We start from the raw sequence: 57,671 nt of genomic DNA, 5'->3' as shown, positions 1-57,671 counted from the left end.
AGACGGATGGGAAATCAAAATGGGCGACCGCTGTGAACTGGGCAGCCAGTTGCGTGCGCATGTCGTTTGGTTTGGGGAATCCGTTCCTATGATCGAAACCGCATCCGAAATCTGTGAATCGGCTGATATCTTTGTCCTGGTTGGCAGCTCACTGGCCGTGTATCCGGCTGCAGGTTTAATTAATTTCGTCCCTTCACAAAGTCCGAGATATATTATTGACCCGAAAATCCCGGAAGTAAGAAACCGCAAACAGGTGATCAGAATCGAAAAGACCGCTACCGAAGGATTGAAAGAATTGTTGCAGTTGCTAACCTGAAATCAGTCGCTGAACTGAAACCCTGCTAAAAAATAGTGATTCCTGCATTCCAGCCATACCATCCCTGGTTGTTTCCACTGAAAGTATGATGTTTTCTCGGCGGAACCTCTTGTCTGTAGCCTTTTGCACTTGAGCCCGGAGGCGCATCGCTGTTGTAATAAGAATAGGAGGGGCCACCGAATATTGTAACCCCTTTAAACAGTTGAATCTGAAGATTCAATTGAAGCTTGGTTAAAGTGTTGCCGTATTTCCAATGTCCAAGGTATAGATACTGAAAGCTTAGTTCCGGAGCAACAGACAATCGTTTATTGAAGATAAAATCATGTCCGAAACCAAGGCCAATTGTTTCTACCCTGGAAGAGTCTGAAAAGTTTTTACCTGCAAAGATGACATTGTATAAGTTCGCATTCCCGGTCTTATAAGCAACATTTGTATTGGTCAGCTCATTGGCATAAATACTGATTTTATGATAACCATTACCTACAAAATTGAGTAAACCAAGGCTCGTTCCTGTAGAGGTATCAGAGAAATTAATCAAGGCCAGCTGAAAACCCTTATTATTTCTGGCATAATTGAAAAGACCTGCAAGTTGTACGCCTGAAGAGGTGCCTGAAGTCAGGTTTCCGAGGCCGGCAACGGCTACACCGCTGGAGCTTTTGGAATTGATGTTTCCTAACCCTGCGATCTGAATCCCGTTGTTTTCCTTACTTACGATATTGACCACACCTGCAGCCTGAACACCTTTCATATTCCCGCTTACAATATTGGCGATCCCTGCAATCTGAACTCCATTTGCATCTGTTTTTACCACATTCAGCACACCCGCTGCCTGTACGCCATCCAGTTTACCTCTAACATCATTGTGTAATCCGGCAATTTGAAACCCTTCTACGGAGCCTCCCACCACATTGAAAACTCCTGCAGCCTGAAATTTTCTCGCATCACCCTTGGTCAGGTTGAATAAACCGGCCATTTCGAAGCCATCTACTCCGGCAGTATAGCCCCCAAGAACATTCAGCGAAACTTTATTGATCACCCTGGAACTCATCATGCCATGAGAACTTAATCCGGGAGTAAAAGAAGCCTGAAAGGGAGTATTCGCGAAAAAATTAGGGATGTTCAGATTCTGAAAACGCTGTGCGGAAGAGATGAAAAACCTGCCGATGCCCAGATCTTCTATGGCATTGGAGAAAAAGGTCCCTTTTTCTTTATCCGGGTCATCGTAAGATTCCGGTTTAATGGTAATGTCTGCAAGAAACACGAGTGCAGTATCCCGGTAAGTCTCCTTACTGGCGTTCAGGATCACTTCCTTATGATCTCCTTTGAAACGCAATTTGAAAAAGCCATCATTATCGGTCAGCGTAGACTGCAATAATCTTTTTTCGTATACACTGGCCTGCTTTACTTTTTTTCCTGTTTGGGTATCCACTACATATCCGCTGATCATGTATAGGTTTTCAGCAGTGGTGATGTTTTCCGGTTCTATCGTCAGGTGATTGACTGCATAACGCAAAATGATATATTCTGCATTTTCCTTGTAATCGACTTTACCATCGAACATTTTGTCCAGTACATCCCGGACCGGTGTATTCCTGACATTCAGGTTCACCAGGCTATCCTGCGAAAATAAAACCCCGTTATAAGCAAAGTAGAAGTCTCCTGCTTTACTCATTTTGCTCAGAACCGAACTCACCTTTTCCTGTTTGATGTCAAAGCTGACCCGCTTGGAAAGGTTTTGCTGATATTTAGCTATACTCGTCTGGGCATGAGTTGCCCCATATAAAAAAAGAAACAGAAGGGTCAGTTTGATGTTCATTACTTTTTGTTAGACAACAGGATTTCCTGTTGGTTACGTGACAGGGTTACATTTAATGCATCGCAGATGACCTCCAGATTCTCCTCCAGTGTTGAGCTCAATTTTAAAGTGGTAAATAAGGTATGCTTTCTCGCTGCAGGGTCCACACTGATCTTGACGCCATAAGCTTCGTTCAGGGTTTCTGCAACCTCTTGCAGAGGGGTGCCATTGAAGATAAACAGCTTGCTGCGGTAATAATTGTACAGCTGGTCTTCGCTTTGCTCTTTCTGGAGCTTTTTGGTACGCTTGCTGATGGAAACCCTTTCTCCTTTCACCAATCTAATCTCTTCATTGCCCAGTCTGACCTTCACAATTCCCGTTTCTACAATGACTTCTGTTTTGTTCTTAGTATGTTTTACATTGAAAGAAGTCCCTACCACCTCAACAGATACCTGATCCGCCTTGATGATAAATGGACGGGTTTTGTCGTGTGCAACGTTAAAGAAAACTTCCCCTGAATCCAGGCGTACACTCCGGTCATTTTTAAAATCACTGGCATAGCTCAGCTGTGATTTCTTGTTGATGGTGAGCTCTGATCCATCGGGCAGGGTTTTGATGAGTACTTCATTGCTCGCGGTCAGGTTGGTATAGGCAACAGGAGACATCAGCTGATACAAGGTCCATGCGCCAATGGCGAGGACAAATACAGCCGCCACTTTTAACCAGGTATAATTTTTCTTTAGTGGAAGAACTACTGCTGCTTCTTTTTCCTTCAATTTCTTCGTTTTCTCCCTGAATTTATTCCATGCCTGTTCTTCATCAACTTTACTGGCAGGTGTTAATGTTTTACCAGCGTCCCAGATTTTCTCGAATTGAATAAAAACGGAGATATTTGCAGGGTCAGCAGCCAGCCATTCCTGAATGGCTGTGTTTTCTTCCTCACTTGTTTCCTTTAATAGAAACTTTATCAATAATTCATCAGTCATTGCTGTTCTTGCTTAATTCAAAAAATCTTTATAATACATAATCCCCAATAGGATCAGGGTCAGGAAATCTGCGAGTTTCAGTCGCAATATCCTCAATGCTTTACCCATTTGGTTTTCCACGGTTTTGATAGACAGTCCCATTTGATCTGCAATCTCTCGGTATTTCAATTCCTCAAATCTGCTCATTTGAAATATGGCCCGGCATTGTTCCGGCAGTTCATTCAAAGCCTTGCCCAGGTTGACTTCCAGTTCCGTAAGCTCTACTTTCGCCGAAGCGGATTCATGATAGGTATCCATGGTATGATGCGTAAATTCCTGGTGTTTAAACTTTATTTTTTCGTGTTTAAGGTGATTCAGACAATCATGGTAAACGCACTTATACAGGTATGCTTTTAAAGAGCTCTGGATGTTTAGCAGCTCCCGCTTTTCCCAGAATTTTAAAAACATGCCTTGTACGATTTCCTCTGCAAGGTCTTCCTCTTTAAGCATCACATTGGCATAAGCATGCAAGGCCTTATAATGCGTTTTGAACATTTGTTCAAAGGTGGCATCGTCATAGCGTTGCAGCAGGGGCTCGGAAACGGGATCGGTTAATTTCACTTGTATAATTCTACTCAAATATATTAGTTTCCTTTGCTTTTATATTGGTGTTGGTTAAATCTGTTCTTTTAAATGTTAATTCTTTTTAAAATCTCCATTCCGGTTTCAGAGTTCGCTGTAATCAGATCGATATAGGTTACTTTTGGAAACCAGAAGGAGCCGCCATTGACCTTTACAAACACCCTTTTCAGGAGCAGGTTTTTTCCTTCATCTTTAATGTAGATGTGGTATTTATTGTCCGTTCCGGATTTCAACAGGTACATCGGCATTTTTTTATAGGCCACCAGGCGGATCTCATATTGGTCATTTCCCAGTGCTTTGCATTTCAGGCCATAGGCGAATTTTTTTTCTATACTGCTGAGCTCTTTTGTCTTCGATTGCTCTTCATACCTGATCCAGGAACCTTTAACAGGTGCCTCCGGGTCCAATGTCCCATCTTCCCTGTAATTGAGCTCATAGATCACTGTATTTGCATCCGGAGTTCTTTGCAGAAAGAACAGCAGGTTTTTACCGGTAGGAGTCGGCAGGGGATGACTATCGGGAACAGGCTGGGCATTGAGCATCTGGTTTAGTAAAAGCATGATCATCAGTATGATTGCCGTTGCCTTCGCATGACCGCTACTTTCTCTTTCAGGCTGTTGTTGGGGATCGCGTTTCAGCTTATGAAGGTAGATCTTTCCCGGACTGGCGAAAATGAAAAAAAGGCATTCTCTGATTCCATCGCTTTTCCTGACATCTTCCAGCATGTCGCGATACTCATGGAAATTCAGGACAAAAGGATTGGTTTTGTTCTCCAATGGGGTCGTCAACCCGTATACCGGTTTCTCTTCTTCATATTGAAAGGTGCCGAACAGGTGGTCCCAGACCATAAATGTGGCACCAAAATTCTTATCCAGATATTTTGCCTGACTGCCATGATGAACCCGGTGGTTAGATGGAGTCCCGAAGTATTTCTCTATAAAAGGGTTCAGCTTTCCGATGGCTTCCGTATGGACCCAGAACTGATAGAGTGTACTCAGTTGGCTCGCTACCAAAAAGACAACCGGATGAAAGCCCAGCATCGCCAGAGGGATAAAAAACACTGTTTTAAAGTGCTGTACCCAGCTTTGTCTGAAGGCCACGGTCAGGTTATAATGTTCTGCGGAATGATGAACGACATGTGTGGCCCAGAAAAAACGGTTGAAATGGGAAATGCGATGCGACCAGTAACTACAGCAATCATATAGGATGAAGCAGGGAATTAAAGTCCACCAGCTCATTTCCATTCGCCATGGCAACAAATTGTAAATCCAGATGGCACCATAAATAAGGAACGCCTTCATCAGGATATTTACGATAAGATTCCCCAATCCAACCAGTAAAGAACCTAACGTTTCTTTCTTTTCATAGGTTTTATGATCCCCGGAATGGGAGAAGATAAATTCAATGATGGTCAGCAGGAATACCGCTGGAAGGGCGTAAGCTACTATATTTGGTGCTTTTTCCTGTATAGAAGCAATGGAATCGATATCGATTCTCGCTGCTCCGAATAAAGCAACGAAATCTGTCCAGATCGCTATAGTTGTTGCCATGACTTTGGGGGTTAAAGTTTAACGAGTTTTCCTGATCCGCTGATCTTCGAATCTATTTCCGGATTTCCGATGTAGAAAAGATTCCCACTTCCACTGATTCTGGCTTTCAGTTCTTCCTGAACATTGACTTTGCCATTGCCGCTTCCCGAAATGTCTACATCAGCCTCTTTGGCAAGGATTTTCTCGAGATCGATTTTTCCGGAGCCCGAAATGTTCATTAACAGGTCCTTTACCTCAAAAACAGATTGTGCCGTAATTTCTCCGGAACCGCTGACAGAGGTTTTCAATTCATCAATTAATGGAAAAGCACCTGAGATTGCCATTTTGCCACTGCCACTGAGTGCAACATTTTTAATTTGAGGCAGGGTGACCAGGATTTCCAGGTCGTCGTGCTGTACGTTCACCTTATCATAAGACAGGTACAGGTTATTGGCAATGATCTTTGTTTTGAAATAGGGAATCAGGTTGGAAGAACCTTTTATCTCTACTTTGTATTCCGTTCCATAAGTAACCTGAACGGTCTTTGCTCCACTTAGGTTTACACCGGTAAAGTTACCTGGTGTTCTTGTTTCCGTGATTTTATTCCCGTTCGCAGTAAGTTTTTCTTTGGCGCATGACATCAGGAAAATACTGATGAACATCGCTGCAATGATCTTTTTCATAGCTTGATATTTGGTGTGTTTTAAAGAATGAATTGAATTCCACCGCCATAACCGATGTATAGGGCCTGAAGATTATTTCCCCATTTATTTCCCCAGCTGTGGATGAATTTTTTGTGTAAGTCTCTGCCTTCAGCAGTATTGGTACTGATGAAGTTAAACGAAGGGCCCCCGAAAATTTCGAAGTGTTTTCCAATCCTGAACGCAGGCAATACTTTTAATGAGGATTTGAAATATTCCCCTGCCTTAAAGCTCTCTACCGACATTCCCGTTAATTCGGTATTTAACCTGAAGGATTTGCCCTGGAACCAATGTGCTCCGAAACCGGCCTCCATTGCATATACTTCGTCCTTGTTTTTGAAGTTATAACCAATTCCGATGATCCCGTACAATACTTTTCCACCCGATCTGAAGGATAACATGGTACTCGTGGTTTCATCAGTGGTTACACTAATTCCTTTTTCTCCTTTTTTGATGAGGTTAATGATCCCGATAGGATAGTCGCTGCTGTCTGCGATATTGATAAATCCAGCGCCCTGAACACCTTTCACTTTTTTGGCAATATTGATGAAACCTGCAAACTGAGAACCGCCTACATCTTCGGCTTTATTGATAAAACCTGCCAGTTGGGAAGAAGAAACATCTTTGTTCGTCAGGTTCATGAAACCCGCAAGTTGTGTACCTTTAACTGAGCTCGCTTTATTGAAAAAACCGGCAAACTGAACGCCATCTACTGCCTTGGCTATATTCCCGAAACCGGCAAATTGTGCGCCTTTGACATTTCCTCCGGAAATATTTCCAAATCCTGCAAAAGCCGCACCCTGACCTTCGCCATAAATATTTGCGAATCCTGCAATTTGTAATCCTTCTGCTTTTTTGCCGATATAGTTGGAGAATGCGGCAAACTGCGTTCCCTCTGCTTCATTACGGATGATATTGGAAAACCCTGCGAAGGTAAAACCCTTTTCTACCGAAGATACACCGGCTAGAAGATGAAAGGAAAGCCGGTTGGTATCTAAAGGAGCATGTGTTCCGTTGGTACTAAGTGGATAGATGAATCCAATATGGACTTTTCCAGGATTCTTATCCTGTGCAAATCCAGTTCCGGCAGATAATAAAAGCCCGGCCAGACCGAATGCTTTTAATATCCCTTTAAAGGTAATGGAAAGGGTAAATGATCGTGTTTTTCTGTTGTAAAATGTATTCATTTCTGTCTTATTTTAAAGTGAGACAACGAAATGAAGGTTTACCCCTACGTGGGGTTTGAAAAAATATTCTGATGTCAAAAATGAAATGACATTTAAATCAATCATTTTCTTAATATTGTGGCAGGGTCAGAATCAGCTGCCTAAACGATATTCATGAAAAAGTACCTGGTCATCTTCTTTACACTTCTGTTTTTTTCTACTTCTGCTCAAACGGTACATCAATACCTGGAGAAAATCAGGAATAATCCTGCAATGCTGACTGCCTTTTTTTCGCAAATGCCTAAAGGGGGAGACCTTCATCATCATTATAGTGGTTCTGTTTATGCGGAAAGGTTTGTAAACGATGTGATTGCACAGGATTACTTTATCAATAAAACCACGTTGGAGGTTAAAGATCAAAAGCCTTCTGCCGGACAGGAATGGATGAGGTTAAGTGAAATCAAAAAAGAAGGACTGCTCGAAGAATATAAGTTCAGGTTATTACAAAGGTGGTCTGTTAAAGACTATAACGGGGTTAGCGGACCGTCCGACAGACAGTTCTTTGATTCGTTCAATCATTTTGACATTGCAAGTGAAAACAACATCGATTCCGGTTTGCTGGAGCTAAAAAAACGGGCGATTCAGGAAAATGTCAGTTATATAGAAACGATGCTTGCCTCGGCAAAATGTGTCAAAACGAATGATTTAAGCTCACGTTTCGATCCCCGCCTTCAATTCGTTCAAAAGCAAAACGATGTGCAGCAATGCCATTTGTTATTAGATACCTTGTATCAGGAGTTGCTTAAAAAAGAGGTGATAGCCTGTGCAGATGACTTCAGTGTAAATACAGTGAGCAAACTGCATCAATCGCTAAAAATAGACGACGACTCCTTTACCATGCGGTACCAGACTTATACGATTAGAATTCTGGAAGCGACTGAGGTGTTTAAACGGTTGTTGATGGCATTTGATGCCGCCAGCAAAAACCCTTTAATTGTCGGCGTAAATATCCTGTCGCCGGAAAATAACGATGTGTCAATGCGGGATTACTGGCTACACATGCAGATGTTTAAATACTGCCATAATAAATATCCTCAGGTGAAGTATTCGATGCATGCAGGGGAGCTGACACTGGGTCTGGTCAAACCAGAAGAATTGAGCTGGCACATCAATGCTGCCGTGCGTGAAGCAGGCGCTTCCCGTATCGGACATGGGGTGGATTTGCCTTATGAGTCAAAAAGCTATGACTTGTTGAGGTATATGAAAGAGAAAGATGTGGCTGTAGAAATTAACCTGACCAGCAATGAGTTTATTTTGAAGGTAAAGGGCGACCGCCATCCAATCAGTTTGTACAAAGAATTTCAGGTACCGATAGTGATCAGTTCGGATGATGCAGGTGTACTGAGGACTAATTTAACAGAGCAATACGTCTTGTTGGCGGGCAGGTATCCTCAGTTTAGCTACGAAGACATCAAAAAAATAGTCTATAACAGCATCAATTACTCCTTTATCAAAGAGCCATCAGTAAGACAAAAACTGTTGCTCAAACTGAATAAAGACTTTTTAAGGTTTGAGCAAGTTATTTTAGGCCGGAAAAAACCGTCTGCATTTCACAGTCCCTTAAAATGACAGATGGCCGCTATGCTGTCAGATAAAACTACGTCCAGTCTGATTTTGACAGCGCAAACTGATATTCACTGACCCATTTGCCCTCTGAAAATACACTGTCTTTGAAGTATTCTCCTTCTCTGAAACCCAGGCTTTTCAGCAAAGCAATCGCGGCCTCATCCTGCGCATCCACGATTTTTACGATCCGGTTCACTTCTGATTTGCCAAACACGAGGGATATCATCGCTGATGCCGCTTCTTTTGCATAACCTTTGCGTTGTTCGGCAGGAGAAATATTGACTTTCATTTCGGCGGTAAACTTCTCATTTTGTTTGAATCTAATGGAGCAATCGCCAATTCTCTGATCGCTGACCGTGCTTTTTAGTATGTATATCGACCAGGCGCTGGTTATTATTTCCTTCCGTCCGCCTGCCGGTTCGATAACGGCGGTTCCCAGATCCAAAAGATATTTCCGATAGCTGATAATGTCAAAGTCTGAACCGATATAATTGAACTCCTGCTTTGCGCCTTCTCTTGCCGGATCTGTTTTCTCTGAAATTTCTATGTCTTTCCGGACATTTAAAGCACCCGCATACATGCTGTCCGAAACTGCTCTTCCATTGTCTTTGACAAAAGAGATATAGGCCTCCATGCGTTCATTTACATGGTCCTGAGCGATCTTGAGGGTATGTACGCCTTCAATTCTTCTTGAACCGAGTAAATCGCAACGGGATACTTTTAAATCAGGAAAATAGACCACCAGCATTGCACGATCGTTGGCATACTGATAGGCCTGATCAGCTGTTACTTCCCAGTTAAAGGTGATTTGATCGCCTGTCTGACTAAGGGTAGGATGAATGGCTGCAGGAAGCGTTCCCATGCTCAATAACACTTTGCTATAGTCCAGGCTGAGGTTTGGATAGGTTCCCTGAAGGGCATTTTTTTTATTGTAAGAAACCGCCTCATTGTATTCGTTTTTGTCCGTTCCTGCCACCACAAAGCGATATCCTACCTGGATAGCAGGGAGGGAAGGGCTCAGGATCTCATTTACAAGTGTCATTTTTTGACAGTTTGCTTTCCTGCCCGGAGTGAGGGGTTTAGAACTTCTCCCTATTTTTCTGATGATGTATTTACCGTTTAAGGTATAACCCACCAGGTTGCCGATTCTGCCATGGAATCCGCCAAATATGCCATTTATTAATTTTCCCATAACTGTTCTTTAATTAAGTAATTGACTGCTGTAATAACAAGTTACGAAATGTTTTTGATATGAATATCATATGTTGTTAATTAAAATTAATAATTACGTAATTATAAATACATAGTTAATAGGTCAATTTAACCAATGATTGACCTATCAACCACCTGTTAATGACGTTATAATCACTAATAAAAATAAAACAGAACTGAACGGCATATTAACCGCAAAAGTCAGTAAAGGCAACAGGATTTTGTTGTTGGTTAAAAAGAATGAGCCTCAGTGTTGACAATAGCGTTTAACCTGCAAATGGTTTAGTTTTCGGCAGCGCTGATATGTCTTTTTTTACGAAAAAAACCAATCCCGGACGAGCGGTGTTTTTTAAAATGCTAAACATAAAGTTATGGGATATCATGAATGGAAATCATGCATTGATGCATGTCTGGAATGCGCGGCTATCTGTAACTACTGCGCAAGTTCCTGCACTAAAGAAGAAGATGTTAAAATGATGGCTGCTTGCATTGAACTGGATATGCAGTGTGCCTCGGTTTGTTATGCTACAGCACAACTGATGAGCTTGGGAAGTTCTCAGGCCAAAGAGTTATGCAGAATTTGTGCGGATAGCTGTGATGCCTGCGGAACTGAATGCGGTAAACACAATGCCGGGCATTGTGAGGAATGTGCCGAGGCTTGTTTCCGTTGCGCTGAGGAATGCAGAAAGATGGCCGCTTAATTCACCTTAAATGGATGTTATTATGAAAAAGCAAGAAAAAACTGGTCATGATGTCGACAAGGCACTGGCTAAAACAGGTAGTGTAAACCTGCCCAAAAATAAGAAAGTTCAGACTGAAGAACCAATTGCCGAAAAGGATGAAGAAAAACAAGCCGAGGAGGAACAGCGAAAACGGATGAAAAGTGAAAATTGATGTTTTAGTAAAAGGGGCAGCTGCCCCTTTTACCTGGTTATTTCCTTACTTCTCTCCTGGCCATTTGCTGGTCAATTTATCATTACTGAGGTTTTTGGAAAGAAATTTAGCTTCTTCCAGATTTCTTCTGAACGCTATAAGTTGCTTATTTGAAAAGTTCACAATAGCGGTATCGCCAAACATGGCGCCTTTTTCAAGCAAAGCAATGACCTGGTTATGATCTTCAATAGTAATAGATAGATACCGCCTGTCAAAATCATTACGGCTGGCTTTTTTTAAAGCGGAAATAAGCTCGTCCGGGACAAAGATCGTCGAATCGGTAAGCGTAATATTTCTCGGCTCTGCCAATGGTTTCAGATCTGAATAGATCAGAATGCTGGCATCCATTGCCTTTACTGCATATTCTTTTACTTTTGAATTTTTTGATTTCTTTTTAGCAAGTTTTGATAAATTGATTTCCTTAGCACTGGAAACCGATAATTGTTGGATAAATTGCTCGGTGTTAATGGTGTCATTCTGCTGAATGACAGGAATGTTTAAATCCTTGTTTACCGGTAGTGCTTTGTTTCCGGCAATACTTCCTGCTATCGCACAAGCTGCGAGTGTTGCAACAGCATAATTTTTAAAATTTTCCATAACATACAGATTAAAAAAGTTAAAATATTAATCTATGCAAGCGAGCGCCACGTTTAGATATGGTATGGTTTAACGGTTATTTAAATAGTATATGCGGTTTGTTTCATTTTTCTTTTCACGATGTGATTGCATAAGGTTTATGAGTCCATATTTTTTTTGACCATAAAACAATTAGGTTTTGAGTTTTGTTTTTTTGAACCAATCCGACCCTGGATTGTTTAAATATCAAGTTTTAAATTCAACTATCATGAGCACTTCAAATCAAACCCATAATCATCAGACCATTAGGGAATGTGCTGAAAAGCGTGGCGGTGTTCCAAACTTGAATTTTTGATTAAGGACTATATTTTAAATTGCTATTCAGTGTTTGTATCTGGTACTGTTAGAGAAGGCATTTAAACGGGAGACGAAATATTAAAGCAAAGAACGGCCTTTGAAAACCTAGAAATCTATATCCGGAAATGGAAATATTATAATATAGTTGCTGTGGACTATCAATGGTCTGCGCAGTATTATGTTCCTGTAGATGGTCTGCCTTATATCGGGCAACTTCCGCATGCACCGGACAGAACCTATACCGCAACGGGATTTAATGGAAATGGGATGATCTTTGGAACGCTTTCCGCTAAACTGATCTCTGATCTGATTCTGGGTAAAAAAAATCCCTGCCGAACGATATTTGATCCAATGAGGATGAAACCACTTGCCGGATTTACTTCATTTGTTAAAGAGAATGCAGATGTAGCCTGGCACTTTATTGCCGATCGTTTTTCTGCTGAAGAACTAAAATCTCTGGCTATGCTCAAGGCCGGGGAGGGACTGATCGCTACCTTTCGGGGAAAAAAAATGGCGGTGTATAAAAATGCCAAAGGCGTACTTACTGCATTAGATCCGGTTTGTACCCATGCGGGTTGTACCGTTAAATTCAATGAAATTGAAAAAAGCTGGGATTGTCCCTGCCATGCCGGAAGATATGATACTGATGGGAAAGTTTTGAATGGCCCTCCGTTTAAAAATCTGAAAGTCATTGAGCTAAGTTTATAGAAATGTATTCTGGATAACAATTAAACCTTTTAAGTATGGAAACTCAAAATCCACCAAAAGACAATACAGACACCGGGCGGAACGACGACGAGCTGATGCCGATACAGATGATGAGGTTGGCAACAATTTCTATGATTAAACAATTGAGCTTCATTGATTTGCGGTCTGCTAACCTATTCCAACAAGTTCAGGTACTGATGGAGGCGTTGGGCCAGGAATTCGATCGTTTGCCGGACAATTTCTTCCGGTGTTCCCCCGAAGGTTTTTTTTTCGCTAAAAAGCAGTCCGTCAGATTTTAAACAATACAGAAACATGGTGCCAATGGGCTTTTCCGGGCTTTCACTTCCGCCCGGCGCAGTAAGTCCGGTGCAGCCGATATGGATGTCAGCGGGAATGAGTTTTTGCAGACCAGCAGTCATGGAGCCGGTTACAATTTCAGACTCAGGACTAAAGATTTCAAGTTGTTCCCGGGGTACGTCCAGCAGGGTACACTTCAAATCTGCATCATAACAGACAATTCCGCCTTTAAGGAATTTACCGGCATCCGGTATAAGTGCAAATTCAGCAGAGATGCGCCCGGCAGTGGCGCTTTCTGCTAATGCAAGGGTCAGGTTATGTTTAATCAGTAATTCCCCGCAAGCGAATAAATGATTGAAATCTATATCTTTTCTCATTTGCATATTTTCTAATGTTTGGCTATCGTGTTAATGCTTATTTTACTGTTTCCGGGAATGACATATTCAAGATTGCCATTTTCTACCTGCTTTGCCTTCAATGAGGTTTTCTGTCCTTTAATCAGGATTTCAAGCTCAGGGATTTTCTTTCCTGTTGTTTTTACCAGCATCATCCGGCAGTTAATTCTTTCGTCGCCCAATATTTTGAAAGTGATGTTCTTGTTTTTTTGTGCATTAAAGCCTGAGGTTGGATAATCGGTATAAACCATGAATGGCATGTCCGGAATTTGCAGATAATGACGGGGAAGGATCCCGAATGCATTACCTGCTCCATAAACTTCCTGACCAACGGTTCCTGATTTCAGCCATCCGTCCTGAAGGTCTTCCAGGGCAATCCAAAGTTTAGGGGCTAGTTCTCCGATCTTGGATTTTTCTTCCAGCATCTCTGCTGGCAGCATGGTTGGATAATAGTACACTGCCCGGTCTACCAGGTAGCGGATATATTCTGCGATGAGTAATTTTACTGAAGGGAGCAGGTCTACATCTTCTGCATGTTTCAGATAATCGTGAAAGGCACAGAAGACTTCCTGTTCTTCATATACTGCAGTATAGGCTGCATCGTTTAAAGGATAGAGTGAGAAGAACTTAGGAAAGTTTTTTCCAAAACCATAATTGCAGTCCCAAAGTTGTACATTCCGGAATATTCCCGCCAGACACCCATAGCTCAATTCAAGGTACAGTTCATTGCCCGTGATTTTGTAAAGGCGGAGTAATGCACCGGATGAAAATGCGGTATTGTTTGCCTGGTAAAAGATCTCAAATCCATAATCGGCTAAGGTTTTAGCCGCTTTCTCTGCTTCCTTTAAAAAGCGTTTTTCTTTGGTCAGCTCCCAAGCCTGGAGCATGATATGGGTATAGATACCGGCCACATCTTTTTCTCCGCCTTTGCCTTCGACAGTTTCGGCTTTAATCACTTCCAGGGTATCCATTTTATAGAATACCGGCCATTGGTATTTAAAGTGCTGCGCTACTTTGATTGCAAAATCCAGTGAACCCAGAAAGAGTCGTTCAGCTACTTTATCTCCTTTTAGAGCTAATCTGGAAAGATTAAGCAGGGGGTGGTGCAGGTACCATGAATCCATAACTTTAGGGACCTTCTGTTCTTCTTCTCCCTTGAGTTTGTCTTCAGCAGCGGGAAGCCATCGCATAATGGTGCCTAATTTCTCATCATAAAATGAGGGAAGCCCTGCGCTGATGGTTTTCATCACTTCCAACTCTTTTTTGCTCCATTCCACATAATCAAGCAGGGGAAGCAATACGGCAAGTTGTACCATGATCTCGGGCGGAGTTTCGTAGTCGCAGACATAAGCATTGAAATATTTTTGACCCGCTACCTGCGACCAGCAGCCGGCACTTTCAAGCAAGTCTTTTAATCCGTTATCGAGAATTTTGGGCCAGTCCTTGTACCGAGTTTCTGGTTTAGGCAATAAGAGGTAGATTCTTGCCAAAAGATCCAGAAACAACCGTGTGATTGCCGTTTTTTTTTCAGGAATTTCATTGCTAAAGGCAACAAAAGCATCGGAAAGTATAACTTCTTTCCCGGCCTTTATAGGCTTTTTTGAAGAAGGTAAAGAAAAACCGAGTTCTGGCCATTCTCCACCTACGGTATCACCCAGGGAAGTTTCAGTTTGCTCACAATATTCCGATAACACGGTCAGATTTTGCAGATAAAGCAGTGTTGATGATTTCGGTCTGGTCTCGCTCAGGTAAATAAATCCTGTTCTGGTTCCAAGCTGACTGGCATGGATCTTTCCTTCTGTTTGTTCAGGGTTGTCATTTTTTCCGTTAAATAATATATCTTTTGGCCAGCTGGGCATTAATAGGTCTTTGACGGGAATAAGGCTGGTCGTATAGCGCAGTACCGGTAATTTTCCGGTCTGATCGATCTTAATGCTGACCTTTTGCCTGCCGATAGCGCATGACAAATCCAGATCTATACCGTTTTGTTCGTTGGCATTGTTTTTTGTAATTTCAAGGGTGGGGCCGGGACTATAGGCTGCGCGGAAGGCTACCCGTCCGCCATGAGGTAATTCGGTCTGGATCCAGATGGAATCCGAAGTATGGAATACTTTAAAATGAAAATATCCTGAGGTTTGTTCAAAAATTGTTTCCGTACTAGCCGTCAATTCTGCACTTGCAGATACAGCCCATGGTGTAAGTGCATTCATCATAACCTTAAATCAATGTTAATTAGTTGCTTATTTTCTGTGTTTATTCAGCCGCTGCCTGCTCGTTAACAAAGCTTTCGGCAACTTCCGTTAACGCAATATCTGTCGCTTTTTCATTGTCGAGCGTAAACTGCAAGAGTTCAGCTACGTCATTGTGTCCCATGTTTTCTGCGAAAACCACTAAAGTGCCGTAAGTAGCGATTTCGTAATGCTCTACTTTCTGAGCGGCAAGAATGAGTCCTGCATCACGAATTAACGTTCCTGTATCGGTATCTTCAATTACGCCATCGGCTTCTTTCAGCAGTCCATCCATAGCATTACACTTTTTTGCCTGGGCTTTTTCACCCAGCAGCTGGAATACCTGCTCAAGGGTCGCAATATGGTTATTGGTTTCTTTGGTATGTTTTTCAAAGGCGGCGGCAAGCTCGGGACTGGTGGCCGCTTTTTTCATTTTTGGTAAAGCCTTTACAAGGTGCTTTTCAGCCCAGTAGATGTCTTTAAGTTCATCCACAAAGAATTCATGAAATTCTGAATTTTCCATTTTTCCTGTTTTCGATTTTGCGGCGGACTTTGCGCCGGTTTTTCTTGTAGTTGCCATAATTTTAGTTTTTCGTTAGATGAATTTTTTACATTAATACAATACATTGATCAACCGAAATAATTAACCAGCATCTTTAGGGTTTTGTTTAAACTTTATTAAAAAAGCATAATCTTTTTTGGAGAGAATGCGGGATAGCTGAACACATAGGACGTATTTAAAACTTTTTAACCAGTTCGGGAGTTAATTTACCGGATAACAAAAAGGAGATGAATCAGAAAGTTGAAAATTTCTATGATAAATTTTATGATTGGTTACTGGTAAAAGGCCCGGTAATTTTGCTGGGCATGGTTGTTTTGCTGGTTGGCCTCTGGCTGATCGGCGTATTTTCGCGCTGGATGCAAAACAGAATGCAGCATAAGAAAATTAACAGTTCATTGAAACCCTTTTTTCTAAGCGTAACAACTGTAGGACTCCGAATACTACTGATTTTTCTCGTGATGCAGATTATGGGGATACAGCTTACCATTTTTGCTGCTTTAATCGGTGCCATAGGAGTTGCTGCGGGGCTGGCACTGTCTGGTACGATGCAGAATTTTGCGAGTGGCGTATTGATCCTTTTATTGAAGCCATTCCGTGTATCGGATAACATTATTGCCCAGGGACAGGAAGGTACAGTAACTTCCATTCAGCTTTTTTTTACGGTTGTTACTACTTTTGATAACCGGACTGTCATTATCCCCAACAGCAAACTTTCTAATGAAGTCATTATTAATATCAGTGTCATTGGGAGCAGAAGGCTGGATCTGGAACTTAAATTTAATTACGGGGTTGATCTTTCAAAGGTGAGAGCGGTAATTGATGAGACAATTAATGACTCAAAATCGATTTTAAAAATACCTGAAAAAAGGGTGGGGGTGTCTTTATTAGAATCTGACGGTTATAAAGTTTTAATCAATGTTTGGCTGCATTCCCATGGCTTTCAGGATGCAAAACTCATTTTTCAGGAAAATCTGATGGAAAACCTAAAAACCTCGGGAATCAAGTTACCTGGGATGGACTAATTAAGCGCTAATTTCAAGCCTATATCCTTTACCGCGTATCACAACAATTTTGATATTCGGATCAAATTCCAGTTTTTTTCTAAGTTTTGAGATGAACATATCCAAACTTCGCCCAACAATAACACCTTCATCCTCCCATATCTCTTTTTGCAGTCGGCTTCTCTCTATAGTCTCGTTAGGAGATGATGCGAAAATGAGCAATACACGGGTTTCCGTTCCGGTCAGGTCTATGGTATTTCCATTTATGAGGAGCGTCCGGTTTTTCGCATCGAACAAGACCGAGCCCAAAGTGAACATACTACTAGCATACTTACCCTCAGGTAAAGTTCTTCCTGGCTTAACCGATTTAAAAAAAATAAAACCAACAAATGCTAAAAATGGCAGGCTCCCCAGAAGATATCCATTCTCTGCTATATTTATTCCTGTGGGTTTGAATTTAATGTTGATCATGTAACACGCCCGGGGTTGTGTTCTTCCTATACACGCTACAATATCATCTTTTTTATTTTTGGAGATCGCGTATCCATAAGCTACACTGGAGTTGCCACAGTTCAGAACGTTAACAATATAATCAAGCGTGAGAGGGTCATTGGCCAGCAAACGCCGGGTAGTATTCACCAGTGAGTCCGGTTGAAAAGTAAGCTCATTCTCAAACCTGATCTGGTATTCATTTTCTGCGATCTTTTTTACCGGAAGTACCCTTGATGTACTGTCGCCCGACTGTAAGAGTAATTGATCTCCAATCCTGCGGAGCAAAACTTCCCTTTTGGCGAAGTCAAAGTTCTGATTGTCGGTCATACTGAAAGCCGCACAGATTACAGGGATCAGCAGAAGCAGCAATAATCCGTACAGATACTTTGCTTTTCTATTGGGCCGTTTTTCGGTATTAAACATACTATTTGAAATAATTTACAAAGTTTACATTTTAATTTACAATCCTGAGCCCTCAGGCAGAAAAGTATCAAAGTAGATTTGCTGCATCAATTTTAACAGGATATGAAAGATAAAAAAAATCTCTTATGCAGCCTAATTATAATACTGGCAGGAGCACTTAACCATCCGATGCTGGCTCAAGTAAAAAATGACGCCAACAGTATCGTTTACCAACTCGATATTAAAAAAAGCAAGCTGTTTTGGCAGGCACCCAAAAACCAGCACAATGGCTTTATATTATTTAATTCGGGCAGCCTCAGCAACTTTAGCGCCGGGCAGCCAACACGAGGTACTTTCAGTATAAATATGAACAGTATGAGGAGTACTGACGAAGCTTCAGATGCCGGGAGAAAAGAGGTGGACGATAAGCTGAGAAGCGAAGACTTTTTTGCTGTTTCAAGATATCCTGCTGCCACCATGGTGGTTCGCAAGATGCTTCGGCAAGCTAATGGAACCACCTACAAAGTTTACGGGGAGCTGACCATCAAAGGTGTGACTAAACCCATCGAATTCACAACGCTTATGAAGCAGAAGGACAATACGATTACCGCAAAGGCACACCTGAGTATTAGCCGCGAAAATTGGAATATCAATCGTAAACCAGAACAGAAAACCTGGGACTTCATTTACCGCATAAAAGACAATCTAATTGATAATGACATCCCTGTCCGCCTGGACCTGGTATTTACTAAAAAATAAACTGCATTGATTTTTAAAAAAAATATGAAATACGTACGCTTATATATATTGCTCTTAACCTTGGTCTATGGCAGTTCTTGCCAAAGGCAAAACAAAAATACAGCCCTCCCGAAAGGTAAAATCTCCCAGGTGCCTCATGGCATGGTTCGGAATATAAAGAAAGATAGAAACGGAAACATTTTGATCGCTTCCTTCAGAGGCGTGTTTCGATACGATGGAAAATCGTTTACCAATATCACCAGTAAAATAAGTTCGCCCAGCTTCTGGGATGTTCTGGAAGATCGAAAAGGAAACCTTTGGTTCGCTACCAGAGATTCAGGTGTTTATTGTTACAATGGGAAATCCTTTCAACATTTTACCACCAAAGAGGGACTTGCCAGTAACCATGCTTTTCAAGTTTATCAAGATAAAACTGGTCATATTTGGTTCGCTACAGGAGGTGGAGCAAGCCGTTACGATGGGAAATCTTTTCGAAATTTCACCAAAAAAGACGGACTGCCCAGTAATGATATCACCACGATCATGGAAGACAAAACCGGGAAATTCTGGTTTGGATCAAGTGGCGAGGCCTGTTTTTATGATGGAAAAACATTTACTGTTTTCAGAAACAAAGACGGTAAAGCTTTTAACAATGTCAGGTCGATAATCGAAGATAGAAAAGGTAATATTTGGTTCGGTGCAACGATAATCGAAGATAAAAAAGGCGATACGTCGTTCGTTTCACCTGGTCTCTGGCGTTATGAGGGCGGTCTCTTTACTAAGGTATCGCAGAGGGGTGCTTATGCTATAATGCAAGATAAAAAAGGAAACATCTGGACTACTGGTGAATTAAAACCCAATGGAGGTTGGGCACTTTCCCGTTATGAGCAAAAGTCCTTGTACCATAAAAAGCCCATTATAACCGAAATCATGTCAATAAAAGGGTTGGGAATGTTTTGTGGGATTTTGGAGGCTAACGATGGAAGTATTTGGTTTGGAGCTATGGGGAGAGGGAGAAGCGTGTATCGTTATGATGGAAAGACCATCACAAACTTTAAAAGTAAATAATGCTTTTCGGGATTTTGTTCATGATAAATTAACGAAAGGGTAACCTGGCTGATGCTAACTTCGCAGCGTGAATCAATTGACACTTAGCGATCAGGATTTAATCACTGCGATGAAAAATGGCGATCAGAAAGCTTTCGAAGCGCTTTACGAACAATATTGGCCGGAAGTTTACACCATGATCTATCGACGCATTAATGACAGAGAGGTCACAAAAGACATCTTACAGGATATATTCATTAACCTTTGGAATTATCGCCACAGGATTATCGCCGACAAGTCATTGGCGCCCTGGCTAAACAGTGTAGCAAAAAAACAAACCATTTCCTGGTACAGAAGACAAGTCAGCACCAAGCAGAGAGAAACGCTTTACCAGGAAAGCGAAACTTTGATTGTACCGGCTCCTACAGAACTGGAGACGAAAGAACTACAGGAACTGCTGGACCTGGAAATTGAGAAGATGCCGGACAATATGAAACGGTCATTTCGATTGAGCCGTTTCGAAAATAAATCGGTCAGGGAAATAGCGGAAGAACTTTCTCTGTCCGAACAAACCGTCAGGAACAACGTTTCTATGGCTTTGGAACGGCTTAGATTGCAAACAAAGCGGTTCTATTCAGAACCTGCAAATCTTGCTGGTATACTGGTCATCCTGTTAACAAAAATTTAACGTATTTATAGCTTTTTCTTAAAGTACATTTTGGCTTTCGCTGCGAAGAGTTGTATGTATGGCAAAGAAAAATATATTCACTGAAAGACGTAGTACAGACCAGGAGGCCGAAGCCTGGTTTTCCCGTACAGATGACCGTGTGCCTTTTGAAGCTTTCTCCAATCCGCAGGAAAAAACAAGGACTGGCGAAGAAATGCTGGACGAAATCCGCCGAAAGATAAGAACACAGCGACAGAAAAGGCGTTGGTTTAATGTTGCTGCAGCCGCTGTAGTCTTGATGACTACCGGAACTTTCGGTTATCGGGCTTACCTGACTTCAACGCCTTCCATTGCCAGGCAGGTTTGGGTTAGCTATGTGGCGAATAAAGGAGAGTTTAAGGAGATCCGCTTACCAGATCAGTCTACGATCCATTTGAGACCCGGCGCAAAGATTGCCATTGCCCAGCCTTTTATACAACAAAACCGGGAGGTAAAGTTGGCAGCGGGAGAGATCTACTGTGACGTTAGTCCTGATCCGGAGCATCCCTTTCTGGTACATACCTCCCAAATTACCACTCAGGTGCTGGGAACTAAGTTTATCATCAACAATGATCCTCTGGCAGCAGATATCCGGGTGAGCTTACTCAGCGGAAAAGTTGCCATACGTAGCAAAAAAGCACAACTGGGTATTTTATTGCCTAAACAACAACTCTCTTTTAACAAAGTAAGCGAAAGGGTAAAACTGGACAGCACAACCTTTATGGCTGAAAACTGGTTGAACGGGGAATATATTCTTGACAATGTCTCGCTGAAATCTTTTGCACAAACCTTTGGCAATGCCTTTTCTATGGAAGTCAGATTCAAGGGAAAAGCGCTCGAAAATTTAACTGTTTCGATGCAATTTTATCGGACTGATGACCCTAAAACTATTTTGAATCACCTGAAACTGATACATGGACTTCATTATCAAATCAAAGACAAGGAGGTAATATTGATGAGATAGTCTACTAGAAAAAAAAACGGTATCTATTGGATAGATACCGAATGTTTTGGTGCTTGCATTACTGACAGAAAATTGCCGCTTCCTCGTCATTCAAAAAGCAAACACCAGGTTTAACTTGTAAACACAATAAAAGTATTAAAAAATAATGTCTATAATCAAAATAGGTGTGAAAATATCACTGATCCTATATTTCGTCTCCATTAACATCATGACTTCGCTGTATGCCAGTGAAGCATTTCCTCAGGCGCTGGAAACAAAAGTTGACATCCGGTTCAGAGAAGGACAACCTTTGTCTGTCGCCCTGGAACAACTAAGAACTAAAGCAAAAGTAAGGCTTGCCTATGACCCTTCACTTGCTAAAACCATATCGGTTAAAGCGGCGAACTATCATGAAGAAAAGCTAAAGAATATCCTTGTCCAGCTATTGAAGCACAGTAACCTGGCCTTCACGGAACAGGGAGGAGCAGTAGTACTGTATACCAAAGAAGATCGTCCTGTCAAAATTCCCGTTCAGCAGCCTGGTCGGATTGCCGGAAAGATCATTGATGACCGTGGCGAACCACTCCCCGGAGCCAGTATCAAGCTCATTCAGACCGGGCAGACTACTCAAAGTCGTGTAGACGGAAGTTATACCCTCAATGTTGCTGCTGGAAATTACACACTTGAACTGAGCTATATTTCTTTTCAGACCAAACGCATTACGGATATAGAAGTGAAAGCCGGGCAGGTAACCAACCTTAATGTGGTACTGAACCCTTCAGCAAAAAGTTTAAATCAGGTAGTGGTTACAGGAACCTTTAAAAAGGAAAGTGTGAATAGCCTTTACGCCCGTCAGAAAAATGAAGCGAACATTTCAAATGGCATCAGCAGGGAACAGATTTCTGCACTGCCGGATAAGAATATCGGTGAAACCCTGAAGCGCATTTCCGGGGTAAGTGCCAACGATAACCGACGCGTAGTGATCAGGGGTATTGCCGAGCGTTATAATCTGGCGATGATGGATGGGGCCACACTGCCCAGCACAGACGTACAGGTACGGGACTTTGAGTTCGATATCATCCCGAGCAGCCTGGTAGATAATGTGGTGGTTTCCAAAACAGCTACTCCGGATATGAGCTTTGGTTTTGGTGGAGGGTTGGTACAGATCAATACCATAGCAATACCAGACCAGAATTTCATGTCCTTCAGTTTGGGGAGCAAGTACATCAATGGCAGTACCGGCAAGGATTTTTTGGGCTATCAACGTGGAAAAAATGATTATCTGGGTTTTGATGATGGAAATAGAAATCATTTTCCGAAGGATCTTGTAATTTTTACACAGACAAATTATATCCCCACGGATCCAGCTAATACCAATCCACCTGCTGGAGTTGAAAAAATTACGCCTGATATGATTGCTGCACAAAACAAAAAAATCGGTGGTTTACAAAGATTTGGAACGCGTGTTTATCAGGCTGCTCCCGGACAGAACTATCAGTTTACCCTGGGCAGGAGCTACGGATTAAAAGATAGCCGTTTAGGTTTTGTGGGTTCGTTGAGCTACCGCAATGAACAGGCTATAGATAACTTTTCTCATTATGAGCGCGGCCGGTTCAACAAACTTGGTGAAAATTATTATGATCCGGTTACGAATAAGGAATTACAGGAGACAACGGCCAGTCAATATAATTTTACAACCAGTTTGGCTGCATTGGTTAATGTTGGCTGGAACAGTAAGAACCACAAGATTACCCTGCGTAATTTCTATTCCAGAGTCTTTGCCGATCAGTTCTTTCGTGTTTCTGGCTGGGGAGAGGATATCGGCTATGGGGAAAATCCGGCCATCAACGAATATGACCGCCCGAAATTTGTCAATCTGTTCCAGAACCGCATCAGTGCTGAACATACTTTTGGCCGGTTAAAGTTCGACTGGGGGTTGGCACGTAATCGTGTGAACAATCATGAACAAGATGCAGTAGACGCTATTTTGCGGCCTATAACCACGCAGAATAGTACTGTCTATGTTTATCAGGCAAGTAACATTACTGAAAATCCTGGGCCCTTAAGCCGTTCATCGTATAAATACGTAGAAACCAATTGGGCAGCCGACGCTGCACTGAGCTACAAGTTCAGTATCGGGAAGTCAGCACAGGTGCTCAAGGCCGGTTATCAGCTGCTGAATAAAAAGGGTGATTTTGCCTGGAGCGTTTTACCAATTGGTTCGGCAAAGGGCTTTACCGGTGGCTTTAGACCGGTACAAACCTGGAACATTGATTTTAACGATCCCCTGCATGATCTTTTCTATCACCCCTCTGATTTCAACAATAACAACTATACTGGAAGGAACAGTAACCAGGCCTGGTATGGGATGATGGACAACCGTTTTAACAGCTGGATTCGTTTGGTATGGGGGATCAGGGGAGAGTATTATAAATATGAAAAGATAAAGGATTCTGCCGCAGATAAGGTAGCAAAGTCGGAAATGCAGGATCTGGAAAAGAACCGTTATGTAGACCTGGAAACCGGGAATTTGGTGCATAAGACCCTGGATGCCAGTGCCGATGAAAAGAAATGGTTGTACCTGCCTTCTGCAAATCTTACCATTACGCCACTAACTGACTTCAACATACGCGCTTCCTATGCCAAATCGGCTGTCAGACCTGCATTGATTGAGAATTCCAGTTTCTCGCGTTTCAATCATATTCATAATAGAATACAGCGGAATATTGGTGTAATTTCTACGCTGATTTCTCACTATGACCTGCGTTTGGAATGGTATCCATCACCAGGCGAGGTGCTCTCTGCCGGTTATTTCAAAAAGCATTTCAAAAACCCTGTGGAAATGTACCTGGACGTAACCAATAGCAGTGGGGCAGTTGACTTGATCACGGCCAACTCTGACTATGCCAATGTGAACGGATGGGAGTTTGACGTACGCAAAAGCCTGGAATTCCTAAATAAGGACTGGAATTTTTTAAGCAATATCTATTTCAGCGGAAACTTAACACTTCAAAATTCAGAAGTACAGGCAAGCGATTTTCGCTATTCCACTATGGGCTACGGGCTGGATAATGATGGTAAATCCTATGCCTACAGAACCAAGACCTATTTGAAAGAAAAGCGGGCACTATATGGTCAGGTACCTGTATTGTATAATATTGGCTTAAACTATAAGGGGAATCGTTTAAGTGCCAACATAGCCTTCAATCATTCGGGCTACAAGACATTTACCGTAGGGATGAAGCCCGAGTATTCTGAACTCGAAAGACCACGTAACCAGTTAGATGCACAATTGGGGTATAAGTTCTTGAAAAGCAAAAAGATGGAAGCCAGGTTTAATATGAGCAACCTGCTCAACAGCCCTTACCGTTTCTTCATTAATTCGGATGATACCTATAGCATAAAGCCGGGAGCAAATACCGCGACGATGATTGACTGGTCAGATATCTATGAATGGAAAGATGGATTTTCGGAGAAATATGAAAAAGGCTATACTGAGACGACCCCAGAGGGGAAAATCAGGCGGATTGGAGATACAGATACTTTCATCCGCAGGATCGGTGCTTCGTTCAGTCTGAGCTTATCTTACAACTTTTAATATGGATTTAATTTTTAACATCATGAAATTGAATAAACTTTACCTGACCTGTCTATGCACTATGCTGCTGGTGTTGACTGCCTGTAATAAAGGGGATCAGGATTTTCTCTATAAAGATGAGCTATTTGGCATCAATCTGATCGGCTACAATGCAAGTACTGAAGAACTGACGGTTAAGTTGGATACGACTGACTTTCTTACTCCATTGCAGCCTAATTCCCGTTTTGAAAGTACAACTGCTTATACTTTCAGACCAAATGAAAATCGGATTAAGCTTAGGGTTGCGGAGAAGACTTCCGGAAAGCTGGTGCTGGAAAGGGAGCTAAAAAAAGAGGACTCCGGGATAAAAGTGAACTTTTTATATATAGATGGCCGGACCAGTTCAATGCCGGAAAAGCCCGCTGTTGAAGAGGGCAAGCTCAAACTAATCTATATGTTCCAGCCAACCACTACCAATTATACGGAGCCTGTTGACTTTGTGGTTGGTAAATATTATGCGGTACCTAAGGTATTCGAGGAGCTTGCCAGGGCAAAAAATGTGAGACCTTATGAGTTTTGCCCGCCTATTACCTTACCCACATTTTCTACCGCCAAACAAGAGTATAATGGGGTAATGACTACGGTGTCGTTTGTCGTCCGTATCTGTAAGGCGGGAACGGACATCCCTTATACTGATGGAACAGCATACTCCTGGAATCCGCTATCGTCCACAGCACCAAAGCCCGTGGCATCCACTCCATCTTCCAAACTTTACATTTTCTCTGAAGCTCCTTCAGGAGGTATGATGAGATTTTTTACCCGATTAGATCAATAGCTCAACAACGAAACAGATGATGATCAATATGAAAAGATTAATGCTGCTTGCCATAGTAGCAGCAGGACTTGCGTCCTGCAATAAAGAGGATATAAAGACAAAAGCGGTTAGCCTACAAATCAGAGGTTATAACATTGGAAACAGTGAACTGGAAGTGTCCCTGGATGCACTGGTCTATGATAAATTTAAGACTGCAGCAGACCAACAATTGAATTTTGGTAAAGTGTATACTTATCCCTCTAGCCAAGGGCAGGTCTTATTAAAAATTAAAGATGTGATTTCAGGAAAAGAAGTCTATCAAAATCAGCTGAGCCTGAATACTCCTGAGCTGGAACGTTTTTTTCCATTTGTGTTTATCAACGGTAGCCCCTTAGAGATCAAAGCTCCGGCGGCAGATCCTTCCACCAACAAGATGGCTTTTTATATTTATTATCCCCAGAGTAACGATGGGATAGATATTTTTATGAAGAATAAGGAAGGACAGACGGTCTATATCGCCAGGAACGTAAAACCTGCAACCTGGACCTATTCAGATTATGTGACTACTGAAGGTTTTAAAGATACCAATGAGACTTATACCTGGTACTTTGTCAAAACAGGCACTACAGATCAATGGGCCTTTAACGATAGCGAGGGGCTGAGCAAAAGTGGAACCGGCCAGCTTTATATCCCCAAAAAAGGGGAAACAGGAAGGGTGCAAACCTATTTTGTGACACCGGCTTCCAATCAGCTGGACGCAGTCAGCCTGTTCAAAATTTAAATTAACAGACGCTTTGAATCGAGCCCCGGATATTTATCCGGGGTTTTTCAGTTTTAAAAACAAACTAATCTAAATGTAGAGGATTCATATTTTTCTCTTATTATTGTGATAATTTCTCTTATTTTAATAATCAACTTTTGATTCATGTAAAATATTAAGTTTTTGGAGAGAGGGAGCTATTTAATCTGCCTGATCCCGGGGGAAAGAAGATTTCAGGTCTTGTGTGGGTGTTAATGGTCTGATATTTAGCTGTTTGTTGCTGAATGGCAATTGCATACTATACTTTATAATTAACCAGATAACTATTGATCAAATTGAAAAAAACAGAATTAAAAGAGCGACTGTCCCAGTATAGTATAGATATCCTCCATCCCGAAAACTTTCATGATAAACTCGCGCCCGCGGTAATGGGATATGCGGATCTTTTATTTGAGGAATTCGAGCTTAATGGTTCGGCTGGGAGAGCACATATTCAAACGCTTAATGGCAATGCAATAGGCACTTTTTGGGCCGCAAAATGTATCAGGGAAATTTTTAGAACCCAACGCTTTTCAAGGGCTCTTTATTCATCTGTATTAGGAGCAATAAGCGAAAATAGAAGGCAAATCCATGTTCTATATGCTGGATCTGGCCCATTTGCAACACTCGCATTACCGATTATGATGATGCTCAGGCCGGAAGAGGTACAATTTACATTTCTGGAGATTAATCCTGAAAGTATCGAGGTATTAGAAAAGGTGATCGACTTGTTCGATTTGCATGCTTATGTTAAAAACATTCATCAATGTGATGCTTCATTATGGGATGTTCCCTCGTCTGTAATTGATATTGTAATCAGTGAAACGATGTGTCGGGCACTGGTTGCAGAACCTCAGGTGGCGATCATGCTTAATCTTGCAAGCCAATTGCCTAAAGACGTTGTCTTTTTGCCAGAAGAAATTAAAGTATCACTTTGCAAGTTAAACAGGGGTTCCAGAGAACCGGAAAGAATTGCTGAATTAATCAATTTTAATAAAGCATCAATGTATTCCATTATCGAGAATTCCTCCATGAGAAACTGGCACTTCAATGACCAGGATATTCAAGCGAATGTATCTGAAGACGAGCAGCTCTACCTGATGACAGAGATTAAGGTTAACGATGACAATATTTTAAATTTAGATGAGAGCTCACTAAATATGTTGGAGAAAGTACAGGTCAATAAAAAGCAAGGCGTGATCAACTTGAATATTCAATACGCACTGGATAAAAGACCCGGTTTTAGGGTAATAGAAAAATAAAGAATATTGAGGGTATAATTAAGGCTTAATATTTCAAGGCAAAGCCTTGAAATTCAGATTTTTGTACTAGAAAACTTTGTTTTGGATTCTCAGGTTTTTCGGTTTGATCTGTCGTATTTTGTGTTCATTTTAACTGAACATAATGACAAGAATAGCTAGCCGTTACATTGATCCGCTTACCGATTATGGGTTCAAACACATTTTTGGTAATGAGCCCGACAAAGACATCATGATTGATTTTTTAAATGCCTTATTTGAAGGCGAAAAAATAATTGCGGATATCACTTATAGCCCTACCGAACATGCTGGTGAAGATGCGAAAGAGAAAAAAGTACTCTTTGATTTGACTTGTACAGGTGCTGATGGAGAAGTCTTCATCATAGAAATGCAGCGAACAGATCAGGAGTTTTTTAAGGACAGATGCGTTTTTTACATGTCGAGATTGATCAGCGCCCAATTGCCAAGAGGAACGTCCAATTGGGATGTACCGCTTAAGGAAGTTTACCTGATTGGTATTATGGAGTTCCAGTTTAACAAAATCAACAGCAATTACCTGCACAACATTGCCCTGATAAACAGGGATACCGGAAAGATTTTTTACAAAGGGATGGGTTACAAGTTCTTAGAATTGCCTAATTTTGATAAAAAGGAAAGCGAACTGATAACAGATCTGGATAAATGGTTCTATCTTTTAAAGAACCTGAGTCGTTTGGATAAAATTCCTGATTTTCTGGACAAAAGGATATTTCAAAAAATATTTAAAATTGCAGAAATGAGTAAAATGACCAAAGAAGAACGTGAATTGTACCACTCGGATGTGAAAGCAAAATCTGATTGGAATGCCGGTATTCGTTACGCGGAGAAAAAGGCAGCTGAACAGGCGAGATTAGAGGGGAAGTTAGAAGGGAAGTTAGAAGGAAAGTTAGAGGGGAAATTAGAAATCGCTATAAATCTCAAAAAAGAAGGTGTGTCAGTTGAATTAATTGCTAAAAGCACCGGCCTTTCCATCGAAGAAGTAGAACAGCTATAATTCATATCCCAAAAAATATTTAGAACTGCGGAAATGATAAAAATGACCGAAGAAGAACGTGAATTGTACCACTCGGATGTGAAAGCAAAATCTGATTGGAATGCCGGTATTCGTTACGCGGAGAAAAAGGCAGCTGAACAAGCGAGATTAGAAGGGAAGTTAGAAGGAAAGTTAGAGGGGAAATTAGAAATCGCTATAAATCTCAAAAAAGAAGGTGTGTCAGTTGAGTTAATTGCTAAAAGCACCGGCCTTTCCATCGAAGAAGTAGAACAGCTATAATTTATATGTTTAAAGAAATAATTGGTATTTCTGATTTATTCATGGTAGAGGTTCCTGAAATAATAAAGGATTTACGAACCCAGGAAAGACCTTTGTTATGCACGAGTAATTCAGATATATCAGATGGTGTTGCTACTTTTTTTACATTTGATTAAAAAGAAAGGGAAATTCTCGGTAATTTCTATGATTTCAAATAGCCCGGCCTCGCCAAACTCGTCCTGGATTGATGCACGGTCATAGAAAAACAGGTTAACGCCATCAAATATTTCATAACGATCCTTACTAAGAAACTTGCCTTTTCCATAGGTATGAGCTTCTTTCGAAATGGCGGTGAAAACCATGTAACCATTTTCTGATAGCTGTGAATAGCAGTCACGGATTAGTTTATTCCTTTCGTTACTGTCTAATAAATGAATTAAAGCATAGCAAAAAATTCCATCGTACCGGGATTGATCAAAAGGCATATCAGTGACTGAACCATGATATATCGTCATCTCGTTGCCGTAATGTTTTTCCGCCATTTCAATAGCAGTTTTTGAGATCTCAATACCCGTTACCGTAATTCCGTTGTCTTTAAAGATTTGCGCATTCCGTCCGTATCCAATTCCAGGAATAAGTATATTTTTTATTGATTTTTCGACAAAAAAGTCTTTTGTCAATATTGCAGAATTTGAGGGCTCAAAGCCCCACATTTCCTGCTTTTCTATAAAGCTGGATTCCCAAAACTCAGTTTTGCCGCTATCATTTGTCATGCTTTATATCTACTTATTTTGTTCCTAATTTAGTGAATCACCATAGCATTATCTTTATCTGCCTGCACCTGAACTTTGATATTTCCTCTGCCTATCAACAAGATCAATAACGCGACGATCGTAGTTCCTGTCATGATTGCGACCATCGGCACAGCCGATTTAAGGTCAAACATACTTACGCCAAAGGAAGCCAAGGCGCCCAATCCCATCTGTACAGCGCCCATCAATGCAGAGGCACTTCCGGCATTTCTGCTGAAAGGGGCAAGGGATAAAGCCGAAGTATTCGGATTGGTAAAGCCCAGGCAGCATAGGAATAAAAAGAGCAAAACAATGGTTTCTATTAATCCAAACCAATGGTTGATGCTGCCAAGCAGGAAAAACAATACAATGATCAGCTGACAACTTAATGCAGCCAGGATCAGTTGTTCACTTTTATATTTTCTAAGCATCAGGGTGTTGACCTGACTGGAGCCGATCAATCCTACAGATAGCAAGGCGAAGATCCAGCCATATCCTTCTTCGGAAACCTTAAAAATATCGATGAAGACCAAAGGTGAACCCGAAATATAGGCAAAGAGCCCTGAAAAGGCGAATGCTCCGGTGAAGGCATAGGTGTAAAATTGAGGTTCTTTAACTACAGAAAGGAAGTTTTTAATAATGGGGATGGGCTTTAAAGAAAGGCTGGTATCCGGCTGAAAACTGTCGGGAAGCCAAAGCCAGCTGGCAATGAGGTTCAACAGACCCAGGGCCATCAGGATAATAAATACCGTATGCCATCCCAGGGCAACGGTCACGTATCCGCCAATCGTAGGTGCCACCATTGGGGAAACACTAACCACAAGCATGAGTAAAGCAAAGACCTTTGCATTTTCTTTGACAGGAAATAAATCTCTCACCATCGCAATAGAGGCTACTGCTGCGGCACAACTTCCTATCGCCTGCATAAAACGAAGGGCGATCAGGGCATCAAGACTGGTCGCAAATACACATCCTGCGGAAGCAAGGATATAGACACTTAGTCCGATATACAAAGGCTTTTTTCGTCCGAAACGATCCAATAATGGTCCATACAGGAGTTGTCCGGCCGAGATCCCGATAAAAAAACTGGAAAGGGATAAGGAGACCCGAAGGACCGTCGTATTTAAGTCTTTCGCAATCGCGGGAAATCCGGGCAGGTACATGTCTATGGAAAAAGGACCAAGGGCCGTGAGTGATCCTAGCAGAAGAATCAGGAGGAAGTATTTCTGTTTTGTCATTTGAGGAAGCAAATATAGGGATTGTACTTTCCGGAAGTGCGGATTCTGGTCTCAAAGTAAAAAGATAACATCAAATCAACATTCTTCTAATTATATAACTTTTACGCAGTATTATGTAAGTTGGGCGGGGGCAAAAGGTATTATTTTTGTAGTTTGAATTGTTATTTTTAATTGAAGAGAACCTGGGAATATGACGTTATATGTTAAAAATATGGTTTGCGATCGTTGTGTAATGATCGTTCGCCAGCAATTGGAGCACCTCCATTTTGAAGTAAAAGACATTACGCTGGGAAAGGTGGAAGTTTCTCCTGAACCTGATGCACACCAGCTTCAGGATATTGCCTCCTCTTTTCAGATCCTTGGTTTTGAGCTGATCGATAAAGAAAAAGATCAGCTGGTTGAGCAGATTAAAAATAAGGTGATTGAACTTGTTCACTATTCCGACCTTAATGAGATCAACGAAAGCCTGATGCACCTGATTGCCGACCGCCTGGACAAAGATTATGCTTATCTAAGCCGTCTGTTTTCGGATGTGGAAGGAATTACCATTGAAAAATACATCATTCAACAGAAAATTGAAAAGGTTAAAGAACTTCTGGAATATGGAGAACTGAACCTGAACGAGATTTCGTACAAGATGGGATACAGCAGTAGCGCACATTTATCGGCTCAATTTAAATCCCTGACCGGCATGACGCCCAGTAAATATAAAAACACAGGCTCAAACCGCAGAAACCCACTGGATAAGCTGAAATAATCATTGCAAAAGAGAAGAAATGCCAGACTGTGTTTATTCTCAGCTTGGTAAATTTAATTTCCAACTACAGTCCAAAATTTGTAACATTATAGTCCTAAATAAATCAGACTGGAAAATATCCCCTTTAAGATGCCTTTTTATAAACACTATTCCTTTGATCTTTGGTTAACTTTAATCAAGTCAGATCCAGCCTTTAAAATTGAAAGAACGAAATACTTTCATGCGAATTTTAATGCCACAAAAAAAACGATAGAAGAAGTTGCTTTGGTCTTTAGGCAGGTAGACCTGATGGTGAATGCCATCAACGAAAAAACCGGAAAGAATATCGATGCGGATGAAATGTACCTCATGGTGATCAGCATCATTAATGACTACTCTACCGCTTTCCAGGACATCGATGTTGAAGGATTATATTTAGAAATGGAAGCATTATTATTAAAACATATGCCCCTGTTATATTGTTCAGAATGTATTGACGTATTGAGTCGGTTAAGGGAATCTGATTTAAGTACGGTAAGTATTTTAAGCAATACCGGATTCATTAAGGGAAAAACATTAAGAAAAGTATTAAAACATTTGAACTTGGATAGCCTGTTAGATTTTCAGTTGTATTCGGATGAATTCCGTCTGTCCAAACCGAACCGCGAATTTTTTCAGCTGATGCTGGATACTATTGATCAGAAAAAACACCCACAAATAGAACTGAAACAAATCATCCATATTGGAGATAATCCAATTGCGGATGTCAGAGGGGCTGAAGCCATTGGCATCAACAGCTTACTCATCAATTCAAATCATCTGTCCATTTCACACTTACTTTCATGATACCATACACCTATTCTTTACATAAAATCCACAACACGGATCATTTTGGATTTGAAGCCGACGATTACAGCCGGTTTAAGTTCGGTGATGAGCAGGTGGCCAGGTCATTTGGTAAAGACCTTGCGGATGGATTTATCCGGTATTACCTGACCGAAAATTTTATTACGGGACAGATTGTGGTCATTTCCAGCCCTTATTGCTTTATTCCAACGGCAACTTTTGCGATGAAAAATTATTTCGTTTCGCAGTTGAACAGGTGGTTGGTAGAACATGGAGGACTGGTTGTTCAGGAAGCAAAAGTCCACCGGACGATCACTTATAAAGAAGATTACGGAGCACTGAGTGCAGAAGACCGCATGACCCTGATCGGAAATGACTCTTTTCATATTGATAAAGATTTTCTGGAGGGTAAAACGCTGCTTTTTCTGGACGACATAAAGATTACCGGCAGTCATGAACGCATGATCCTGAAAATGGTGAAGGAATATGGCTTGAAGAACGACATTCATATGCTGTATTTTGCAGAGCTGATGAACAAAGAAATCCATCCTAATGTAGAGAATCATTTGAATTATCATCAGGTGAAATCTATTTTTGACCTGGAAGAAATTATTCAGGGAGGAAATTTCTGTATAAATACGCGGATTGTTAAATATATCCTAAATTGCGATTTTAATAGTTTTTCTATCTTTTTGGAGCGTCAGAGTACAGATTTTATCAATAATCTATACGACCTGTCGTTAGGCAACAGCTACCATACGATAGAATCCTATTCAGAAAATTTGAATTACTTAAAGAACTACATACATAATAACAATTATAAATTGATTTAATATGGCGATTAACTTGCAAAAAGGGCAAAGAGAAAACATTAATGCCCCTAAATTTTCAATCGGTCTGGGCTGGGATACCAATAGCTCTTCTACAGGCACCGCATTCGATTTAGATGCTTCTATTTTTATATTAGATGATCAGAAAAAATTAGTGTCAGATCAGCACCTGGTATTTTACAATAACCTGAAATCACCTGACGGAGCAGTAGAGCATTCCGGCGATAACCTAACGGGAGATGGTGATGGTGATGATGAGCAAATCAAAATTGACCTGACCAATATAGATCCAAAAGTTGCGGAAATTTGTATTGTGGTAACGATTCATGATGCAGAAGCCAGAAGACAGAATTTTGGACAGGTTAGAAACTCTTTTGTTCGTATTTTTGATGCTTCAAGCAATGAAGTGATCTTAAAGTATGAGCTGGAAGAGGATTTCTCCATCGAAACGGCTGTTGAATTCGGAAGAATCTATAAACGTGAAGACAAATGGAAATTCGAAGCGGTAGGAATGGGAATGAAAGGTGGTTTACAAGATTATTTAAACAAATATCAATAGGAAATTATGGCAATCAATCTGCAAAAAGGACAACGTATCAGTCTTGAAAAAAGTAACGGAAGTAAACTTCAAAATATTTGTGTAGGAATTAACTGGGGTGCCATTGAGAAAAAAGGCATGTTTGGTTTTGGTAAAAATAAAGAAGCAGTGGATTTAGATGCGAGCTGTGCTTTATACAACGACAGCAAGCAACTGCTGGACGTGGTTTATTTTGCCAGTTTAAAATCTAAAGACGGTGCGGTAAAACACAGTGGTGATGATTTAACTGGCGATATGGGCGGTGATGACGGTCTGGACAATGAGGTAATCACTTTAGATTTCTCTCAGCTTAACCCTGCGGTTAACTATGTGGCTTTCGTCTTGAACAGCTTCAGAGGTCATGATTTTGGAACAATTCCTTTTGCTTCAATCCGCATTTATGAAGGAACCCCTAAGCGTGTAAATGAAGTGTTTGCCACTTACGACATTGCAAACGGTGCTAACTTTGCAGGCCATGTTTCTATGGTGATGGGTGTCTTCTATAAGAGAAACGGAGAATGGAAATTCAATGCGATCGGAGAACCTACAAAAGATAAAAAATTAGAAGAAACGGTAAATACCGTAACACAAAGCTATTTATAGGCTCTAAAGGTTGATGATCATTTTATTAAATTATGGAAACAAACCCAAGTAATACCCAAAACCTTACGCCTGTAAAACTGGATAAGGACGGAAATGTTGATTTAACCACGATTACCCCTGAAGAGAGCAGAAAATACAATGAACTGAACAAGTCATTGGAGCCTTCGGATGTGAACTCTATCCTGAATTATGGGGTGGAGGCACAGAACTCTATGGAGAAATACAGTAATGATTTTTTATCGTCTGTAAGAACCTATAACAGTGGTGAAGTTGGTGGATTAATCAACGAATTGCTGACGGAACTGAATTATATCGATGTTTCTGAATTGGAACAAGGTGGTTTTAAATCTTTCATTTCAAAAATACCATTTCTGAAAAACCTGGTGGTGGACGTTAAAAAACTCTTCCAGAAGTATGATGTCGTGGTGAATAACATTGACAAGATCACTAATAAGATCAAGGCAGGCCGTTTGAACTCTATCAAAGACAACAGCTCACTTCAGACGATGTTTGACAGCAATGTCTCGTATATTCATCAAATGGAAGAACTGATCATCTCAGGACAGCTGAAATACAACGAATTGAGTGTAAAGCTGGCGGAGATGGAAGGCAGACCTGCAGATTATCAGGATTATGAAATTGCGGATTTAAGAGATTTCCTTAGCCGGCTGGACAAGAGACTGGCAGACATGAAAATTGTTCGCTTTATCATGCTGCAGTCGCTGGCTCAGATCAGGGTGGTACAGAACAACAATACTTCTATTGCTGAAAAAGCACAGTCGATTGTGTCTACTACGATCCCGGTATGGAAAAACCAATTGACAATTGCTGTGGCACTGCAAAGGCAAAAAGCCAATGTGGAAATGCAGAAAAAAATATCAGATACCACGAATACCATTTTACAGAAAAATGCGGAAATGCTGAAACAAAACAGCATTGATGTGGCTAAGGAAAATGAGAAAACCGTAGTGTCTCTTGAAACCTTGAAAATGACGACCAATTCGTTGATCGAAACATTGAATGAGGTGAAGAAAATTCATGAAGAAGGTAACCAAAGCAGAAGGGTGCTGGATGGGGAATTGAAAACCCTGGAAGCAGAACTGAAGAAAAACGTTACCCGCGTTAATTAAAATTAATCAATGGATGAACGCCGTGTTTATATTTTAAAGGAATCCCGCACAGAGATCAGCCGTTTACAGCTGCTCTCTGTGTTCTTTGAGGAGGAATCCGTGTATAAAATATATCTGCGCAGTCAGGTGATCCATCAGCTGTTTGAAAACAATGAAGATCTGGATATCGATAAACTGGAGCTGTTTCATGTTCAGTTTACCTCCAGTGTCATTGAGCTGCTCAGAAAAATTAAGAAAAACAATGAAAAGAATGTAAGTCTGCTTTACGATGAAATTCATCTGAATGAGGAATTGATGGAGCGGATGAACAATACCGTGTTTACGGATAAGAATTTTAAACTGGATAAACAGAAACAAACCCTGAAGATCAATTTATCTTTAAGAAAGTTGTTCCAGGTTTTATCCGAACTGAGTACCGAATTTCCCTTTTCAAAAAACATCAATTCCTTTAGCTCCAGGTATGCCAAAGATTTCTTCTACCACATCAGTCCGGAACAGCTCAGTCAGCTGATCGATTTCGATCCCAAAGACATGTATATAGATGTGAATGCAAGCATTCAAAAGAAACTAATGGGGTTGTTGTGTAAGTATGATTTTAAAACGGAGTTTTTCTATGGGTTAAAGTCGGGACAGCTGATTATTGAGGTGTATAAATTTTTAGATATAGACCGCCATTTTCTTTTCTTTCCCAGCAGGAACCTGTTTCTGTTCTGCGATTTAAATGTGCTGAAGGACGTAGACTGGACAACGAATCTCTCAGAAAAGGAAAAGATCATTCAGGAGCTTTCCTATAAGAACGATAAGCTGGAAAGCAGTGCTGCGGCGCTAAAATCCTATATTCCTAAAGAAATTATTGACCTTTTGGAGGAAAACTACCTGAAAATATCAGACATCAATTTCCTTGACCATCTGAATAACTTCGATGTGCAGGCAAATATTTTAAAAGCAATGCTTAAAACCGATCTTTTTTAGCATTTTTAAAGCAAATACAAGTAAATTAAAACTATAAAGTAAAAAATGGATAATAATTTGATTAATCACCCCGGTGTACTCATCGGGTTCGCAGTGCTGATCCTCGTGATGTTGCTGTTGGATTTGGGCGTTTTTAATAAGAAGGTGCATGCGGTATCAAGCAAAGAGGCGGCAATCTGGTCTATTGTATGGATCACATTGTCCATGGCTTTCAGTGGTGTAATTTATGCGACCTCCGGATTTGAAAAATTCACCCAGTTTCAATCAGCTTACTGGATTGAAAAAGCTTTATCAGTTGATAACCTCTTTGTGTTTATCCTGGTTTTTGGATTCTTTAAAGTGCCCAAGGAGTTGCACCATAAAGTGCTTTTCTGGGGGATTATCGGTGCCTTGCTGTTCCGTGCGATTTTCATCTTTGCGGGTGTAGGATTGATTAACCTGACTTACCTTCCCGAAATGATGGTATTGGGGCATCTGGTGAAGATTAACGTCATCTTGTCCGTTTTTGGGGTGTTCCTGATCTATGCAGGTATCAAATCATGGGTTGCAAGTGATGACGATGATGAGGAAAAAGACTTTAGCCAAAGTGCAGGTGCACGTTTGGTTTATAAGTTCTTTAAAGTTAGTAAAGAGTTTGACGGCGCTAAATTCTTTACCGTGGAGAATGGTATTAAGGTCGCTACGCCATTATTGGTTGTGGTGGCGGTAATTGAGTTCACGGATTTAATTTTTGCGGTAGATTCCATCCCGGCGATTTTCGCGATTGCGCCGGATGATCCGCTGATTTTATATACTTCTAATATTTTTGCCATTTTGGGTTTAAGGGCTTTATATTTCCTTTTGGCCAATTTCATCCACATGTTCAGCTTACTGAAATACGGATTGGCAATTATCCTGGCATTTATTGGAGTGAAAATGGTGATCGCACCGGTTTATCACATCTCTTCTCCACTATCTTTATCTATAGTAGGAGGGGTGCTGATTCTATCGGTGATCGCTTCATTGATTTTCGCTCCTAAAGAGAAAGAAGCCATCAATGAACCAAAGTAATTTTGGCGGTTTGATGCGGAAAAGGCCTGAACAGTGTAATGCTGTTCAGGCTTTTTTGTGGAGGTTATCTGTTTTAGTACCTGATACTTTGAGATTGAATAGGTGCTTTCTGCTTCTTTGTAATCTTGCTTTTTAAGTTTAGTTTTAGCAAAATTATTTTCCATGCGACATTCCGTTATACTTGGTCTTACTGACGAAAACAAATCCTTATTGACAATAGACCGGAATGCTGCGGTCCTTCTTACTTTGATCGCAGGTAGGGAAAAGCTGGAGATCATGCTGCAAGGCTATCATTTCAGAGAAAAGGTAAGAAAGCTAACTTTCGAAGAAGGGAGTCTGGAGGAACTGGGAACGAATGAATACCGTATTCAGGCAAATTATGTGGTAGAAGAATATAGTGTGTGTAGTGCCATCGATCAGGTGGATGCAGAAAAGATGCGCTTGTCTGTTTATTTATATCCTGAGAGTGCCAGTATGGAAGTCAGGGGGATTGATCTGCCGGAGCGGGAGCCTGATTCTTTGTAACAGGATAATCTTCCTCAGCTTTCTCATGAATTAAGCTCATCTGTTTCTGGGGTATCCGGGAGTTCAGGGCATAAAAAAAGCCAGCAATTTCTTGCCGGCCTTTCATTATTAATTGATTAAACTAGAACAAACTAAATTCAACTCTACGGTTTTTCTGACGACCAGCAGCAGTTTTGTTAGTTGCGATTGGTTGGTTAGGTCCGTAACCTGTAGCTTCGATACGTGAAGCATTTGCACCTTGTGATACTAAATAAGCTTTGATTGATTCCGCTCTTTCTTTCGATAAACGTAAGTTTAAAGCCATTGAACCAGTGTTATCTGTGTGACCAGCTAATTTTAAGCTGAAGTTTTTCTCTACCAATAGCGCAGCAACACGGTTTAATGTAGGGTAAGATTTAGCACGGATAGTCGCTTTTCCTAAATCAAATTCTAAATCTCTGATCGCTTCGTTCACTACTTTTTTGTCAGCTTCGGTAACGATGATTTTTTCTCTGATGATCGCTGGAGCTGCTTTTAATGTACATCCTGCACCGTCAACAATAGTTCCTGAAGGTGTACCTGGACATTTATCAAATTTGTTAGCTACACCATCACCGTCGTCATCTCCCATTTCCTGTGCATATTTAGCTTCCATTGCTTCTTTATCTCTTTTAGCATTTTGTTCTGCTGTAGATAAAGCTCTTCTTAGGTCAGCACTTTCTTCTGCACTTTGGTTACGTAAGTTAGCCAATGAGCTGTAATTTTGTAGCTGTGGTTTTTCTTTGCTACCCAAAGCAAATTCTAAACCTGCGTGTCCGTAAGAGAATTTATCGAATTTACCAGTGTTAAGACCGTCAAATTTGCCAGTTTTAACAAAGTTTACATCGTAACCGAAGTCTAAGTTAATTCCTTTAGCGATACCTAGTTTGAAACCAGCACCTACCGGGATGAAATATCCTTCTCTGTAAGATTGTTTGTCAACTACGCTTCCTGTAGTTACATCAGCGCCTGATGACATGTAACCAGCACCAGCTTTTACATAGGGAATCAAAACTGCATTCTCTCTGTTGATGCTAATGTTAGCCAGGTTATAAACAGCAGTTAAAGCTGCTGACCACTCTAATTTTGTTTCAAAACTTGAATTTGCAGTGTAAAGCGGATTGTTGTTGGCATCATAACCACTTAAACCTCTTAATCCTTTTACTTTACCCGCTAAGAAATCAGCTTGTAAACCTAAAGCAGGTAAAATTTGTTTTTTGATATAACCACCGTAACCCAAAGATTCCTGAGCTGCCTGGAAATCACGTCCGTTACCATTAAAGATGGTGTTAGAACTCAACACACCTGCATGGCCACCGATTGACCAGGTACGGAATTCTTTTTTTCCAAAACGACCTGTAGTTTCAGGCGTTGTATCTTGAGCGAATAATTGCGATGATACTCCCAATAGGGCAACTACCATTGCGGCTTTTGTAATGTTAGATTTCATTTTCTTTTCAATTAGATAGATGAGCATTCAGCTGTTCCGCTGAACTGCTAACCTCCTTGTAATAATCTTGCCAAAGGTCTTTTTGATTGAAAATAAATTAGAATAAGCTAATAATCAGCTGGTTAATGTATGGTACGGAATATTTAGGAAATATATCTTTTTTGATAAATAGTCTATTTTTCTGTATAGTATTTGCTACAATTGTAACTTTTTAGAAAGAAATTAAATGGCAGAAGAACCCTTTCGACCTTACAGTTCAAAGATTTCTCCCTTTTCCGGAATGCTCACCTGATAACCGATTTCGCCAAGGGCTTCTGACAGGCTTTGTGTGCTCTTGTCTTCACCATGAACGAGAAATACACGTTTTAATTGCGTGATGTCCTGATGTTTTATCATATTGACCAGATCATTGTGATCCCCATGACCACTTAAAAGATCGGTTTGCTGGATGGTTGCATACACCATTAAATCACGGTTTCTAAGTCTGACGATAGGATCCCCGCGCAATAGACGATGTCCTAATGTCCCCTTTGCACAGTAACCTATAAATAAGATCGTGCAGTAATAGTTTTGTATGTTATAATAAAGGTGGTCCTGTATTCTGCCGCCTTCCAGCATCCCTGCAGAAGAAATAATGATACAAGGCTCATGATAATTTGAAATAGATAAACTCTCTCTTTTATCATGTACGTAGGAGAGTTCTTCGAATTCAAATTGATCTCCTTTTTGTCTGTAAAATTCTTTAGCATCATCATTCACCAGTTCATGGTGCCTGCGGTAGATGTCTGTTGCAAATTCTGCGAGCGGACTATCTACGAAAATTTTAACAGGGGGCAGTAAACCCTTACTGAAAATCTGATTCAAAGCGTAAACCAGGGATTGAGTTCTGCCAATACTAAAAGCAGGAATGATCAGTCGGCCTGGAAATTTGATACAGGATTCATTAATGGTATTTATTAGTTTTTGCTCTAAGCTGAGTTCTGTGCTGTGGAGCTTGCCACCATAGGTGGATTCTGAAACCAGGTAATCTACCTGAGGAATGGGTTCTGGATTTACCAATACCGGATAATTGTTTCTACCGAGATCTCCTGTAAAGGCAATTTTCTTTTCCTTGCCCTGATCCTGTACGGTCAGGACCACTGCTGCTGCACCTAACAAGTGCCCAACAGGGATGAAAGTTAGAGAAACGTTGCCGTTTAAACGAAAATCTCTATGGAAGCCAATGGTCACAAATCGTTCTACGGTATCCATGACATGCTTTTGAAGATATAATGGTTGCGGACCAGAACCGGAGCCTCTTCCGCGACGCCCTTTAGGTTTAGATTTGCTTTGTTTGCTGAGGAAAATATTTACAGAATCCAATAACAGCAATTCCGTTAAGTCTGCCGTAGGAGGGGTACAAAGGATTTGTCCTTCGAAGCCCATTCTGATCAAGGTAGGTAGATTACCGGAATGATCAATGTGTGCATGGGTCAAGATGACGACATCTATACTGCCGGGATCAAAAGGAAAATACTGATTTTCTTCCTGATAGGTATCTTTCTCATAATCCAGACCACAGTCGACCAGTATATTATAATCTTCTAACTGCAGCAAATGCATACTCCCTGTTACCTGTCTCGCTGCTCCCCAAATGGTCAATTTCATATGTATCGTCTTCCTTCTTGGAGCCAAGTTATCATTTTTTATAATTTATCCGTATCCATCCAAGTTGAAAAATTACCGATAAGATATTGATAGTGGAAGTTTGGGGCAATATGTTGGGTAGAAACACGCTTCCATTGCAGCAGTTCATCAACAAAGCCAGGAATGGGGAGGCCGGAAACTTCAGCCGCTTTAGTATAAAAGTCCTGTCTGCTGGGATGATCCGTGGAGCATACATTATATATAGCTCCGAATGCTGCACTTTTGATCAGCGATACGGTAAAATTGATGCAATCTGTAAGGTGTACGAGATTTACAGGCGCCTGTCCGTTGGGTACAGCCTGTTTTCCGGCAAAGAATCTTCCGGGATTTCTGCCGGGCCCGATCAGACCTCCAAAACGAAGAACGGTTGTGGTAAACGTACTTTGAGCGATCAATAGCTTTTCCGCTTCCAGCATGGCCATGCCTGATGCAGTGTCTGGTTCAGGAGTACTTGATTCTGTGATTTCGAGGTTATGGTCTCCATATACTGCGGTGGAACTGATAAATATCACCTGTTTAACCTGTTGTTTTTGCGCTGCGCCGGCAATGCCTGCTATCTTTTTATAGAAGGTCTGTTGTGTGCCACTGCTTCGCTTTGGTGGAACGCTGATGAGCAATACATCTGTCTGGAAGAAATCGGGATCGTAATGTTCCCCATCTTCCTGAAAGTCGACGAGGTAAGGTTGAATTCCCGCATTGGAAAGTATGGGCAATTTTTCTGCAGTGGTACTGGAACCTTTCACCAGATATCCTAAGGAGACCAGTTTTTTCGCAAGTTCCAGGCCATACCAGCCGCAACCGAGAACGCTGATGGTTTGTGTTACTGAGGGATCAGTATTGGGCATTTTTATCGTATTTATGAAGGTAGAAGGAAATAAAAAAAGGGGTAATGCCTGGACATACCCCTCTTTTATGAAATGAATTAAGACTAAAGAACTGTTACGTTTGACGCTTCAGGACCTTTTTTTCCTTCATTCAATTCGAATTCTACGCTGTCTCCTTCATTCAACTCTCTGAATGAATCTCCTGCAATCGCAGAAAAATGTACGAAAATATCTTTTCCTCCATCTTCTGGAGTTATAAATCCAAATCCTTTTGCAGAATTAAACCATTTAACTTTTCCTGTTGTACGCATATTATTATATATATATTTCGATGTGAAAATAATGAATAGAATATTAATATCAAAATCTTAAAATAGGGGGGATTGTAAATTAAATTTCTGGTGTTTAATGTTGTTAAAACCTATTTAAACGAAGATTGTTAAGGTATAAAGAAGGAACTGCCTTAGGAAATATAAAACTGATAAAATGAATAAAGAGACGAATCCTGAAGAAACAACACCGATTGCAAATGATGACAGACCTAAAAAGAGGACTTATGAAGAGCCGGATAACCTGGGACTGGATGCTGACCAGTCTTCAGAAACCTTCTCTTTTTATAGTCATTTGAATACGGATAATGACCGTATTTCGGGGAATCCAGACGGGGAAGACGATGATCGGGACACCAATGAGCGCCCTGGTTATTCTCCATTGATGGATAAATAAGGAGTTTGGCATCATTTTTACAGTATACCATGTATAATATAAATACTATAGTTATGAAAAAGATATTTTCAGTAGCGGCATTGGCGATAATTTTATCTGCATGTTCAAACAATGCCAAGCAGGAGGCGATGATCAAGCAACAAGCGATTGTTGCCGTAAAAGACAGTCTGAGATTGGATAGTTTTAAAAGAGCAGATGCCCGGGAGAAAGAAAGATTGGCCATAGTTAAAGAAGAAAAAGCAAAACAAGAAAAAAGAACGCTTTTGCTTGCCGAACGAAATGAAGCCGCTGACAGAAGCAACAGAAATACAGCTGTTAATGAGGCTCCCGCTCCTGCAAAGAAAAAAGGCTGGAGTCAGGCAGCTAAAGGTGCTGTTATCGGTGCTGGAGCAGGCGCTTTGGGAGGTATTCTTATCGACAAAAAAGACGGTAGAGGTGCGATCATAGGTGGAGTTGTTGGTGCAGGTACGGGATATGTGATTGGTAGGGCACAGGACAGAAAATCAGGACGGGTGCAGCCTAAGAATTAATTATACACGTAGCTTTTAAAAAAGCCAGGCAAAAAATCTCCATGTTGGGATTTTTTGCCTGGCTTTTTTTATGGGATTTAAATTTATCCTCTTTTTTAAGCTTTGAATTGATTTTTTGGGGTTGCTAATGAAGAAATTGGTACGAGTCCCGTATTTTAAAATTGTAGAAAATTGCCCACAATGGGGCGGGTTTTGGGAAAATAAACCACTTGAAATAAAAAGCAATTGAGAAAATTTAAAATTAATAAAATGGAAGAAAACCCTATTGGAATGCTTGTTGGGGTAGTTTCATAGCCAAATGTGGCCTGTTCTTTTTGACTAATGGTGTATTGGCTTGGTTTTTTCCTTTATCAATTCGTAACCACGACCTAAAATGAAAATTCAATACACCTTATTACTTTTTATTCTTGTGTTTTTAAGCAGCTGTAAAAAGGATACTTCGCTGGACAACCTGTCCAATGTGATTCTTAAACGGGAAGGGCTTTTAAGAGTGGAATGTAATGATTGTGAGATAAATTATCAGGTTTATAGTAAAGCGTATAATGTAGAGATTGATAAGGGAAGTAATGACATTGCTTTTTTCTATTCAGGTGATTTTGACCTGAAGACTGAAGTGGTCTCAAAGAAGAATCAAAAGATCCGGTTAATGGTCATAGATGCTTTCGGCAGGATCATCTCTAATGAATTGAACACATGGTCTGAGGGCGAAGTTCGTAAGCAGACATTTATGATTAACATCAAATAAATCAATACCAATCGTTATTTAAGAGAAATTCTTTGTTTATAATTTAATAATGGACAAAGCTTAATTAGAGGTTTAACTAGAAAAAAATTATTATGTTTACAGATAGAATCGTTAGCAGCACAATGACCACCGAGGATCCTGAAACAGCGAATTCTCACTATTTGGACAAACTTTTATCCTGGAGTTCAGGAAAAAAATATAGTAAAGAATACATGGAAAGTAAACCGGATCATAAAAAAAGTATACTGATCGTCGATGATGAGCTAAGCATTCTTAAATTGTTGAGTTTCATTCTCGCTTCAGATTATGATCTGATCATTAAGAAGAGTGGAATCGAAGCCATCGCATGGCTGGAGGAGGGGAATGATCCGGATCTTATCATCTCCGATTTGATGATGCCTTATTTTGATGGCAGTACCCTGATCAGAAATCTTAAATTAAGTGGCTTTTACAGAAATACTCCCGTGATTTTATTGTCCGGTGCAGAAGATCTTGCAGATAAAGTAAAGCAAATGCCTTTTAAAATAGATAGCTACCTCGAGAAACCTTTTAACCCCGCAGTTTTAAAATCTCAAATTGCTCAACTCATAGCATAATGACAACGTCTATAATTAACCGCCCTCAAATAAACGCCAAAATTGTACATTTTGGAAAACTCCTTAAAGGAGTCATAGCGGAGGAGTTTGATGCCAATGTGGACCATATGGATGACCCACAGGACTTTAAGCGTTATCTTGATCAACAGTCTTTATTGACTTTACCTGATATCATCTTAATTGAGGTCGATGACAATAAAAATTGTTTTGACCAGATTAAAGAAATAAAAAAGAACCCTTTATTACAGGGGCTTATTATTGTGCTCTTAGGCATTAAAGAAGACCGAAACTGGAGAAAAAAGGCTTTGGATTTAAAAGTTAACGATTATTATACTTATCCATTTCCTCTGGAAGACTTCTGTGAAAGACTTAATTTTTTAGTTAAATTTAAGTTGATCAAACCTAAATTGATGGAATTGGCACAACAGGTAGAAGTTGAATACCAGATCCCATGGGCAAAACGTGCATTTGACCTGATTGCTTCAGGAATGGCGCTATTATTTTTATTCCCGGTTTTTATTGTAGTCGCCATATTTATTAAACTCGAATCTAAAGGAGCTGTAATTTATAAAAGTAAAAGGGTGGGCGCAGGTTATAAGATCTTCGATTTTTACAAGTTTCGCTCAATGAGAAGTGATGCTGATAAAATGGTAGAAGCGATGGCCGACCTCAATCAATACGCCAGTGAGTCTGATAACAAGAATGGTAAAGCAGCTTTTGTGAAGTTTAAGGATGATCCCCGCATCACCAAGCTGGGTTCCTTTTTAAGGAAAACAAGTATTGATGAATTGCCACAACTGATCAATGTTTTCATTGGCGATATGTCGTTGGTAGGGAACAGGCCATTGCCATTATATGAAGCGGAACAACTGACCACCAATGAATGGTCTACGCGGTTTCTGGGCCCTGCCGGATTAACCGGTTTATGGCAAATCAGTAAACGTGGGAAGAAAGACATGTCTGAAACAGAACGTAAAGAACTGGATAATTACTATGCGGATAATTATTCGATTCTGCTTGATTTAAAGATCATATTGAAAACCATACCTGCCTTGATTCAAAAGGAAGAGGTGTAACCACATTTTATTCCCAATACTGTTATTAAACTAAACATACAATAAACGCTTAAACAAAATTCCATTAAACATATTGAATCATGAAAAACCTTTTTAAAATAGCATTAATAGCCTTAATATTTATAAATTTCAGTACGTATGCTCAGGAGTCCATCATCGGAGAGATTAAATATGCTGACTTAGAGAAATATATCGCTCTTGCAAAACAAAATTATCCAAGAAGAAAGGCCATGAATGAAACTGTGGTAAAAGCGAAGGCTGAGCTGCCTATTACTGCACTTTCTTACCTTGATATATTTAACGGTTCTTACTTCTACAGACCTCAGCAAAAAACAGTTCTTGATCCGATAAACCCTTATAATGTAAATGGATTTCAATTTGGAATTAACGTTAACCTGGGTTCTTTTCTTCAAAAACCTTTCGCTGCAAAAAAAGCTAAATCTGATTATAAAATTGCTCAGTATCAGGCCGAAGAATATGAACTGGGACTTGCTGTTGAGGTAAAGAAAAGATATTATGTTTATATTCAACAAATAAGTCAATTGAAAATTTATACCCAAAGTGTTCAGGACAATAAGAATGTTGCTGATAACCAGTTGTATAAATTTGAAAAAGGAGAGATTACATTAGATACCTATAATCAATCAAGAATAAATCTTACTAATGCCAACACTTCAAAAATTCAGGCTGAGGTAAATTTATTAGGTGCGAAGGATGCATTAGAGGAAATCATAGGGGTGAAACTTTCTGAAGTAAAATAGATAATTATTTTTAAAACCTTATAATGGATATTAAAGCATTTTTAAAACTTCTGAACAAATATAAATGGCTGCTGGTACTGGTACCGGTAGCTGCAGCTGTCATCACTTTTTTTCTAGTAAAGAATCTTCCAAAAGAATACAGTTCAGAAGCTCAGATTGCAACAGGGTTGGTAGACCAATCTAAACAGGTGGTCGCTGCAGGGAATCAGAATGCTGATTTCTTCAAAATAAACCAGCAGTTTTCCAATATTATTGAAAGAATGAAAATGAGAAAAATCATGAGCATTCTTTCTTATAATTTAATTCTGCATGACCTTGAAAACCCAAAAGATTCTTTTACTCCATATAGTAAAAAAGTAGACTCTCTCAATGATAACCAACGTCAGGAGGTGATCCAGCTTTTTAAAGAAAAATTACAGACCAAGCGGGTAATTACCGTAGCTGATAACAAAGGAAAGTATAAGCTTTACGATATCCTGGGTTCTATGGGCTATAATAAGGAGGATCTCGAAAAGAAACTCAGCATCTACAGACCGGATAACAGTGACTTTATCAATGTGTATTATATTTCACAAAACCCTAAGCTTTCTGCATTCCTGGTGAATACGCTATCTATAGAATTCATCAATAACTATGGCGTAGATGTAAATACCAATCAGAATAATTCAATAGAATTATTAGACTCTCTTTTGAAAAAGAAGGAAGCAGGGATGAATCAAAAGAACGCAGCCCTGAAAGAATTTAAGATGAAGAATGGGGTACTGAATCTGGATAAGCAATCCGAAATTGTGTATACACAGATTTCTCAGAATGAAGAACGTAAAGCTCAGGCCATTCGTGAGATTCAATCTAATCAGAATGCCATTATCGATATTGATGCCAAACTCAGAGGCCGTGATAACTTTTCAGGAGGAAACTCCACGGTAGATAATAAAGAGATCGTAAATCTGAAGAATCAGCTGAAAATTGCCAATGACGCTTATATCGATGGAAATTTTAAGGTCAGTGAAAAGAAAAAGATGGATTCTTTATCCAGGATCATTGATCGGTTAAGTAGCAGAATATCTGATGATAATGTAACTAACCCACAAGCTTCAAGACAAGGACTGGTTCAACAGAAACTTGCTTTGGAGACAGCAGTGAGTCAGGCGAAGGGGAGCATCAGGTCAATTGACAATGAATTGTCGATGTTAAAAGCAAAATACAATACGATGGTTCCGTTTGATGCCGGGATTCAGAATTTTGAGCGCGATGCGGAACTGGCGACAAAAGACTATATGGCATCCCTGGATTCCTATAACCAGACCAGAACCGAGCAAAATATTGCCCTGAAACTTCAGTTGGCTCAAATCGGACTGGAAGGTGCTGCTTTGCCTTCAAAAGGGATTATGTATGTTGCACTTTCGGGAATTTCAAGTTTTTTTGTTTGTTTTGCCGGGATAGTAGTATTGTTCCTTTTGGACAATAACATTCGTGATGCAAGACAATTGGAAGCGGCTACTAAATCGCGCGTATTAGGGAGTTTGAATTACATGAACAATACAGACCTAAGCATGCGGAATATCTGGAGTGATAATAAGAACAATCCGGAATATACAGCTTACCGGGATTTGTTGAGGTCGCTAAGGTTTGAAATTTCAAATGCTTTTGAAAAAGACGATACTAAAATTCTAGGGGTAACCAGTTTGACTGACAAAGAAGGGAAATCTTTTATATCGAGTAGCTTGGCTTACGCATTTGCGATGATTGGCAAGAAAGTTTTATTGGTTGGCGGAGAAACAGAAGTGGTAAAATCAAACTCCAAAGAACTTGCTTTACGACAGGATTTTGAAACGTTTTTAGTAAAGCGACAGATTCAGACTGAAGATTTGATTACGGTATTGAATAAGAACGATAATAACTCTTCGCTGCTTGAAATGCAGAATGCGAAAAACCTAAAAGCTGGTTTCGAGGTGTTAAGGGAAGAATTTGATGTCATTATCATCGATGTAAATAGCTTACGTGATGTCAATATTGCCAAAGAATGGCTGCTGTTTACCGAAAATAATATTGCCGTGTTTGAATCTGGTAAACCGATCGCAGATCAGGACAAAGAGTTGGTGGATTATATTCAAGAACGACCTGGTTTTATCGGTTGGGTTCTTAATAAGATCGTATTGCATAAAATAAAGTAGTCATATTTATATCAGTGGTTTTTTTAAATTTTTAAAATTTTGCCATTCGAAAATAACTGAACATTATAACGATCACAATGATCCGATTTTTATCATCCTTATCACAAACGTGGCGGACAGTGATTTTTTCTGTATTCGGGTTGCTACTCTCACTGGTTGTGAGTCTTTTAACCTTTGCTTCACCGGTAGCTCCAATGATACTAATTGTTGGGGCATTGATGGTTATATTCATTATTTTTCTATTTAAAGATCCGTCAATAGGCCTTACTGCATTGACGGTTTATTGTTTTGTTTTCGGGATATTTGCCCGGGAGATCGGAGGCATACCTTATGGGATTGGCATCGAAGTTTTCCTGTTGCTGATTTGGATAGCAGTAATTATTTTAAACCGTCAATTCAATTGGAAAAGCCTCAATAACAATTTAACAAAGCTCATGTTGATTTGGTTCCTCATTAGTTTTGCCGAAATCATCAATCCTGCAGGAGCAAGTGTAATGGGCTGGCTGCAGGAAATCAGAAGCACCGGACTTTTTCCAATTTTGATTATACCACTGGTCTTTTTGTTGTATAATTCCAGAAAAAAGCTAGATCTGTTTTTAATCGTCATACTGTCTTTATCTTTTCTGGCAACTTTAAATGGGCTGAAGCAGCAGTTTATAGGCTTGTCGGCAGGTGAACAACGCTTTTTAACAGAAGGTGGCGAAATTACCCATGTTTTATGGGGCGTTCTCCGGGTGTTCTCTTTCTATAGTGATGCGGGACAATTTGGTGCATCTCAGGCCTCATTTACACTCATGGCGATTGTATTGGCTGTTGGACCTTACCAGTGGTGGAAGCGGTTAATTTTGTTAACTGCTGCTGGTCTTTTTTTTTATGGAATGTTGATCTCCGGAACGAGGGGTGCTTTTTTTGCTTTAATTGTTGGGGCATTCTTTGCAATCTTTCTTACCAAAAATATCAAAGTATTGTTTGCCGGGCTGACCGTTGCATTGCTGTTTATTGGTTTTCTTAAATATACTTATATTGGAAATGGGAATTATCAGATTTATCGGCTACGCACGGCATTAGATCCAAAGGAGGCTTCTTTAAACGTGCGGATCGCCAACCAGAAAATCATCGGACAATACCTCGCCTCGCGTCCATTTGGAGGTGGATTGGGGGTCATCGGGACCTGGGGGAAAGAATACAATAGAGACAAGTACTTATCTACGGTAGAACCCGATAGTTACTGGGTGAAAATCTGGGCAATGTATGGTATCGTAGGATTCACCATTTGGTTTTGTATGATCATGTATATTTTGGGGCAATGCTGCGGGATCATATGGAACATCCGTAACGAAGGTTTAAGGTATAAAATGATCGCGATGATGTCTGCCTGCGCAGGGATATTCTTTTGTAGTTATGGAAATGAGGTGATGAATGCGATGCCTTCTTCGTTGGTGGTATCTATTTGTCTTGCTTTTATTTTCCTGAGTCCTAATTTTGACGATAAACCCGAAACATAATGCCATTTGAGATTTTTTTACTTCCCGGTCTGATCTGTTTTGCCATTGCCTTTTTCATGCAAATAAAAAAGAAAAAATAACATGCCTGGAAAGTTGAATAAACGTTAGATTTTAATAAATATGTCCATAATCGATAAAATTAAAAATAATCCAAGGTTAAAAAAGTTAGCGCATCGCTTGTTAATACCTGCGAATGACCACAGACCGAGGTTATGGGTCAGGTGGTTCCTGAACCCTTTTAAACACAAAAAGGGAAAGGGGAGTATTGTGAGGTATAACAGCAGGATGGATGTTTTTCCATTTAACGATTTCCAATTGGGAGAGAAATCGGTAATAGAGGATTTTGTGACAATAAATAATGGCGTAGGAGATGTGCTGATTGGAAACCATACGATGATTGGCATTGGAAGTGTAGTTATTGGCCCGGTAAAGATTGGCCATAATGTAATGCTTGCTCAGCATATTGTGGTTTCCGGATTAAATCATGGTTATGAAGATGTTAGCCTGCCTCCAAGCAGGCAAAAGGAAATACGTAAACAAATTATCATTTCTGATGATGTCTGGATTGGTGCAAATAGCGTGATTACAGCGGGTGTGAGGATTGGAAAACACGTCGTAATAGGAGCCGGAAGTGTGGTAACGAAAGATGTGCCTGATTTTTGTGTTGCTGTAGGGAACCCGGCCAGAATAGTGAAAAAATATTCAGCGGAGGATCAGTCATGGAAAAAAATATAATTTTAATTGTCAAATGATCAGTAGAGATATCATCATAATTGGGCAACAGGCCTGGGATACAGATATTGGTAGTAATTGTAAAAATATAGCACTTGAACTTTCAAAGAACAATAGGGTATTATATGTCAACTCACCTCTGGACAGAATTACGCTTTATAAAAAGGGTGCAGATCCTAAAGTTCAAAAGAGAATAGCAGTGATTAAGGGGAAATCTGAGGCCTTAATCCAAATCGGGGAAAACTTGTGGAACCTGTATCCGGACTGCTTGGTGGAATCCATCAATTGGGTTAAAAATAAAACCTTGTTTAATTATTTAAATAAACGTAATAATATAAAATTTGCCGGTAGTATTCTGAAAGGGATGGAGGAGCTCAATTTCAAAGATTACCTGTTGTTTAATGACAATGAGATATTCAAGGGATTTTATTTAAACAGTTTATTAAATCCTTTTTTGAGCATTTACTATTCCAGAGATTATATGCTTGCCGTTGATTACTGGAAAAGACATGGGGAAAGACTGGAGCCCCTGCTGATTGCCGGTAATGATATTTGCATGGCGAATTCGGCTTATCTGGCAGATTACTGCAAAACTTACAATGATAACTCCTATGATGTTGGGCAGGGCTGTGATCTGGAAATCTTTATAGAGAACAAGACCGCTGAGAAGCCGGAAGAACTGAAAGGAATCACTACTCCTATTATAGGCTATGTAGGCGCATTACAGAGCATTCGTCTGGATATTCCGCTGATCAGGTATATTGCGGAACAACGGAAGGATTGGACTATTGTATTGGTCGGGCCGGAAGATGAAGATTTTAAAAATAGCGAACTGCATCAGTTGGAGAATGTGGTATTTACCGGTATTAAACCGATGGACGCGCTCCCACTATATATGCAGTATTTTGATGTATGCATCAATCCTCAGTTGGTGAACCAGGTGACCATTGGTAATTATCCACGAAAGGTGGATGAATATCTTGCCATGGGCAAACCGACAGTAGCTACAGCAACGAGGGCAATGGATATTTTCAAGGACCACGTCTACCTTTCGGATTCAAAAGAAGATTATATTTCGCTTATTGTAAGGGCATTGGCAGAAGATTCTGTTACTTTACAGGAGGATAGAAAAACTTTTGCCACCAGCCATAGCTGGGAAAATTGTATTAAAAAAATAAATCAGGCAATTCAAATGACCATTGATCATCAATAAATCTACGCAATGAACTTATTATACCTTCTTCTGGCAATAGTACAGGTCCTGATCGGATTGCACTTTATCATGCCGCTCATTTTATGGATCGCCGGCCGTTTTATTGGAAAAAAGAAACCTGCGGGACAAGTGTATGAGGCTGATTATGCCGTTATTGTGACCGCTTATCAGCAGGTAACTTTGATTCCACTTGTGGTAGACTCCATATTGAAATCAAATTACGCGAGTTATATTATTTACGTTGTTGCGGACAATTGTGACATCAGTGGTTTGAAGTTTGATGATCCCAGAGTGGTGATCCTGCGTCCCCCTGAAGTGTTGGCAAGTAATACAAAATCACATTTTTATGCCATTGACCGTTTTGAACGGGCACATGAGCGTTTAACGATTATCGACAGTGATAACCTTGTTCATGCGGAGTATTTTAATGCTTTAAATAAAGCCTTTGATCAAGGCTACCAGGCTGTGCAAGGGGTCAGGGCTGCAAAGAACCTGGATTCGACCTATGCCTGTCTGGATGAGGCGGGAGATATCTATTACCGTTTGGTAGATCGGAAACTGATGTACGAAGCCGGATCTTCGGCTGCATTGTCTGGTTCGGGAATGGCTTTTACCTTGCAACTATATCGGTCATGTCTGGAAAAAAATGAAATATCGGGTGCAGGTTTTGACAAAATTCTTCAGTATGAAATTCTGAATAGGGGAGAGCGGATTGCTTTTGCAGAGGAGGCGATTGTTTATGATGAAAAAACGGCAAAAACGGATCAATTGGTCAATCAGCGCTCCAGGTGGATCAATACCTGGTTTAAATATCTTTATCTTGGATTTAAGCTGATGCTGAAATCTGTTTACAGATTAAACTGGAATCAGTTTTTATTTAGCATACTTCTGGTAAGGCCACCCTTATTTATGTTGCTGATTATTTCTTTTCTGCTGTTTGTTGCTGATTTATTTTTAATGCCCTTGTTTGCTTTGTATTGGGTAGTCGCGATCGCGGTATTCTTTACCTTCGTATTTCGCGCATTGTCACATTTCAAAGCAGATGAAAAGATATACAAGTCGTTGAAAAATGCACCTCTTTTCATATATTTTCAGCTCCTGGCTTTATTGAAAGTAAGAAAAGCAAATAAGATTTCTGTGGCAACGGAACATTATTATGAAGAGAAAATAAGTAAATAGAACTCAGGTCTTAATTGAAAATTGATGAAAACTAAACTTCGCATCGGGATAGAAGTACAACGGATATTCAGGGAAAAGAAACATGGTATGGAAGTGGTAGCCTTAGAGCTGATCCGTGAGTTACAGAAACTGGATACTTATAATGAGTACATTCTTTATGCACGCAAAGATGTGGATGAAAAGTGCTTGTCGGAGACTGCGAATTTCAAGATCAGGTCTCTTCCTGCACGTTCTTATTTTACCTGGGAACAATTCACTTTACCTGCAGCCATAAAAGAAGATAACCTGGATTTTCTTCACTCCACCTGTAACACCTCCGCATTGCGCTTACCGGTGCCAATGATGCTGACGCTACATGACATTATCTATCTCGAAAAAACAGATTTTAAAGGCACTGCTTACCAGAATTTCGGTAATTTATATAGAAAATTCGTGGTGCCAAAAATCGTCGATAAAAGTAAATTGATCATCACGGTCTCCAATTACGAGCGTGAGGTGATTTTAAACAGGTTAAATTTGCCGGAAGATAAAGTGAAGGTGATTTACAATGCGGTTAGTCCGAAATTTAATACCTCCTATTCCTCAGATCGGTTAGACCGTTTCCGGAAAGATCATCATCTGCCTGGAGATTTTATCCTTTTTTTGGGGAATACCGCACCGAAAAAGAATACCGTTAATGTGATCAAAGCCTATATTGACTATAAGGAGGCCATCCCAGATGGTTTGCCTCTGGTCATTCTTGATTATGATAAAAAATTGGTTTTTGAACTGTTGGCAAAGCTCGGTAAGCAGCAATTTGAAAAGGACTTTATTTTTCCGGGTTATATTGCCTCTGAAGAGATGCCACTGCTGTATAATATCAGCAGGTTATTCTTATATCCTTCTTTAAGAGAGAGTTTCGGATTGCCTTTATTAGAGGCAATGGCATGTGGAGTGCCGGTTATTACCTCGAACACCTCTTCTATGCCAGAGATCGCGTCGGATGCTGCCTTATTTGTTGATCCTTTGGATTATCGGCAGATCAAAGATCAGATCATAGCCATCCTGAATGACAAGGAACTGGAGTCTCAATTGAAAGAAAAAGGACTTAAAAGGGCCTCAAATTTCACCTGGAAATCAGCTGCAGAGCAGTTGCTTTCGGTTTATAATTCATTATCTATCTCCTAAAATTAGAACCAATGTCTATCAGACCATTAAAAATCCCTTCTTATATTGAAGCTCAGAAATATGATGCGCAATGGTTTTTAGACCATGTCGCAGAAATTCGTGAAGGGATACAGAAACTTCATTCTGATGAGCCTGACGTAACCGTTAGTATTCCTGCTTACAATGAGGAAGGATCTATTCTGAAAAACTTATGGTCCTTGTCTAAAACGATTACGAATCAGAAAGTCGAGATATTGGTAGTGAATAATAATTCCAGTGACCGCACTCAGGAATTAATAGAACTTTCCGGAGCAAACTGGATTATCGAAAAAGAGCAGGGGGTAAGGCATGCCAGGAATTCGGGATTGGCGGCTGCTAAAGGGAAAATTATCCTGAATGCAGATGCGGATTCTATTTATAGTCCTTATTGGGTAGATTTACTTTCGTTACCCTTAAAAGACAATTCGATAGCTTGTACCTACGGACGTTTTGCTTTTATTTCTGAGGGGCCATCGAATCGGTTTAACTATTTCTTGTATGAAACCATGGGTGATATTTTCAAAGGAGTATTGCAAAGAAATAAGGACGAAGCAATGTATGTTTATGGCTGTAGTTCTGCTTACAGAAAGGAACAAGGCTTGTTGGTGGAGGGCTATAACCATCCTCCAAATGCAAACGAAGATGGTTATCTGGCGCTTAAATTGAGAAGTCAGTTTGGAAAACTTCATAAAATCACTTCCAACCGGTCCCTGGTCTGGACTTCGGACAGGCGTTTGATGGAGCAGGGTGGACTGTTTAAAGCGTTCCTTGCAAGGCTGAAATTTCTTTTTGGATAGTCCTTAATTTCCAGTTAATAATTTTATTTTGTGATGGGAAGAACGCATACCCCGCTGTCTTTGGCCATTCGGTTATAAATCTCCCCGTTTTATTTTTTTTTAAGTGGAATGCTAATCTGGTTATGCATGTGAACGTGTGGAATATATTCCTCAATATTAATTGGATATTAAATAATAATTAATCTGCCTGTCATTCTTTAGCGCGTATCCTCGGCTTTTTCATCTTGGATTGTAATCTTAGTGTCATAATAAAATTTATTTTAACAGTCCGATTCTGCTTAAAAACGAGGAAAATATTCCCCATATCAATGCTTCGGCCATTTTCGAATAAAAGCAAAAGCAGGAGCATGGTTTGCTGCCCTCACTTATTTGTTTAAAATTTATTAAAATTGCGACTACAAGGGATTGTAATAGAAATATTTAATTTATGGTAAATACCTCAAGAATGCATTTGATTTTATGTGCATTATTTATTTTATGCGCGTGCAAGAAGAATCCTTCCATTGGAGCTGAAGTTGAAAATCCTGTCGTAGATGTGCCGGTGATTCCAAAACCTCCGAAAGATACGACCAATATTCCTGGAGATGCTAAAATATTTGAAGTAGGAACAGGTTCCGGAAACCTTTCTATTGATGGAAAGACATTGAAACTTACTGGGAATTCAGTGATAAAGATTAAAGGAGGATCCTATGATGACATCCAAATCTCTAATATCTCCGTTGAAAATGCAGCTGTATTTATCTTAAATAACGGTCTGGTCGAATTGGTCGGAAACAGACAGATGACACTTTCGAACTTAAAAAATGTTACTGTTTCCGGTAACGGAACACCGGGGATTAGTAAAGGTTTCGTTTTTAGAGATAAAAGCTCGGATGGAGCCTCGATACAATTGAGGAATGACATTAATGATTTCACTTTAAAATACGTTTCCTTCTCCAATGTAAATACGTATAATGCCATACAATATGATTCTCAAAAGATCTATAACGGATCGGAAAGTTCGTATTCGAAGAATTTAAAGTTTCTCTATATTGATTGTGAGAATACCGGAACCTTGATGAGGTTTAGAGGATCTGTGGAGAATGGTACCATCAGCGGTCTCGTGAGAAATATAGAAATCGGTTATGTGAATTTTAAAAACTCCAGAAGTGTAGGAAGCGTTGTGGCATTAGAGAATGTGGATTCTTACGACATCCACAACAATACCGTTCAGGATGTGAATCAGGACAATAGCAACCACAATGGGATCTTTTATATACAGGGTAGTGGTAAATTTTATAATAATAAAATAAAAAACCATCAGGGGAATGCCATCCGTGCCTGGGCATATAGTATCGGAACCTCTCCCAAAGAGATTTTGATTTTTAATAATATCGTGATTAACTCCAGACAATACGGCGCCTTTGAATTACAAGCTTTCGATAGGAACATCATGTCAGGCAAAACCACATTCGTGAATGCGAAGGTATTTAATAACACCTGTGGGAATTTATTACCTAAGGGAGCATTTCCTGCCCAGGTACTTGATTTGTACGGTTTGAAAGGTGGAAAGTGTGATATCTTTAATAATTTAGGGTATAACTTTACACTAGTGGGGCAAAATAATACCAATTTCATTTGGAACGATATGGGAGCTCTGCCGCCGGATGCTTTTAATAATAAATATTTTAAATCTTCTGGAGAAGCAGGAATTGCGGATGAGAATCAATTGCAACTCTATTCCAGTTCACCTGCAAAAAATTCAGGCGCTTCATTGGCCAGCCAAAATTTCCAGTCGCCGGTAAGTCCTGCTATTAATCTCGATATCTATAACAACCCAAGATCTGCCTCTAAACCTTCTGCAGGAGCGGTTGAATAAGGAATGTTAATTTTTATATAAGGAAATCCCTCCAGCCATTTTTGGTTGGAGGGATTTTTTGTTCAAAGTGGTTTTCGCATTGCTTTTGTTGATTTTAGGAATGGCTTCCACTGTTGATCAATTTGAAGCTTTACTTTAATGAGACATTTGCTGATTTGGTCTGTTTATTGCATTTGCGGTTTGTAGTCTGGGTTCAGGCTATTTTTTATCACAAATTAGATCGTTAAATGTATTTTAGTAT

Annotated in this window: 57 protein-coding genes (1 of these 57 only partly in view); 39 read left to right on the top strand and 18 right to left on the bottom strand. The window is 40.2% G+C overall.

Going from position 1 to position 57,671, the window contains the following annotated elements:
* On the top strand, nucleotides 1-316 hold the end of the coding sequence (locus tag AAFF35_RS18110) for an NAD-dependent deacylase (RefSeq protein WP_342327936.1). 368 nt of this gene lie to the left of the window's left edge; only the last 316 of its 684 coding nucleotides appear in the window; its start codon lies off the left edge, out of view; it ends in the stop codon at nucleotides 314-316.
* A 25-nt stretch (nucleotides 317-341) separates the two neighbouring features.
* Here AAFF35_RS18110 and AAFF35_RS18105 read toward each other — a convergent pair whose 3' ends face one another.
* The 6 genes from AAFF35_RS18105 to AAFF35_RS18080 are packed head-to-tail and all read right to left on the bottom strand — an operon-like array spanning nucleotide 342 to nucleotide 7,135.
* Nucleotides 342-2,132: a hypothetical protein gene (locus AAFF35_RS18105; protein ID WP_342327935.1), complete on the bottom strand. Its 1,791-nt coding sequence runs from the start codon at nucleotides 2,130-2,132 to the stop codon at nucleotides 342-344.
* The gene (locus tag AAFF35_RS18100) at nucleotides 2,132-3,097 is read right to left on the bottom strand and encodes a FecR domain-containing protein (RefSeq protein ID WP_342327934.1); all 966 of its coding nucleotides are present in this window, start codon (nucleotides 3,095-3,097) and stop codon (nucleotides 2,132-2,134) included. Before AAFF35_RS18100 ends, AAFF35_RS18105 begins: the two co-directional genes overlap by 1 nt.
* Nucleotides 3,098-3,109: 12 nt before the next feature.
* Entirely contained in the window at nucleotides 3,110-3,715 is a 606-nt protein-coding gene (locus AAFF35_RS18095; protein ID WP_342327933.1) for an RNA polymerase sigma-70 factor, read from the bottom strand.
* Between the two features lie 50 nt (nucleotides 3,716-3,765).
* Nucleotides 3,766-5,268, bottom strand: coding sequence for a DUF4833 domain-containing protein (locus AAFF35_RS18090; protein WP_342327932.1), 1,503 nt, complete (start codon nucleotides 5,266-5,268; stop codon nucleotides 3,766-3,768).
* Nucleotides 5,269-5,279: 11 nt separating this feature from the next.
* Nucleotides 5,280-5,930, bottom strand: a complete 651-nt coding sequence (locus AAFF35_RS18085) for a head GIN domain-containing protein (RefSeq protein ID WP_342327931.1) — start codon at nucleotides 5,928-5,930, stop codon at nucleotides 5,280-5,282.
* A gap of 20 nt (nucleotides 5,931-5,950) precedes the next feature.
* Nucleotides 5,951-7,135: a hypothetical protein gene (locus AAFF35_RS18080; RefSeq protein WP_342327930.1), complete on the bottom strand. Its 1,185-nt coding sequence runs from the start codon at nucleotides 7,133-7,135 to the stop codon at nucleotides 5,951-5,953.
* 153 nt (nucleotides 7,136-7,288) lie between these two features.
* Here AAFF35_RS18080 and AAFF35_RS18075 point away from each other — a divergent pair, with 153 nt between their 5' ends.
* Nucleotides 7,289-8,743, top strand: coding sequence for a hypothetical protein (locus tag AAFF35_RS18075; protein ID WP_342327929.1), 1,455 nt, complete (start codon nucleotides 7,289-7,291; stop codon nucleotides 8,741-8,743).
* A 28-nt stretch (nucleotides 8,744-8,771) separates the two neighbouring features.
* On the opposite strand, the gene AAFF35_RS18070 is transcribed toward AAFF35_RS18075, so the two are convergent.
* Nucleotides 8,772-9,932, bottom strand: coding sequence for a DUF6266 family protein (locus AAFF35_RS18070; RefSeq protein ID WP_342327928.1), 1,161 nt, complete (start codon nucleotides 9,930-9,932; stop codon nucleotides 8,772-8,774).
* 391 nt (nucleotides 9,933-10,323) lie between these two features.
* On the opposite strand from AAFF35_RS18070, the gene AAFF35_RS18065 reads away from it, so the two are divergent.
* Nucleotides 10,324-10,653 (top strand): four-helix bundle copper-binding protein, encoded by a 330-nt coding sequence (locus AAFF35_RS18065; protein ID WP_342327927.1) that lies wholly within the window; start codon nucleotides 10,324-10,326, stop codon nucleotides 10,651-10,653.
* Nucleotides 10,654-10,675: 22 nt separating this feature from the next.
* Nucleotides 10,676-10,846 carry a hypothetical protein gene (locus AAFF35_RS18060; RefSeq protein ID WP_342327926.1) on the top strand — a complete coding sequence of 57 codons (171 nt, stop codon included), beginning with the start codon at nucleotides 10,676-10,678 and terminating at the stop codon, nucleotides 10,844-10,846.
* 45 nt (nucleotides 10,847-10,891) lie between these two features.
* Here AAFF35_RS18060 and AAFF35_RS18055 read toward each other — a convergent pair whose 3' ends face one another.
* On the bottom strand, nucleotides 10,892-11,482 hold the full coding sequence (locus AAFF35_RS18055) for a DUF4142 domain-containing protein (protein ID WP_342327925.1): 591 nt from the start codon (nucleotides 11,480-11,482) through the stop codon (nucleotides 10,892-10,894).
* Between the two features lie 486 nt (nucleotides 11,483-11,968).
* On the opposite strand from AAFF35_RS18055, the gene AAFF35_RS18050 reads away from it, so the two are divergent.
* The gene (locus tag AAFF35_RS18050) at nucleotides 11,969-12,526 is read left to right on the top strand and encodes a Rieske 2Fe-2S domain-containing protein (protein ID WP_342327924.1); all 558 of its coding nucleotides are present in this window, start codon (nucleotides 11,969-11,971) and stop codon (nucleotides 12,524-12,526) included.
* Between the two features lie 173 nt (nucleotides 12,527-12,699).
* On the opposite strand, the gene AAFF35_RS18045 is transcribed toward AAFF35_RS18050, so the two are convergent.
* The 3 genes from AAFF35_RS18045 to AAFF35_RS18035 are packed head-to-tail and all read right to left on the bottom strand — an operon-like array spanning nucleotide 12,700 to nucleotide 16,026.
* Nucleotides 12,700-13,200: a nicotinamide-nucleotide amidohydrolase family protein gene (locus AAFF35_RS18045; protein ID WP_342327923.1), complete on the bottom strand. Its 501-nt coding sequence runs from the start codon at nucleotides 13,198-13,200 to the stop codon at nucleotides 12,700-12,702.
* A gap of 11 nt (nucleotides 13,201-13,211) precedes the next feature.
* Nucleotides 13,212-15,431 (bottom strand): hypothetical protein, encoded by a 2,220-nt coding sequence (locus tag AAFF35_RS18040; RefSeq protein WP_342327922.1) that lies wholly within the window; start codon nucleotides 15,429-15,431, stop codon nucleotides 13,212-13,214.
* 40 nt (nucleotides 15,432-15,471) lie between these two features.
* Nucleotides 15,472-16,026, bottom strand: coding sequence for a ferritin-like domain-containing protein (locus AAFF35_RS18035; protein ID WP_342327921.1), 555 nt, complete (start codon nucleotides 16,024-16,026; stop codon nucleotides 15,472-15,474).
* Nucleotides 16,027-16,235: 209 nt separating this feature from the next.
* Here AAFF35_RS18035 and AAFF35_RS18030 point away from each other — a divergent pair, with 209 nt between their 5' ends.
* Entirely contained in the window at nucleotides 16,236-17,030 is a 795-nt protein-coding gene (locus tag AAFF35_RS18030) for a mechanosensitive ion channel family protein (protein ID WP_342327920.1), read from the top strand.
* Here AAFF35_RS18030 and AAFF35_RS18025 read toward each other — a convergent pair whose 3' ends face one another.
* Complete coding sequence (locus AAFF35_RS18025; protein WP_342327919.1) at nucleotides 17,031-17,924, bottom strand: winged helix-turn-helix domain-containing protein; 894 nt, start codon at nucleotides 17,922-17,924, stop codon at nucleotides 17,031-17,033.
* Nucleotides 17,925-18,026: 102 nt separating this feature from the next.
* On the opposite strand from AAFF35_RS18025, the gene AAFF35_RS18020 reads away from it, so the two are divergent.
* The 10 genes from AAFF35_RS18020 to AAFF35_RS17975 all read left to right on the top strand — a co-directional run bounded on the left by AAFF35_RS18020 (nucleotide 18,027) and on the right by AAFF35_RS17975 (nucleotide 29,098).
* On the top strand, nucleotides 18,027-18,662 hold the full coding sequence (locus AAFF35_RS18020) for a YceI family protein (protein WP_342327918.1): 636 nt from the start codon (nucleotides 18,027-18,029) through the stop codon (nucleotides 18,660-18,662).
* Nucleotides 18,663-18,668: 6 nt separating this feature from the next.
* Nucleotides 18,669-19,709, top strand: a complete 1,041-nt coding sequence (locus AAFF35_RS18015; RefSeq protein WP_342327916.1) for a two-component regulator propeller domain-containing protein — start codon at nucleotides 18,669-18,671, stop codon at nucleotides 19,707-19,709.
* 67 nt (nucleotides 19,710-19,776) lie between these two features.
* Complete coding sequence (locus tag AAFF35_RS18010) at nucleotides 19,777-20,376, top strand: sigma-70 family RNA polymerase sigma factor (protein WP_342327915.1); 600 nt, start codon at nucleotides 19,777-19,779, stop codon at nucleotides 20,374-20,376.
* A gap of 58 nt (nucleotides 20,377-20,434) precedes the next feature.
* On the top strand, nucleotides 20,435-21,358 hold the full coding sequence (locus tag AAFF35_RS18005; protein WP_342327914.1) for a FecR domain-containing protein: 924 nt from the start codon (nucleotides 20,435-20,437) through the stop codon (nucleotides 21,356-21,358).
* Nucleotides 21,359-21,503: 145 nt separating this feature from the next.
* Complete coding sequence (locus AAFF35_RS18000) at nucleotides 21,504-24,935, top strand: carboxypeptidase regulatory-like domain-containing protein (protein WP_342327913.1); 3,432 nt, start codon at nucleotides 21,504-21,506, stop codon at nucleotides 24,933-24,935.
* 22 nt (nucleotides 24,936-24,957) lie between these two features.
* Nucleotides 24,958-25,749: a hypothetical protein gene (locus tag AAFF35_RS17995; RefSeq protein WP_342327912.1), complete on the top strand. Its 792-nt coding sequence runs from the start codon at nucleotides 24,958-24,960 to the stop codon at nucleotides 25,747-25,749.
* Between the two features lie 28 nt (nucleotides 25,750-25,777).
* Nucleotides 25,778-26,509: a hypothetical protein gene (locus AAFF35_RS17990; RefSeq protein WP_342327911.1), complete on the top strand. Its 732-nt coding sequence runs from the start codon at nucleotides 25,778-25,780 to the stop codon at nucleotides 26,507-26,509.
* A gap of 314 nt (nucleotides 26,510-26,823) precedes the next feature.
* Nucleotides 26,824-27,789, top strand: a complete 966-nt coding sequence (locus tag AAFF35_RS17985; RefSeq protein WP_342327910.1) for a hypothetical protein — start codon at nucleotides 26,824-26,826, stop codon at nucleotides 27,787-27,789.
* A gap of 142 nt (nucleotides 27,790-27,931) precedes the next feature.
* Entirely contained in the window at nucleotides 27,932-28,819 is an 888-nt protein-coding gene (locus AAFF35_RS17980) for an Rpn family recombination-promoting nuclease/putative transposase (protein ID WP_342327908.1), read from the top strand.
* Nucleotides 28,820-28,861: 42 nt separating this feature from the next.
* Entirely contained in the window at nucleotides 28,862-29,098 is a 237-nt protein-coding gene (locus tag AAFF35_RS17975; RefSeq protein WP_342327907.1) for a hypothetical protein, read from the top strand.
* Between the two features lie 119 nt (nucleotides 29,099-29,217).
* Here AAFF35_RS17975 and AAFF35_RS17970 read toward each other — a convergent pair whose 3' ends face one another.
* Nucleotides 29,218-29,850: a class I SAM-dependent methyltransferase gene (locus AAFF35_RS17970; RefSeq protein WP_342327906.1), complete on the bottom strand. Its 633-nt coding sequence runs from the start codon at nucleotides 29,848-29,850 to the stop codon at nucleotides 29,218-29,220.
* Between the two features lie 29 nt (nucleotides 29,851-29,879).
* Nucleotides 29,880-31,106, bottom strand: a complete 1,227-nt coding sequence (locus AAFF35_RS17965; protein WP_342327905.1) for a multidrug effflux MFS transporter — start codon at nucleotides 31,104-31,106, stop codon at nucleotides 29,880-29,882.
* A 190-nt stretch (nucleotides 31,107-31,296) separates the two neighbouring features.
* Between AAFF35_RS17965 and AAFF35_RS17960 the strand changes: the two genes are divergently transcribed.
* From AAFF35_RS17960 to AAFF35_RS17920, 9 genes are all read left to right on the top strand, one after another.
* Nucleotides 31,297-31,863, top strand: a complete 567-nt coding sequence (locus tag AAFF35_RS17960) for an AraC family transcriptional regulator (RefSeq protein ID WP_342327904.1) — start codon at nucleotides 31,297-31,299, stop codon at nucleotides 31,861-31,863.
* Nucleotides 31,864-31,992: 129 nt separating this feature from the next.
* The gene (locus tag AAFF35_RS17955) at nucleotides 31,993-32,688 is read left to right on the top strand and encodes an HAD family hydrolase (protein WP_342327903.1); all 696 of its coding nucleotides are present in this window, start codon (nucleotides 31,993-31,995) and stop codon (nucleotides 32,686-32,688) included.
* Nucleotides 32,685-33,521, top strand: a complete 837-nt coding sequence (locus tag AAFF35_RS17950) for a phosphoribosyltransferase family protein (RefSeq protein ID WP_342327902.1) — start codon at nucleotides 32,685-32,687, stop codon at nucleotides 33,519-33,521. Before AAFF35_RS17955 ends, AAFF35_RS17950 begins: the two co-directional genes overlap by 4 nt.
* Nucleotide 33,522: 1 nt before the next feature.
* A complete protein-coding gene (locus tag AAFF35_RS17945) occupies nucleotides 33,523-34,077 on the top strand; it encodes a TerD family protein (RefSeq protein ID WP_074604599.1) in 555 nt (184 codons plus the stop codon).
* A 6-nt stretch (nucleotides 34,078-34,083) separates the two neighbouring features.
* The gene (locus AAFF35_RS17940; protein WP_342327901.1) at nucleotides 34,084-34,698 is read left to right on the top strand and encodes a TerD family protein; all 615 of its coding nucleotides are present in this window, start codon (nucleotides 34,084-34,086) and stop codon (nucleotides 34,696-34,698) included.
* Nucleotides 34,699-34,730: 32 nt separating this feature from the next.
* Complete coding sequence (locus AAFF35_RS17935) at nucleotides 34,731-35,828, top strand: toxic anion resistance protein (RefSeq protein WP_342327900.1); 1,098 nt, start codon at nucleotides 34,731-34,733, stop codon at nucleotides 35,826-35,828.
* Between the two features lie 9 nt (nucleotides 35,829-35,837).
* Complete coding sequence (locus tag AAFF35_RS17930) at nucleotides 35,838-36,800, top strand: hypothetical protein (RefSeq protein WP_342327899.1); 963 nt, start codon at nucleotides 35,838-35,840, stop codon at nucleotides 36,798-36,800.
* Nucleotides 36,801-36,845: 45 nt separating this feature from the next.
* On the top strand, nucleotides 36,846-37,850 hold the full coding sequence (locus AAFF35_RS17925) for a TerC/Alx family metal homeostasis membrane protein (protein WP_342327898.1): 1,005 nt from the start codon (nucleotides 36,846-36,848) through the stop codon (nucleotides 37,848-37,850).
* Between the two features lie 162 nt (nucleotides 37,851-38,012).
* On the top strand, nucleotides 38,013-38,375 hold the full coding sequence (locus AAFF35_RS17920) for a hypothetical protein (RefSeq protein ID WP_342327897.1): 363 nt from the start codon (nucleotides 38,013-38,015) through the stop codon (nucleotides 38,373-38,375).
* Nucleotides 38,376-38,496: 121 nt separating this feature from the next.
* Here AAFF35_RS17920 and AAFF35_RS17915 read toward each other — a convergent pair whose 3' ends face one another.
* The 4 genes from AAFF35_RS17915 to AAFF35_RS17900 form a co-directional block, all read right to left on the bottom strand.
* Nucleotides 38,497-39,843, bottom strand: a complete 1,347-nt coding sequence (locus AAFF35_RS17915) for an OmpA family protein (protein WP_342327896.1) — start codon at nucleotides 39,841-39,843, stop codon at nucleotides 38,497-38,499.
* A 249-nt stretch (nucleotides 39,844-40,092) separates the two neighbouring features.
* Nucleotides 40,093-41,490, bottom strand: coding sequence for an MBL fold metallo-hydrolase (locus AAFF35_RS17910; RefSeq protein ID WP_342327895.1), 1,398 nt, complete (start codon nucleotides 41,488-41,490; stop codon nucleotides 40,093-40,095).
* 38 nt (nucleotides 41,491-41,528) lie between these two features.
* Entirely contained in the window at nucleotides 41,529-42,374 is an 846-nt protein-coding gene (locus AAFF35_RS17905) for an SDR family oxidoreductase (RefSeq protein ID WP_342327894.1), read from the bottom strand.
* Nucleotides 42,375-42,457: 83 nt separating this feature from the next.
* Nucleotides 42,458-42,664 carry a cold-shock protein gene (locus tag AAFF35_RS17900; RefSeq protein WP_062548063.1) on the bottom strand — a complete coding sequence of 69 codons (207 nt, stop codon included), beginning with the start codon at nucleotides 42,662-42,664 and terminating at the stop codon, nucleotides 42,458-42,460.
* A 175-nt stretch (nucleotides 42,665-42,839) separates the two neighbouring features.
* Between AAFF35_RS17900 and AAFF35_RS17895 the strand changes: the two genes are divergently transcribed.
* The 14 genes from AAFF35_RS17895 (at nucleotide 42,840) to AAFF35_RS17830 (ending at nucleotide 57,430) form a co-directional block, all read left to right on the top strand.
* Nucleotides 42,840-43,079, top strand: a complete 240-nt coding sequence (locus tag AAFF35_RS17895) for a hypothetical protein (RefSeq protein WP_342327893.1) — start codon at nucleotides 42,840-42,842, stop codon at nucleotides 43,077-43,079.
* A 53-nt stretch (nucleotides 43,080-43,132) separates the two neighbouring features.
* Nucleotides 43,133-43,609 carry a YMGG-like glycine zipper-containing protein gene (locus AAFF35_RS17890; protein ID WP_342327892.1) on the top strand — a complete coding sequence of 159 codons (477 nt, stop codon included), beginning with the start codon at nucleotides 43,133-43,135 and terminating at the stop codon, nucleotides 43,607-43,609.
* A 373-nt stretch (nucleotides 43,610-43,982) separates the two neighbouring features.
* Complete coding sequence (locus AAFF35_RS17885) at nucleotides 43,983-44,354, top strand: hypothetical protein (RefSeq protein ID WP_342327891.1); 372 nt, start codon at nucleotides 43,983-43,985, stop codon at nucleotides 44,352-44,354.
* Between the two features lie 92 nt (nucleotides 44,355-44,446).
* A complete protein-coding gene (locus AAFF35_RS17880; protein ID WP_342327890.1) occupies nucleotides 44,447-44,950 on the top strand; it encodes a response regulator in 504 nt (167 codons plus the stop codon).
* On the top strand, nucleotides 44,950-46,026 hold the full coding sequence (locus tag AAFF35_RS17875; protein WP_342327889.1) for a sugar transferase: 1,077 nt from the start codon (nucleotides 44,950-44,952) through the stop codon (nucleotides 46,024-46,026). Before AAFF35_RS17880 ends, AAFF35_RS17875 begins: the two co-directional genes overlap by 1 nt.
* An 80-nt stretch (nucleotides 46,027-46,106) precedes the next feature.
* Nucleotides 46,107-46,787 (top strand): TolC family protein, encoded by a 681-nt coding sequence (locus AAFF35_RS17870; RefSeq protein ID WP_342327888.1) that lies wholly within the window; start codon nucleotides 46,107-46,109, stop codon nucleotides 46,785-46,787.
* Nucleotides 46,788-46,810: 23 nt separating this feature from the next.
* A complete protein-coding gene (locus AAFF35_RS17865) occupies nucleotides 46,811-48,961 on the top strand; it encodes a Wzz/FepE/Etk N-terminal domain-containing protein (RefSeq protein WP_342327887.1) in 2,151 nt (716 codons plus the stop codon).
* Nucleotides 48,962-49,155: 194 nt separating this feature from the next.
* Entirely contained in the window at nucleotides 49,156-50,466 is a 1,311-nt protein-coding gene (locus AAFF35_RS17860) for an O-antigen ligase family protein (RefSeq protein ID WP_342327886.1), read from the top strand.
* A 120-nt stretch (nucleotides 50,467-50,586) separates the two neighbouring features.
* Nucleotides 50,587-51,201, top strand: coding sequence for an acyltransferase (locus tag AAFF35_RS17855; protein WP_342327885.1), 615 nt, complete (start codon nucleotides 50,587-50,589; stop codon nucleotides 51,199-51,201).
* 13 nt (nucleotides 51,202-51,214) lie between these two features.
* On the top strand, nucleotides 51,215-52,411 hold the full coding sequence (locus AAFF35_RS17850; protein WP_342327884.1) for a glycosyltransferase: 1,197 nt from the start codon (nucleotides 51,215-51,217) through the stop codon (nucleotides 52,409-52,411).
* Nucleotides 52,412-52,420: 9 nt separating this feature from the next.
* Nucleotides 52,421-53,590, top strand: coding sequence for a glycosyltransferase (locus tag AAFF35_RS17845; RefSeq protein WP_342327883.1), 1,170 nt, complete (start codon nucleotides 52,421-52,423; stop codon nucleotides 53,588-53,590).
* Between the two features lie 24 nt (nucleotides 53,591-53,614).
* Nucleotides 53,615-54,757 (top strand): glycosyltransferase family 1 protein, encoded by a 1,143-nt coding sequence (locus AAFF35_RS17840; RefSeq protein WP_342327882.1) that lies wholly within the window; start codon nucleotides 53,615-53,617, stop codon nucleotides 54,755-54,757.
* Between the two features lie 11 nt (nucleotides 54,758-54,768).
* Nucleotides 54,769-55,572 (top strand): glycosyltransferase family 2 protein, encoded by an 804-nt coding sequence (locus tag AAFF35_RS17835; RefSeq protein ID WP_342327881.1) that lies wholly within the window; start codon nucleotides 54,769-54,771, stop codon nucleotides 55,570-55,572.
* A 445-nt stretch (nucleotides 55,573-56,017) separates the two neighbouring features.
* Entirely contained in the window at nucleotides 56,018-57,430 is a 1,413-nt protein-coding gene (locus AAFF35_RS17830) for a hypothetical protein (RefSeq protein ID WP_342327880.1), read from the top strand.
* Nucleotides 57,431-57,671 lie beyond the last annotated feature (241 nt).

This window comes from Pedobacter sp. FW305-3-2-15-E-R2A2 (genome assembly GCF_038446955.1).
In the GTDB taxonomy this organism is placed as follows: domain Bacteria; phylum Bacteroidota; class Bacteroidia; order Sphingobacteriales; family Sphingobacteriaceae; genus Pedobacter.
This window is presented reverse-complemented; position numbering and strand designations above follow the sequence as displayed.

Coding starts and splice junctions, on each gene's coding strand:
- AAFF35_RS18105 (WP_342327935.1), bottom strand. CDS start 2,132: ATGAACATCAAACTGACCCTTCTGTTTCTTTTTTTATATGGGGCAACT.
- AAFF35_RS18100 (WP_342327934.1), bottom strand. CDS start 3,097: ATGACTGATGAATTATTGATAAAGTTTCTATTAAAGGAAACAAGTGAG.
- AAFF35_RS18090 (WP_342327932.1), bottom strand. CDS start 5,268: ATGGCAACAACTATAGCGATCTGGACAGATTTCGTTGCTTTATTCGGA.
- AAFF35_RS18085 (WP_342327931.1), bottom strand. CDS start 5,930: ATGAAAAAGATCATTGCAGCGATGTTCATCAGTATTTTCCTGATGTCA.
- AAFF35_RS18080 (WP_342327930.1), bottom strand. CDS start 7,135: ATGAATACATTTTACAACAGAAAAACACGATCATTTACCCTTTCCATT.
- AAFF35_RS18075 (WP_342327929.1), top strand. CDS start 7,289: ATGAAAAAGTACCTGGTCATCTTCTTTACACTTCTGTTTTTTTCTACT.
- AAFF35_RS18070 (WP_342327928.1), bottom strand. CDS start 9,932: ATGGGAAAATTAATAAATGGCATATTTGGCGGATTCCATGGCAGAATC.
- AAFF35_RS18065 (WP_342327927.1), top strand. CDS start 10,324: ATGGGATATCATGAATGGAAATCATGCATTGATGCATGTCTGGAATGC.
- AAFF35_RS18060 (WP_342327926.1), top strand. CDS start 10,676: ATGAAAAAGCAAGAAAAAACTGGTCATGATGTCGACAAGGCACTGGCT.
- AAFF35_RS18055 (WP_342327925.1), bottom strand. CDS start 11,482: ATGGAAAATTTTAAAAATTATGCTGTTGCAACACTCGCAGCTTGTGCG.
- AAFF35_RS18045 (WP_342327923.1), bottom strand. CDS start 13,200: ATGAGAAAAGATATAGATTTCAATCATTTATTCGCTTGCGGGGAATTA.
- AAFF35_RS18040 (WP_342327922.1), bottom strand. CDS start 15,431: ATGATGAATGCACTTACACCATGGGCTGTATCTGCAAGTGCAGAATTG.
- AAFF35_RS18035 (WP_342327921.1), bottom strand. CDS start 16,026: ATGGCAACTACAAGAAAAACCGGCGCAAAGTCCGCCGCAAAATCGAAA.
- AAFF35_RS18030 (WP_342327920.1), top strand. CDS start 16,236: ATGAATCAGAAAGTTGAAAATTTCTATGATAAATTTTATGATTGGTTA.
- AAFF35_RS18025 (WP_342327919.1), bottom strand. CDS start 17,924: ATGTTTAATACCGAAAAACGGCCCAATAGAAAAGCAAAGTATCTGTAC.
- AAFF35_RS18020 (WP_342327918.1), top strand. CDS start 18,027: ATGAAAGATAAAAAAAATCTCTTATGCAGCCTAATTATAATACTGGCA.
- AAFF35_RS18005 (WP_342327914.1), top strand. CDS start 20,435: ATGGCAAAGAAAAATATATTCACTGAAAGACGTAGTACAGACCAGGAG.
- AAFF35_RS18000 (WP_342327913.1), top strand. CDS start 21,504: ATGTCTATAATCAAAATAGGTGTGAAAATATCACTGATCCTATATTTC.
- AAFF35_RS17995 (WP_342327912.1), top strand. CDS start 24,958: ATGAAATTGAATAAACTTTACCTGACCTGTCTATGCACTATGCTGCTG.
- AAFF35_RS17990 (WP_342327911.1), top strand. CDS start 25,778: ATGAAAAGATTAATGCTGCTTGCCATAGTAGCAGCAGGACTTGCGTCC.
- AAFF35_RS17980 (WP_342327908.1), top strand. CDS start 27,932: ATGACAAGAATAGCTAGCCGTTACATTGATCCGCTTACCGATTATGGG.
- AAFF35_RS17975 (WP_342327907.1), top strand. CDS start 28,862: ATGACCGAAGAAGAACGTGAATTGTACCACTCGGATGTGAAAGCAAAA.
- AAFF35_RS17970 (WP_342327906.1), bottom strand. CDS start 29,850: ATGACAAATGATAGCGGCAAAACTGAGTTTTGGGAATCCAGCTTTATA.
- AAFF35_RS17965 (WP_342327905.1), bottom strand. CDS start 31,106: ATGACAAAACAGAAATACTTCCTCCTGATTCTTCTGCTAGGATCACTC.
- AAFF35_RS17960 (WP_342327904.1), top strand. CDS start 31,297: ATGACGTTATATGTTAAAAATATGGTTTGCGATCGTTGTGTAATGATC.
- AAFF35_RS17955 (WP_342327903.1), top strand. CDS start 31,993: ATGCCTTTTTATAAACACTATTCCTTTGATCTTTGGTTAACTTTAATC.
- AAFF35_RS17950 (WP_342327902.1), top strand. CDS start 32,685: ATGATACCATACACCTATTCTTTACATAAAATCCACAACACGGATCAT.
- AAFF35_RS17945 (WP_074604599.1), top strand. CDS start 33,523: ATGGCGATTAACTTGCAAAAAGGGCAAAGAGAAAACATTAATGCCCCT.
- AAFF35_RS17940 (WP_342327901.1), top strand. CDS start 34,084: ATGGCAATCAATCTGCAAAAAGGACAACGTATCAGTCTTGAAAAAAGT.
- AAFF35_RS17935 (WP_342327900.1), top strand. CDS start 34,731: ATGGAAACAAACCCAAGTAATACCCAAAACCTTACGCCTGTAAAACTG.
- AAFF35_RS17930 (WP_342327899.1), top strand. CDS start 35,838: ATGGATGAACGCCGTGTTTATATTTTAAAGGAATCCCGCACAGAGATC.
- AAFF35_RS17925 (WP_342327898.1), top strand. CDS start 36,846: ATGGATAATAATTTGATTAATCACCCCGGTGTACTCATCGGGTTCGCA.
- AAFF35_RS17920 (WP_342327897.1), top strand. CDS start 38,013: ATGCGACATTCCGTTATACTTGGTCTTACTGACGAAAACAAATCCTTA.
- AAFF35_RS17915 (WP_342327896.1), bottom strand. CDS start 39,843: ATGAAATCTAACATTACAAAAGCCGCAATGGTAGTTGCCCTATTGGGA.
- AAFF35_RS17910 (WP_342327895.1), bottom strand. CDS start 41,490: ATGAAATTGACCATTTGGGGAGCAGCGAGACAGGTAACAGGGAGTATG.
- AAFF35_RS17905 (WP_342327894.1), bottom strand. CDS start 42,374: ATGCCCAATACTGATCCCTCAGTAACACAAACCATCAGCGTTCTCGGT.
- AAFF35_RS17900 (WP_062548063.1), bottom strand. CDS start 42,664: ATGCGTACAACAGGAAAAGTTAAATGGTTTAATTCTGCAAAAGGATTT.
- AAFF35_RS17895 (WP_342327893.1), top strand. CDS start 42,840: ATGAATAAAGAGACGAATCCTGAAGAAACAACACCGATTGCAAATGAT.
- AAFF35_RS17890 (WP_342327892.1), top strand. CDS start 43,133: ATGAAAAAGATATTTTCAGTAGCGGCATTGGCGATAATTTTATCTGCA.
- AAFF35_RS17885 (WP_342327891.1), top strand. CDS start 43,983: ATGAAAATTCAATACACCTTATTACTTTTTATTCTTGTGTTTTTAAGC.
- AAFF35_RS17880 (WP_342327890.1), top strand. CDS start 44,447: ATGTTTACAGATAGAATCGTTAGCAGCACAATGACCACCGAGGATCCT.
- AAFF35_RS17875 (WP_342327889.1), top strand. CDS start 44,950: ATGACAACGTCTATAATTAACCGCCCTCAAATAAACGCCAAAATTGTA.
- AAFF35_RS17870 (WP_342327888.1), top strand. CDS start 46,107: ATGAAAAACCTTTTTAAAATAGCATTAATAGCCTTAATATTTATAAAT.
- AAFF35_RS17865 (WP_342327887.1), top strand. CDS start 46,811: ATGGATATTAAAGCATTTTTAAAACTTCTGAACAAATATAAATGGCTG.
- AAFF35_RS17860 (WP_342327886.1), top strand. CDS start 49,156: ATGATACTAATTGTTGGGGCATTGATGGTTATATTCATTATTTTTCTA.
- AAFF35_RS17855 (WP_342327885.1), top strand. CDS start 50,587: ATGTCCATAATCGATAAAATTAAAAATAATCCAAGGTTAAAAAAGTTA.
- AAFF35_RS17850 (WP_342327884.1), top strand. CDS start 51,215: ATGATCAGTAGAGATATCATCATAATTGGGCAACAGGCCTGGGATACA.
- AAFF35_RS17845 (WP_342327883.1), top strand. CDS start 52,421: ATGAACTTATTATACCTTCTTCTGGCAATAGTACAGGTCCTGATCGGA.
- AAFF35_RS17840 (WP_342327882.1), top strand. CDS start 53,615: ATGAAAACTAAACTTCGCATCGGGATAGAAGTACAACGGATATTCAGG.
- AAFF35_RS17835 (WP_342327881.1), top strand. CDS start 54,769: ATGTCTATCAGACCATTAAAAATCCCTTCTTATATTGAAGCTCAGAAA.
- AAFF35_RS17830 (WP_342327880.1), top strand. CDS start 56,018: ATGCATTTGATTTTATGTGCATTATTTATTTTATGCGCGTGCAAGAAG.